Genomic DNA, 48,219 nt, shown 5'->3' on the forward strand with positions numbered 1-48,219 from the left:
TACGCACCACGCCTTCAGTAGCGGAGCAGGAAGGACATCTGATGGAAATGGAAGCCACGCAAGCACCTTAAAATCACCATCATACACTAAATCAGTAAGTTGGCAGCATTACCCCTTTTCCTTAAGGAATAGTTGTCGAGTTAAATCATGTTTATTCGCGAGTGCGATAGTAGAACAAATAATTACAATGGATCAACTAACTATTACTCCAAAATTAGAGTTTATCTACAGAATTACAGGTACCACTAATTGCAAGTACCATTATCTGACCACGGCATATTAAAAACAACACTTGCCGCCAGCCAATAAATAAAAACCATCCCCTAAGAGGACTGTATATTATATTTATATCCCATTATTCTTTTTCAGCAAATCAACGAGAATTATGAATTCCGCCGTTTTATAAGAATAGCAGGCAGTCATTTCTATATGGTTTTATATATCCATCAATATCAGAAATAATCATAATGAATAAAACTGAGACAGAGGCAGGCAGAATATGAAATTGCGGGCAAAAAAAATGGCGCCAGATGTCGCGCCATTTACTGAGAGAGCACTATCGTACGGTACCGCTTAGTGCTTCACGATATACATCGTGCGGCTGTACGCCACATCTTCCGGGTTGTTAATCGGATAGCCTTTCACCCACGGCTTGATTAACCGCCCGTTGGTGTACTGGTAGATCGGCGCAATCGGGGCTTTTTCCGCAATGATTTTTTCTGCGGTATTGTAATCCGCATTGCGGGCCTGCTCGGTGGTCTCCAGGGATGCCTGGTTAATCACCTTGTCATACGCCGGATCGTTGAAACGCGAGATGTTGCCAGTATGCGTTGAGGTCAGCAGGGAGAGGAAGGTTGACGGCTCATTGTAGTCACCTACCCACGAGGCGCGGATCACATCGAAATTACCGGTGTTGCGGCTGTCGATATAGGTTTTCCACTCCTGGTTCTGCAGCTTCACATCCACTCCCAGGTTCTTTTTCCACATCGACGCCACCGCGATAGCAATCTTCTGGTGGTTCTCTGAGGTGTTATACAGCAGCGTCAGCTTCAGCGGTTTCTGCGCATTGTAGCCAGCCGCCTGCAACAGCGTTTTGGCCTGCGCGTTCATCTCTTCCTGGCTCATCTGCTCAAACGGCGATGGCTCAGGGGTAAACCCTGCGGTCACGTCCGGCGTGAAGTGCCATGCCGGTTTTTCGCCGGTACCCAGTACTTTCTCAGCCATGATCCGCCGGTCGATGGTCATGCTGAGCGCCAGACGCACCCGGGCATCCGCGGTCGGGCCTTTCTGGGTGTTAAAGGCGTAATAGTAAGTACCCAGCTGCGGCGGAGTATAGACCTGCCCCGGAATGTCCTTCATTAGTTTCTGATAAAGATTTTTCGGGAACGATTCGGTGATGTCGATATCGTTCGCCAGATAGCGCTTGGTGGCAGACGACTCCTGGTTGATCGGGATAAAGGTCACTTTCTGCAGAACGGTTTTGTCGTTATCCCAGTAATGGCTGTTGCGCTCAACCACCAGCTTCTCGTTGACCACCCGGTCTTTCAGGATATACGCACCGTTACCTGCCAGCGCCCCAGGACGGGTCCACTCCGGGCTGCTCTCCACATTCGCTTTTTGTACCGGATAGAAGGCGAAGCTCGCCGTCAGATTGGCAAACCACGGCAGGGGTTTATCGAGCTGCACGCGCAGGGTTCGGCTATCCACTGCCGTTACGCCCAGTTTATCCGGCGTTGCCTTACCGTCGATGATCGCCTGAGCGTTAACGATTCCGGCCAGGGCCGCAAACCAGGCGAAAGGCGAGGTCGTTTTGGGATCCACCAGACGCTGCCAGCTGTAGACAAAATCCTGGGCAGTGACGGGGGTGCCGTCAGACCATTGCGCGTTCTCGCGGAGGGTGAAAGTCCAGACGCGGTTATCATTACTCTGCCAGCGGGTCGCTACGCCTGGCACCAGTTCGCCCTTTTCGTTTTGATTCACGAGCCCCTCGAACAGATCGCGGATCACCTGAATTTCAGGCAGGCCAACCGCTTTAGCGGGATCAAGCGAGGCAGGTTCATCTTTGATATGACGCACCAGCTCCTGTTTGGATGCCAGGGTTGTCCCGGGGGGAACATCCGCCGCGAAGGCGTAAGAAGAGAGGCCACACAACAATAAGGCAGAACAGATCAACGAAACCGGATGCTTCATGAGATCCCCTTTGAAATGATGGGTACGAGCAGATGGGTAATTATTTGTTTCAGAACAGTGAAATGCAAACAACTTCCGTTGGAAAGTTGATATCTGCCGGTTTTATCCACTGTGTGAAACTATTTGATTAACCGTGTTTTTTGCACAACACTGCCAGTAATACAATTTGATTCAGGAACGTCTATGTCACTTACCCGCCCAAGAACGGAACGTGGCGCTTTCCCGCCCGGGACCGAACATTATGGCCGCTCATACCTCGGCGCCCCCTTAATCTGGTTCCCTGCCCCGCAGGCCGATCGCAACAGCGGCCTGATCATTGCCGGAACCCACGGAGATGAAAATTCTTCGATTGTGACCCTCTCCTGCGCCCTGCGTACCCTTTCCCCTCCGCTGCGCCGCCACCATGTGGTATTAACCGTTAACCCGGACGGCTGTCAGTTGGGATTACGTGCCAATGCCCGTGGCGTGGATTTAAACCGTAACTTCCCGGCGGCCAACTGGCGGGAAGGCGAGACGGTCTACCGCTGGAACAGCTCAGCCGAAGATCGAGACGTGGTGTTGCTGACGGGAGACAAGCCCGGTTCAGAGCCGGAAACCCAGGCACTGTGTCATCTGATCCACAAACTGCATCCGGCCTGGGTTGTCTCGTTTCACGATCCGCTGGCCTGCATTGAAGATCCCGCCCACACGGCCCTTGGGCGCTGGCTGGCAGATGCCTTTTCACTGCCGCTGGTCACCAGCGTCGGCTATGAGACGCCAGGCTCATTCGGCAGCTGGTGTGCCGATTTAAGCCTGCACTGCATCACCGCTGAATTCCCGCCGATCTCCTCCGATGAGGCCAGCGAGAAATACCTGAAGGCGATGACCGATCTGTTGCGCTGGGAACCTCAGAGATGAACGACGCCGGTGCTGTATTGCAGCGCCGGAGAGACATCCACGGCAAGCCAGGTAGGGCCATCGAGATCGGCAAACTTCACTTCATTCGCCAGCGGCAGTGCGGCACCGATCGCTCGCGAGGTGCAGAGCATACAGCCGAGCATCAGTGAAAAACCACGTTGACGCGCCTCGGCGGCAAGGGAGAGCGCTTCGGTGATGCCACCGGTTTTATCCAGCTTGATATTGACCATATCGTAACGCCCTTGCAGGTCCGCCAGGCTCTCACGGGTGTGGCAGCTCTCATCGGCGCAGATGGGCAGCGGATGAATAAAGTTCGCCAGTGCGGCGTCCTCACCCGCGGGCAAAGGTTGTTCGAGCATGGCGACATCCAGATCCGCCAGCAGCTGGCAGCGGGCAGCCAGTCCTTCGCTGTGCCATGATTCGTTGGCGTCGACGATAAGCGTCGCCTGGGGCACGGCGCCGCGAATGGCGACCATCCGCTCGCTGATCAGACGATCGTCCAGCTTCACCTTCAGCAGGCGCGCCCCGGCGTCATAGAGCGCTTTGGCACTGGCGGCCATCTGCGCGGGCTCACCGATGACCACCGTTTGCGCGGTGACCAGCGTCTGCGGCAGCGTCACGCCCGCCAGCGCCGCCAGAGAGATCCCCTGTTGACGGGCGGCTAAATCCCACAGGGCGCTGTCCACCGCGTTGCGTGCGGCACCGGCAGGCAATAACGTCTGTAGCGCTTCCCGGGTAAGGCCGCGCTCCAGTTCAGGCGCCAGCGCCATGATCTGCGCCATTACCGAGGCGATGCTTTCGCCATACCGGGGATAAGGCGTGCATTCTCCCACCCCTTTGACACCCTCTTCCTCTATCTCAACCACCACTACACAGGCCTCGCTCCGGGTTCCCCGGGAGATCACAAACGGCGTATGCAGTGGCCAGGCTTCTTCGTAAACCTTGAGGGTTCTCATCACTCACTCCTGTATAGCGGCTTCGCGCAAATAGGGTTTGCTGTGCTATCGGCTGATGACATACACTAACGGCGACGTTAACTATATGTAAACAGGAAGATAACTATGTCACAACTCGTTCATTTCCAGGGCAACCCGGTTTCTGTTGCAGGATCCATTCCTCAGAAAGGCAGCAAAGCGCAGGCGTTTACGCTCGTGGCAAAAGATCTGTCTGACGTCGTGCTGAGCCAGTTTGCCGGCAAGCGTAAAGTGCTGAACATTTTCCCAAGCATTGATACCGGCGTGTGCGCCGCGTCTGTACGTAAATTCAACCAGCTGGCGACCGAAGTGGACAACACCGTTGTGCTGTGCATCTCTGCCGACCTGCCGTTCGCTCAGTCCCGTTTCTGCGGTGCTGAAGGTCTGAGCAACGTTATCACTCTGTCTACCCTGCGCAACCCGGAATTCCTGGAGCAGTATGGCGTGGGCATCTCTGAAGGCGCACTGAAAGGCCTGGCTGCACGTGCAGTTGTGGTGATCGACGAAAATGACACCGTCGTATTCAGCCACCTGGTGAATGAAATCACCACCGAGCCAGACTATGCTGCCGCGCTGGAATCGCTGAAGGCGTAACGGCAAAAATGACATGAGCCTGTACAGCATCGGCTCATGTCATTCATTTGACAAGTTCTCATATACCTCGTCAACTTCCTTTCGATACTCTACCGGCGTACACCCCATCTCCCGACGATAGACAGAATACATATACTGAAGTGACGTAAATCCGCTCTGCATAGCCACATCGGCATAACTCAGTTGCGTCTCCCGCAGCAAATTTTTTGAGCGCTCGAGTCTGAAGCTCAGTAATTCGTCATGCAACGTCTTTCCGAGGGTACGCATAAAGTGCATGTCCAGGGTCGCGCGGGAACAGCCTACGTGCTCTGCAACCTGGGCGGCCTTGATCCCCTGGGTTCCGAACTGGCGGATGAAGTAGCGGGCACGCAAAATATAGGTATTCATTATAACGCTGTGCCGGGTAGACGCCTGGGCATTCACCCCTTCAGGCCCGACCATGACATGTTTTTCGCGCAGCGGTGTACCCGTCAGTTGCCTGTGCAGCATCTCCGCCGCAATGCGTCCCATCTGATGGGTACCCTGCGCAACCGAACTGATGGCGATGCGACTGAGGCTGCGCAACAACGGATCATCATCTATGCCGATAATAGCGATCTCTTCCGGCACGGCATAACCCGCGATGGAACACGCCTGCAGCACTTGTCTGGCGCGTGAATCCGTTACTGCGATGATACCAACAGGCTTAGGTAGCGTACCCAACCACCGGGCCAGATCCTCAAGAATGTTTTGCCACACCAAAGCGTGTGTCGGAATGCCTTCAAAGATCTCGGCCTGATGCCCGTCCGCCTCTACAAACTGGCGAAAGGCGTTTGCCCGTTCCACCGCCCAGGGGTTCATAATTGTCGGCTCGATGGAGTAACAGGCAAAGCGCGGAAGGCCCATGTCGATGAGATGTTGATACGCCAGCCTCACCAGCTCAACGTTATCCGACGCCACGTAAGGAAGAGAGCGGATCGTTGGGCTGCTCAACTGCCAGGAACCGCCAATTCCCACCACCGGCATCTCTACCTTCGTCAGTAGCGATGTCAACAGAGGATCGTCGAAATCCGCAATGACACCATCCCCTTTCCATTCGAGCAGGCTGGCCGGGGATGAGCGGAAATCCTCTTCCAGCAGGAAATCCCAGTGGATGCGGGTCGATTTCATGTACTCACATATTCCTTCAATGATGCTCCTGCCATAGCGCCCTTTGGACTTCAGCATCAGTGCCACCCGAAACATGTCATGCTTTCGCGACGCCATATCGTGATCCCTGAATATAGAGAAGAAATATCACCCTATCATAAGCCGAACGATGGCTGTAAAGATATTACTGCCCTTAACTTAATGTTATTAAAGAGTAATTCTACCATTTAGAAAAATCATAAACCGATTTTGCAGCAGAGTTATGCCAGGCTGTTTTCCGTTCCTGAAGTGCAAAAAAATAAAAACCTCTGGAGGAAATGACTCTGCTATGAAATTGCAAATAAACGGAAAACCTCTTTTCCTGTCACTGACGTTGCTCTTACTGGTTGTCACGCATGTGTCGTTCAACCAGGTCCGCGCAGCAGTCAACCCGGAAAATAACATTGTGGCCGCTAAACCGCGGGTGATTGTCTCAACGGACATCGGCGGGACCGATTTTGACGATTACCAGTCGCTGGTCCACCTGCTGCTGTACGCAGATGCGATGCAACTCGAAGGCCTGCTCTCCTCGCCGTGGGGGCCGGTACGAAACCGTGCGACGGAAATTCTGAAGACAATCGATCGATATGAACAGGATTATCCGAATCTGAAAAACTGGTCCAGTGATTACCCGACCCCGGATTACCTGCGCTCCATTACCCGACAAGGCGGGATGGATTCCGCGCCGCCCGAAGGCTTTAGTCAGCCCACTGATGCCTCAAAACTGATCATTGAAGCGGCAAAACGCCCCGATCCCCGGCCGCTGTGGATCCTGATCTGGGGAGGGATTGACGACCTGGCGCAGGCGCTTCATGACGACCCAACCATCAAGCAAAAAATCCGCGTCTACTATATCGGTGGCCCGAACAAGAAGTGGTCGACGTCTGCATACAATTATATTGTTCGCCATCATCCGGACCTGCACATCATTGAAAACAACTCCACCTATCGGGGCTGGTTCACGGGAGGCGATCAAACCAACGGTCTCGACGGCGCGACCTTTGTGGCTACGCATGTAAAAGGCCACGGCGCGCTGGGCGATTTCTTTAATTCCTACGGAGAGGGTCAATTAAAGATGGGGGATACGCCGTCGGTGGCTTATATCCTTGGGCCCAATCCCGACGATCCTCAACAAGAAAGCAAAGGCGGTGGACGGTTTGTGCGGGCATGGGATCGCCCCCTGTACACCTTCAAAGGCAGGCCAACCGCCTCCGACGTGGTGGAAACCTATGGCCTGGTTGAGCTGATCGTTCATCCCAAAGGGCAGGCGCCGGCGGGGACCACCGCAAATCTGGTCGTGCCTGCCTCCGGGAACAAAAGCGATCGTTTCCCGGGCTTCGCAGCCGCTGACGGGACGTGGCACTTCCGTTTCGTCCCGAAAGCATCCCAGACGTGGAAGTACACCATTGAATCTAACTGGGCCGGTCTGCAAGACCCGATTGGCGGCAGCTTTACCTCAGCGTCCCCTGCGGCTTTCCGGGCCACGCAGCCCTCTGGCCGCTATCCAAACTGGTGGACCGACAATCCTGATCCCGCGTTAAGCGAGGACGTGCCGCCTTTTGGCCCGCAGCAGGGCATCAAAACCATCAATCAGTGGCGCGCGACCTATCTGGCTGACTTTGCGTCTCGTATCGAACGGCTGAAGCCATCAACACCTGATATAAAAGAGAGCAAACAACGTCTGTTCGTGTTAACCGATATCGGTGACGATCCCGATGACCAGATGTCAATGGTGCGCCTGATGACCTACGCTAACCAGGTGAACATTGAAGGCCTTGTCGCCACCTCTACCGGCAAAAATAAAGACCAGGTAGAACCACAACGTATCATCGATATCATTAAAGGTTACGGATTAGTCCGCGATAATCTGGAAAAACATGAGCCCGGTTTTCCGCTTGCGGACGATCTGCTTAAGGTGGTGGCTCAGGGCTTGCCAGTCCACAATATGGCCGCAGTGGGTGAAGGCAAAGACTCCACAGGATCGGAACTGCTCATTAAGGCCGTAGACCGTCAGGACGATCGGCCATTATGGGTGACGGTCTGGGGTGGCCCGAATGTGCTTGCGCAGGCGCTATGGAAAGTACGTCATACCCGTACGCCTGAAGAGCTTGAAAAGTTTGTTTCCAGACTTCGCGTCTACGCCATCTCCGATCAGGACGACAGCGGTCCGTGGATCCGCAAAATGTTCCCGTCGCTGTTTTACATCGTTTCCCCGGGGCAAAACGCCGGGGGCGGTTTTCACCACGCTACCTGGATTGGCATCGGCGGTGACTATTTCCATGGCCGTTTCGCCGGGGCGGATTATCAGCTGGTAACCAACGAATGGCTGGATAAAAATGTACGCAGCAAAGGCCCTTTAGGGGCAGAGTACCCGCGCTGGAAGTTTATGATGGAGGGGGACACGCCATCATTTTTGAATCTGATTCATAATGGTTTGTCCGATCCTGAACATCCTGACTGGGGTGGCTGGGGCGGTCGTTACGAGCTCTATACGCCGCATAAAGAGCGTTGGTTTATGGCCCAGGAGACGCGCCCGATTTGGACCAATGCGCAGGATGAAGTGCTGGGCTTTGATAATCGCTGGCACACCACTAACCATGCAACAATCTGGCGCTGGCGTGGGGCTTATCAAAATGACTTTGCCGCCCGAATGGACTGGACCATCAAGCCCTACAGTGAGGCCAATCATCCGCCGGTACCAAAACTCGATCACCCTGCCACCCTGACGGTGAAAAAAGGGCAACGGGTGGAGCTCAGCGCAATGGGTTCCACCGATCCCGATGGTGATGCCCTCTCCTATGAATGGTTTGTCTATGCAGAGGCGGGAACGCGCGTATTATCAAATGCGGCCACCGGGGTCATGTTAGACATTAAAAACGCTGACCAGCCAAAGGCCTGGTTCGATGTCACCGATGCCCGGGTAATGTCACCGGGAACAGGTACGATGCATATCATTCTGGCCGTGACCGATCATGGCACGCCGCGCTTAACCCGCTACAAGCGCGTGATTGTCAACGTGGTGCCATAACCCCTCAAGCGGCGGGCCTGATGCCTGCCGCTTCACTTATGTACTGACAGGCGCTACTCGTCACCTTTCTTCTGGCTCAGACCATATTCGCGCAGCTTGTTGGCGATGGCGGTGTGAGACACGCCCAACCGTTTCGCCAGCTTGCGGGTGCTGGGATAGTTACGATAGAGCTGCGTCAGCACCGAGCGTTCAAAGCGGCTGGTAATGTCATCCAGCGATCCTTCCATCGCCTCTTCCCCTACCGCCACCGTTCCGGCGTCGTAGTCCGGCAATAAGATATCCTGTGGCCTCAGCTCATAGCCTTCAAGCTGGGTCAGAGCACGGTAGATCGCATTTTTCAGCTGACGAATATTCCCCGGCCAGCCGTAACGGGTAAGAACCGTATTCAGATCGGCTGAGAACTTCGGTCTTGGGATACCCTGCTCATCGGCAAAGCGCGCCACAAACAGCTCGGTCAACGGCATGATGTCCTGCGGACAATCGCGCAGCGGCGGAATATTGAGGGTCAGAACGTTCAGGCGATAATAGAGATCTTCCCGGAACATCCCCTTCTGCACCAGCTCCACCAGGTTCTTCTGGGTGGCGCAGATGACGCGCACATCCACATGCACCTCATGATCTTCCCCCACCCGGCGGAAGGTGCCGTCATTGAGGAAACGCAGCAGTTTGGCCTGCATCCGCGGTGACATTTCGCCAATCTCATCCAGCAGCACCGAGCCGCCGTTGGCCTGCTCAAAGAAGCCTTTTTTGCCTTCCGGCGCGTGGCCAAACAGTTCGCTTTCGACGGCATCTTCCGGAATAGAGGCGCAGTTGAGGGCCAGATAAGGTTCGCTCGCCCGCGGACCCGCCTGGTGCACCGCATGGGCCAGCAGATCTTTGCCGGTGCCGGTGTCGCCGGTGATCAGCAGCGGCGCGGCAAGGTTTGCCAGCTTACGCGCCTGCTCCACCACGTGACGCATTTTCGGGCTGACGGCAATAATCTGGCTGAAGGCGCCCGTATCCTGGCTCGACAGGTTTTGCAGTTGACGCCCCATACGGACCGTTGAGCGCAGCATGATCACTGAACCGGTCAGGGTTCTGTCGTCGTTGTCACCCTGCAGATAGACCGGGGTGAGCTCCATCAGGAAGTTTTGCCCGTTGATCATCACATGCTCGCTGTGGGTCGAGCGCGGATTGCTCTCCAGCCAGCGCTGGAAATTGAAGCCGGGGATCAGCTGGGCGGCGTTGTGGTTACTCAGTTTCTCCGGCTCCAGCGCAAACAGCTGGCAGCTCGCCTGATTAGCCCGATCGATTTTACCTTTCAGATCCAGGGATAAAAAGGGTTCGGGCATCGCTTCCAGCAGCGCGCTAAGGGCCAGGTGCTCGCGCTCGGAGGGCATCCACGGCACGGTACGCACATCCGTAACGCCAGCGATACGGCGGATTTCAGCCATTAAGCTGCTAAATGTTTCGAAAGCAATTTCAGCAAAATTCAGGTAAATCTTCCCGATTGGGTCAATCTCAATTCCGCGCAGGTCAATACTCCGCAAAACAAGGAGATCGAGCAGCTCGCGAGTCAGGCCGAGACGGTCCTTACAAAACACTTCCAGACGCATGGGAAAATCACTCTATAAGCCATTAACTCTGAAATGATAAGCCAGATATCTGCAATCGGGAAGATGGCTGTCAACAAATATTGACAGCCTGTGAGCATAGTGACGGAATTTTGTGCGAGGAAGCGAGCTTACTTCGGTTTTTTATTGAGGGTATCTTTCAACTGGCCGATTAATTCCCGACGGAAATCCCCCAGCCGGGGTTTATCATCCGCTGTCCACGGCAGTGGACGGCACAATTCCATCGCTTTGATCCCCAGTCGCGCGGTGAGTAATCCTGCACCAATCCCCTGCGCCGCACGGGCCGAAAGGCGAGCGGCCAGATCCTGCGACATCCAGTCCATCCCCACCTCGCGCACCAGCTCACTGGCCCCGGCGAAAGCCATGTTCAGCAGCACCAGGCGGAACAGACGCAAGCGGCTGTAATAGCCCAGCTCAATGCCGTACAGGGTGGCGATGCGGTTAATCAGGCGCAGGTTGCGCCAGGCAATAAAAGCCATATCCACCAGCGCCAGCGGGCTGACGGCAATCATCAGCGTTGATTCGGCCGCCGAGCGGCTGATCTCCCGCCGGGCCTGGCTGTCCAGCACCGGCTGAACGAGGTGGGCATACAGCGATACCACTTCGCGATCGTTTTGCGTTTCGTGAATGGCGGCGTACCAGCGCTGCAGCGCCGGATGAGACTGATCGAGCCCGGCCTGTTTCGCCAGTTTTTCACAAAACGCCCGTCCGTTACCGGTGCCGTGGCTGTGCAGCAGATCCCGGGCTTCATCACGCTCGTGAGCACGCTGGCGCAGTCGCCATAAACGGCGCCATTCGGTGGCAACAGAGCCCACGCCCGCGCCAACGATAAGCGCACCTGCCGCGCATCCTCCCAGCGCCACCCAGTCCTGGGTTTGCCAGGCGTTGATTGCCCACTGCACGCCTTGCCCTACCACCGCAGCGCCCGCCAGCATCAAGCCCGCGCTGACCATTTTGCGCCACAGGCTACGTTTAGGTCGCAAAGCGGCTTCGACGACGGCTTCGGCTTGTCCTTCTTCGGCGGGGAGCATATCGGTCACCACCGGGGCGAAGTTTCCGGCCTGGGCGTCATCAAACGTTTGTGCCGCTTTAAAGGCTTCGCGATCCTCCTCTTCCAGAGTGCCGGTAAAATCCATTCGCGGTTTTAAGGGTTCGGTCATCGCAATTTATCTCCGATTAAAAACTCCAGCGCGGCGTCCAGGCGAATATGCGGCAGCGGCTGGTCTACATTCATCGTCTGCGGGCGGAAGGCTTCAAACTGAAACCCCTGCTTCTGCCAGAATGCCTGGCCCGGCAGCCGGGCGGGAACCTCGCCAGGGTAGACCGTCAGCGGGGCGCCATCGCTCAGACGGTGGCCGCGCAGCGCCGGGATCTTATCGCCATTAACGTCAATCAGGCCGCTCTGGGTAGCCTGTACCGAGGCCAGCCCCAGGCAGTCCATACTGATACCCTCAAAAGCGGCGTTCTGCCAGGCATCCTGCACCAGCTGCTGGAGGAGCGACACCATATTGGCATGCTGATCCACCGTCACGTGATCCGCCTTGGTGGCGGCAAACAGCAGTTTGTCGATCACCGGGGAGAAGAGACGCCGGAACAGCGTGCGCTGCCCGTAGTGGAAGCTCTGCATCAGTTGGGTGAGCGCGAGGCGCATGTCATTGAAGGCCTGAGGGCCGCTGTTGAGCGGCTGGAGGCAATCCACCAGCACAATCTGGCGGTCAAAGCGTAAAAAGTGGTTGGTGTAGAACCCCTTGACCACTTTTTCGCAGTAGTAGTTGAAACGCTCGCGCAACATCCCGGCGTTGGTATGTTTGTCCGCCTGGGCAAGCTTCGATTCACCAAAAGCCTCCACGTCCGGCCACGGGAAAAATTGCAGCGCCGGGGCACCCGCCATATCTCCCGGCAGCACAAAGCGACCCGGCTGGATAAAGTGCAGACCCTCTTTCTTACATTGATGCAGATAATCGGTCCAGGCTTCTGAAATGGCCGCCAGCCGGTTTTCATCGGCGGGTGCCAGCGGATCCAGCCCCTCACACAGGGAGCGCCAGCGGGCGGACCACGCCGCGCGGGGCCCCTGTAACAGGCCCGTCATCTGCCGCGACCAGCTGAGATAGTCCTGGGTCAGCATCGGCAGGTCGAGCAGCCATTCGCCGGGATAGTCGACAATCTCCAGATAGAGGGTGGAGGTCTCTTTAAAGTGACGAAGCAGCGAGTCGTTGGAGCGGTACCGTAACGCCAGGCGGATTTCACTCACCCCGCGGGTGGGCGTTGGCCAGGTTGGCGGCGTGCCGTAAAGCTGGGCCAGCCCTTCGTCGTAGGTGAAGCGAGGAATACCAAAATCGCGCTGAGGAACGCGCTTTACGCCAAGCAGGCGCTCTTCGCGCACCGCGCTCAGCAGCGGCAAGCGCGCCCCGGCATGCAGGTTAAGGAGTTGATTCACCATCGCCGTAATAAAGGCGGTTTTGCCGCTGCGGCTCAGTCCGGTGACTGCCAGGCGCAGATGACGGTCAACCCCACGATTCACCAGAGAATTAAGTTCATTTTTAAGTCGCTTCATCGCCATCCTGTTCTGCCTGAAGGAATTATTGTTATGAGAAATATGACATGGGGATAAGGAGAAAGGAATAAAAGCGCCGCAACGGCACGTCCAGCGCTGTGCCGTTGCGGTCTATTTCAATTTACCGGAAAGCCGAGTGGCGAGTTTTTTCAGCATCGGCTCCAGCGCCACCGCCAGCAGCATCCGCACGGGTTTACGGGCGACCGATTTAATCGCCCAACCCGCCACGCCTGCCGGGCCGTAACGCAGCGCGGTCAGTAATACCAGCTTCCCTGCGATTTTCAGGCCCGGCTTAACCTGTTGCCCGGCACGTTGCCAGCGTTGATTCATATCAATTCTCTCTGTTAAAGCTGACGAAAACGGCTTCGCAGCGTGAAGGTATCCGAGGTGACATACCGCTCCATTTCGCGCAGACGTTTTTCGCCTGCCGACAGCTCAGCATCCACCGCATCCAGTAATTCACCGCTGGTGGGTGCATTCTCATCGCCCATCGCGCCGTCCGGCATCGGGTCCAGCACAAAGGACAAAATGATATAGGCCACCAGGGTAATAAACGCCAGACCAAAGAAAATGGAAAGTACCGTTACCACACGCACCAGTTTCACCGGCACGTCGAGGTAGTGCGCCAGTCCGGCGCAGACGCCGCGCAACGTCCCCTGCTGAGGGATACGCCACAATTTTTTATTCAGATTCAGTGCCATTAGCGATCCCTCCAGTTCGGATGTTCCGCATCGAGGATCGCCTCCAGCGCCTGAATACGTTCGCGCATTTTATTTGCGTCCTGAGTTAATTGCGCCAGGCGCTGTTGTTCGCTTTGCGACAGCTCTCCCCTTGAAGAACGGTTACTGTAGTGCAGCCACAACCAGATCGGCAGCACAAACAGCACGAAAATGGTCAGCGGAATGGCAAGAAAAAGCGCGCTCATGTCTACTCCTTGTCTTATGAGTGGCGGCGCCGACGGGCGCCGCAGTCGTTATTATTGATTGTCTTGTTTCATTTTGGCCTTCAGCGCGGCCAGTTGCTCGCTGATTTCATCATCCGCTTTCAGATCGGCAAACTGCTGATCCAGCGTTTTCTGTTTGCCAAAGCTGTGGCTTTCCGCTTCCGCTTCCATCTGATCGATACGACGCTCAAACGACTCGAAACGGGCCATGGCTTCGTCAATCTTGCCGCTGTCGAGCTGACGGCGCACGTCACGGGACGAGCTTGCTGCCTGATGACGCAGTGTCAGAGCCTGCTGACGGGCGCGGGTTTCGCTCAGCTTGTTCTCCAGCTCCGCAATCTCTTTTTTCATGCGGGCAAGGGTTTCATCCACCAGAGTGACTTCCTGCTCCAGGGTAGCGACAATATCGGTCAGCTTCTGCTTTTCAATCAGCGCAGAACGGGCGAGGTCCTCTTTATCTTTGCGCAGCGCCAGCTCCGCTTTTTCCTGCCATTCGGCCTGCTGGGCGGTCGCCTGTTCAATACGGCGGGAAAGCTGCTTTTTCTCAGCCAGCGCACGGGCGGAGTTAGAGCGCACTTCCACCAGCGTGTCTTCCATCTCCTGAATCATCAGACGAACCAGCTTCTGTGGATCCTCTGCTTTCTCCAGCAGTGAGTTGATGTTGGCATTCACGATGTCGGCAAAACGAGAAAAAATACCCATAATTGAATCCTCATATTTTCTGTTATCGGGCTGAGCCCTGCTGCATAGCTAATACAATTCCCGTGCCAATTTTATATCCCTTTGATTTAACACGTGGTGATTGCTTTTTCGCCCGCTACGCCCTACTCTCACTTAGTGAATTACACCAATAAGTGGTCAATTACATCATGGCTGAATTTAAAGATACATTACTTGGGGAAGCCAACAGCTTTCTCGAGGTGCTGGAGCAGGTATCCAGGCTGGCACCGCTGAATAAACCAGTGCTGATTATCGGCGAGCGAGGCACCGGCAAGGAGCTGATTGCCAACCGGCTACATTACCTCTCCGGTCGCTGGGATGGACCGTTTATCTCCCTGAACTGCGCCGCGCTGAACGAAAATCTGCTGGATACGGAACTGTTTGGTCATGAGGCGGGCGCCTTTACCGGGGCGCAGCGTCGCCATCCCGGTCGTTTCGAGCGCGCCGATGGCGGCACGTTGTTTCTTGATGAGCTGGCGACCGCGCCGATGCTGGTGCAGGAAAAACTGCTGCGCGTCATTGAGTATGGCGAGCTGGAGCGCGTGGGCGGCAGCCAGCCTTTACAGGTCAACGTGCGGCTGGTGTGCGCCACTAACGCCAATTTGCCGGAGATGGTCGAGCAGGAGAAGTTTCGCGCCGACCTGCTGGATCGGCTGGCGTTTGATGTCGTTAACCTGCCGCCGCTGCGCGAGCGACGCAGCGATATCATGCTGCTGGCGGAGCAGTTTGCCATTCAGATGTGTCGCGAGCTTGGGCTCCCGCTGTTTCCCGGTTTCAGTCAGCACGCCCGCGAAACGCTGCTGGACTACCGCTGGCCGGGCAATATCCGTGAACTGAAAAATGTAGTGGAGCGCTCCGTTTACCGCCACGGTAGCAGCGAGACTGAGCTGGATGAGATTGTGATCGATCCCTTTCAGCGCCCCACACAGCCCCTTGTCAGCAAACCGCTTATCACGGGTACGCCCACCCTGCCCCTCGATTTGCGCCTGTTCCAGCTGGAGCAGGAGAAGCAGTTGCTGGAGCAGAGCCTGCGCGAGGCACAATTTAATCAGAAACGCGCGGCTGAACTGCTGGGGCTGACCTACCATCAATTGAGGGCGTTGCTTAAAAAGCATCACATGCGCTGACATAATCAGCACTTATCCGCAGACATTTTTACGAAGCAGGTGTAAGTGCGATACACTTTGCAGATCGTCACTAAAAACCTTAAAAATTATGCGTCTGGTTTTCTCGTCCCTGATTGCGCTCGGTCTGTTAAGCAGCCAGGCGTTTGCCGCGCCTGAGCTGGCAGAGCGCGCGGATATTCGCGACAGCGGCTTTGTCTACTGCGTAAGTGGGCAGGTCAACACCTTCAACCCGCAAAAGGCGAGCAGCGGCCTGATCGTCGATACCCTCGCCGCCCAGCTCTATGACCGCCTGCTGGATGTGGATCCCTATACCTATCGCCTGGTGCCGGAACTGGCTGAGAGCTGGCAAGTGCTGGACAACGGTGCCACCTACCGTTTTCGCCTGCGCGACGACGTCAGCTTCCAGAGCACGCCGTGGTTTAAGCCTACCCGTAAACTCAATGCGGATGACGTGGTCTTTACCTTCCAGCGTATTTTTAACCGCAACCATCCGTGGCACTACATCAACGGCGGTAATTTCCCCTACTTCGACAGTCTGCAATTTGCCGATACGGTGAAGAATGTGCGCAAGCTGGATAGCCGTACGGTAGAGTTCACCCTGGCGCGGCCGGATGCCTCCTTCCTGTGGCATCTGGCGACGCACTATGCCTCGGTAATGTCCGCGGAATATGCCACTCAGCTCACCCTGAAGGACAAAATGGAGTTGATGGATCGCCAGCCCGTAGGAACCGGGCCGTTCCAGGTTGAAGAGTACCGGGCCGGGCAGTACGTGCGCCTGCAACGCCATGAGAAATTCTGGCGCGGCACGCCGCTGATGCCGCAGGTAGTGGTCGATTTAGGCTCCGGCGGTACCGGGCGGCTGTCGAAACTGCTCACCGGGGAATGTGATGTCCTGGCCTGGCCTGCCGCCAGCCAGCTGACCATCCTGCGCGACGACCCGCGTCTGCGCCTAACCCTGCGCCCGGGCATGAATATCGCTTATCTGGCCTTTAACACCAACAAGCCGCCGCTGGACAACCCGGCGGTACGCCATGCCCTGGCGCTGGCGATCAATAACCAGCGTCTGATGCAGTCCATTTATTACGGTACTGCGGAAACTGCCGCCTCAATCTTGCCCCGCGCCTCGTGGGCCTACGATAGCGAGGCTAAAATTACCGAATACAACCCGGAAAAATCACGCGAACAGCTCAAAGCGCTGGGGGCAGAAAACCTCACACTGCAATTGTGGGTGCCCACCAGCTCCCAGGCCTGGAACCCTAGCCCGTTAAAAACCGCAGAGCTGCTCCAGGCTGACCTGGCCCAGGTGGGGGTCAAGGTGGTGATTGTTCCGGTAGAAGGTCGTTTTCAGGAGGCGCGCCTGATGGACATGAACCACGATCTCACCCTGTCAGGCTGGGCGACAGACAGTAACGACCCGGACAGCTTCTTCCGTCCGCTCCTGAGCTGTGCGGCCATTGATTCGCAGACCAACTATGCCCACTGGTGCAACCGCGAGTTTGACAGCATTCTGCGCAAGGCGCTGTCGACCCAGCAGCTGGCGGCACGTATCGATGCCTATGATGAAGCGCAGATTATTCTGGCCAAAGAGCTGCCGGTGCTGCCCCTGGCCTCCTCCCTGCGTCTGCAGGCGTACCGTTACGATATCAAAGGCCTGGTGCTCAGCCCGTTTGGAAATGCGTCGTTTGCGGGCGTCTCCCGCGAGAAACAAGAAGAGGTGAAAAAACCGTGATTATTTTTACCTTACGTCGGTTGCTGTTGCTGCTGATCACCCTCTTCTTTCTGACCTTAGTGGGTTTTAGCCTGAGCTATTTTACCCCGCACGCGCCGCTACAGGGTGCGTCGCTGTGGAATGCGTGGTGGTTCTGGTTTGAAGGCGTGCTGCACTGGGACTTTGGCGTCTCCAGCATTAACGGCCAGCCCATCGCCGAGCAACTGAAAGAGGTCTTCCCCGCCACCATGGAGCTCTGCATCCTGGCGTTCGGTTTTGCGCTGATGGTGGGGATCCCGGTCGGGATGCTCGCCGGGATAACCCGCAGTAAATGGCAGGACAAGCTGATCAGCGCGATCGCCCTGCTCGGGTTTTCGGTTCCCGTCTTCTGGCTGGCGCTGTTGTTGACGCTCTTTTTCTCGCTGACGCTCGGCTGGCTGCCGGTCTCCGGACGTTTTGACCTGCTCTATGCGGTAAAAACCGTCACCGGATTCGCCATTATTGACGCCTGGCTCTCAGATTCGGTCTGGCGGCATGAGATGATCATCAGCGCCGTGCGCCACATGGTGTTGCCGGTGCTGGCCCTGGCCGTGGCACCGACCACGGAGGTGATTCGCCTGATGCGCATCAGCACCAGCGAGGTGTTTGACCAGAACTATGTTAAAGCGGCCGCCACACGCGGGTTGTCACGGCTGACGATTTTACGTCGCCATGTGCTGCATAATGCGCTGCCGCCGGTGATCCCACGTCTCGGACTGCAGTTCTCAACCATGCTGACGCTGGCCATGATCACCGAAATGGTCTTTAGCTGGCCAGGCCTCGGGCGCTGGCTGATTAACGCCATTCGCCAGCAGGATTACGCCGCTATCTCTGCCGGCGTGATGGTGATTGGCGCGCTGGTGATTATTGTGAACGTGTTATCTGATATTTTGGGTGCTATGGCTAACCCACTGAAACATAAGGAATGGTATGCCTTACGATAGCGTATACAGTGAAAAGCGCACGCCCGGTGCGTTACGCACCGTGTGGCGAAATTTCTACGGCGACGCCATGGCGATGATCGGCCTGTACGGCTGCGGCGGCCTGGTGCTGCTGTGTATCCTGGGCTCCTGGTTTGCGCCGTATGGCATCGATCAGCAGTTTCTCGGCTATCAGCTGTTACCACCATCCTGGTCCCGCTACGGTGAAGTCTCCTTCTTCCTGGGCACCGACGACCTCGGGCGCGATGTGTTAAGCCGTCTGTTGAGCGGCGCCGCGCCGACGGTAGGCGGCGCCTTTGTGGTTACCCTGGCCGCCACGCTGTGCGGTCTGGTACTGGGTATTGTCGCCGGGGCTACTCACGGCCTGCGCTCAGCGGTGATGAACCATATTCTCGATACGCTGCTGTCGATCCCGTCGCTGCTGCTGGCGATCATTGTGGTGGCCTTCGCCGGTCCGCACCTGACGCATGCCATGTTTGCTGTCTGGCTGGCGCTACTGCCGCGCATGGTACGTTCGGTCTACAGCCTGGTGCATGATGAGCTGGAAAAAGAGTATGTGGTGGCCGCCCGTCTCGATGGCGCCACCACCATGAATATTCTGTGGTTTGCGGTGCTGCCCAATATCGCCTCGGGCATGGTTACGGAAATTACCCGTGCCCTGTCGATGGCGATCCTGGATATCGCCGCGCTCGGTTTTCTCGATCTGGGCGCTCAACTGCCCTCCCCGGAATGGGGCGCGATGCTGGGCGACGCGCTTGAACTGATCTATGTGGCCCCCTGGACGGTAATGCTGCCGGGTGCTGCAATTATGGTTAGCGTATTACTGGTGAACCTGCTTGGCGACGGGATCCGTCGCGCCATTGTGGCGGGGGTGGAATAATGCCGTTACTGGATATTCGCAATCTGACGATTGAACTTAAAACCGGCGAAGGCTGGGTAAAAGCGGTCGATCGCGTCAGTATTACCCTGAGCGAAGGCGAAATTCGCGGGCTGGTGGGGGAATCGGGCTCAGGCAAAAGCCTGATTGCCAAAGCGATTTGCGGCGTGGCGAAGGATAACTGGCGCGTCACCGCTGACCGTATGCGCTTTGATGATATCGACCTGCTGCGCCTCTCCGTCCGCGAACGACGCAAGCTGGTGGGCCACAACGTGTCGATGATCTTTCAGGAGCCGCAATCCTGTCTCGATCCCTCGGAGCGGGTAGGCAAACAGCTGATGCAAAACATTCCCGCCTGGACCTATAAAGGCCGCTGGTGGCAGCGTTTTGGCTGGCGTAAACGCCGGGCTATTGAGCTGTTGCACCGGGTGGGGATCAAAGATCATAAAGACGCCATGCGCAGCTTCCCCTATGAGCTGACGGACGGTGAGTGTCAGAAAGTGATGATTGCCATCGCGCTGGCTAACCAGCCGCGCCTATTGATTGCGGATGAACCGACCAACGCGATGGAGCCGACCACCCAGGCGCAAATCTTCCGCCTGCTGACCCGGCTTAATCAGAACAACAACACCACTATTTTGCTGATCAGCCATGACCTGCAGATGCTGAGTAAATGGGCGGATAAGATTGATGTGATGTACTGCGGCCAGACCGTGGAAACCGCTGGCAGCGAGGATCTGATCACCACGCCGCATCATCCGTACACCCAGGCGCTGATCCGTGCGATACCGGATTTTGGCAGCCCTATGCCGCATAAAAGTCGCCTGAATACCCTGCCGGGGGCTATCCCACTGCTGGAGCACCTGCCGATTGGCTGTCGCCTGGGACCACGCTGTCCTTATGCCCAGCGTAAGTGCATTGAAACGCCGCGCCTGGCCGGGCCGAAGAACCATCTGTTTGCCTGCCATTTCCCGCTGAACATGGAGAAAGAGTGACATGGTCGAAACCCTGCTGGAAGTGCGCAACCTGAGTAAGACCTTTCGCTACCGCACCGGCTTATTTCGCCGTCAAACCGTTGAAGCGGTAAAACCGCTGAGTTTTACCCTGCGTGAAAAGCAGACTCTGGCGATCATCGGTGAGAACGGTTCGGGCAAATCGACGCTGGCGAAGATGCTGGCCGGGATGATTGAACCCTCGGACGGAGAAGTCCTGATTGACGATCATCTGCTGAAATTTGGCGATTACTCGTTCCGCAGCCAGCGGATCAGGATGATTTTTCAGGATCCCTCCACCTCGCTGAACCCGCGCCAGCGTATCTCACAGATCCTCGATTTCCCGCTGCGGTTCAATACTGATCTGGAGCCTGAAGCGCGACGTAAGCAGATCATCGATACTCTGCGCATGGTCGGACTGCTGCCGGATCACGTCAGTTATTATCCGCACATGCTGGCGCCGGGGCAGAAGCAGCGTCTGGGTCTTGCCCGCGCGCTGATCCTGCGCCCGAAAGTGATCATCGCTGACGAAGCGCTGGCCTCGCTGGATATGTCGATGCGTTCACAACTTATCAACCTGATGCTGGAGTTGCAGGAGAAACAGGGTATCTCGTATATCTACGTCACCCAGCATTTGGGGATGATGAAGCACATCAGCGATCAGGTGCTGGTGATGCACGAAGGCTCAGTGGTGGAGCGCGGCAGTACCGCCTCGGTGCTGGCCGCCCCGCTCCACGATCTGACTAAACGTTTAATTGCCGGGCATTTTGGCGAAGCCTTAACCGCAGATGCCTGGCGAAAAGATCGCTGACCTGCCCTGTATGGAGTGGTCGGATTAACACTGTACGCGACACATGCTATTATCGCCGCGTTTTAACGACGGTTGTCCAAAAATGACTGCCGCCACAACAATGAATATAAGGATTAAGAGCTATGGGTTTTCTTTCCGGTAAGCGTATTCTGGTCACTGGCGTTGCCAGCAAACTGTCCATCGCATACGGCATCGCACAGGCTATGCATCGCGAAGGCGCTGAGCTGGCATTCACCTACCAGAACGACAAGCTGAAAGGCCGCGTAGAAGGGTTTGCCGCGCAGCTGGATTCCAGCATTGTTCTGGAATGCGACGTTGCTAAAGATGAAAGCATCGATGGCATGTTCGCCGAGCTGGCAAAAACCTGGTCGAAATTTGACGGTTTCGTTCACTCCATCGGTTTTGCACCGGGCGACCAGCTGGATGGCGACTATGTAAACGCGGTCACCCGTGAAGGCTTCAAAATCGCACACGACATCAGCTCCTACAGCTTTGTGGCGATGGCGAAATCCTGCCGCTCCATGCTTAACCCGGGCGCAGCGCTGCTGACCCTCTCCTACCTGGGCGCTGAGCGCGCTATCCCGAACTACAACGTAATGGGTCTGGCAAAAGCCTCTCTGGAAGCCAACGTGCGCTACATGGCGAACGCAATGGGTCCGGAAGGCGTGCGCGTAAACGGCATCTCTGCCGGTCCAATCCGTACTCTGGCGGCTTCCGGCATCAAAGACTTCCGTAAAATGCTGGCGCATTGCGAAGCGGTTACCCCGATCCGTCGCACCGTGACCATCGAAGATGTGGGTAACTCCGCAGCCTTCCTCTGCTCTGACCTCTCTGCTGGCATCTCCGGCGAAGTGGTTCACGTTGACGGCGGTTTCAGCATCGCTGCAATGAACGAGCTGGAACTCAAATAAGTTCGTTACCTTCCCGCTCCGGCGGGAAGGTTTGCCCACCGTTCAGCCTTCTCTCCCCCCGTTATTCCGTTCCGCTATTTGTTATCACTTAACAATATTTTTCCGCTTATCCGCCTTCCGCCAGGATATTGATCGCCATTTTGAGATCAAGGAACGCACATGGAACAACGCCGTATTTCTGGCAAAGGCCACTGGTATCATGAGACCCAGTCCAGTAGCAGCCCGACGGAAGTCCTGCCTTTGGTTCCCGAAGCCGCGCATGTCGCCGATCGCTTTTTGCTGAATATCGCGCTACCGGCAACGTTGCTGGCAGCCTGTGAACGCTGGTTAACCCCGGCCCGGGCGCTATGCGACCTTTTTTTCCCGCGGACCATCGCGGTTACCCGGCTGCGTACGCTGAGCGCCTACGATCGTTTCAGCACCGCCCTGACGGTAGCCCAGGTGTGCGGCGTGCAGCGTTTGTGCAATCACTACGCCGCCCTTCTCGCCCCGCTCCCCGGCCCCGACTCCTCCCGTGAAAGCAATCGCCGTCTCGCCCAGATCACCCAGTATGCCCGCCAGCTTGCCAGCTCGCCGGATGTGATCGACAGCAAAGCGCAGCAGGGGCTCGATGAGGTGGGCCTGACGGTGTATGACATCGTGACCATCAATCAGATTATCGGCTTTGTCGGCTTTCAGGCGCGGGTGGTGGCGGTGTTTCAGGCCCTGCTCGGCCACCCGGTGCGCTGGCTGCCGGGGCACCATATCCCGCCTCACGCCCTGCCGGACGATAACGACCTGAATATGTGGCAGCCTGCCATCCCTGGTGTTGAATGTTGTCAGGCCAGCCCGCAACAGCTGGCCTCGCTTGAACGCTGGCAGGACGAGCCGTTATTGCAGCCTCTTACTCCAGTGCTCTGTCATGAACCGTTGATCCTCGATCAAACCGGTGAAATTCTGATCAGTGGCATTAACACGGTGTATAAAGACGATGAGGCGGTAAGGCGTGCGGTAGAACAGCTGGCGCGATCGCCAGATCAGTTCAGCGCCGCGCAGTTCACCCCGCTGACAGATGATGGCCAGTCGCCCGTACAGGCCATCAACCTGCTCACCTGGAGCGCTTTTTGCGGCTGGCTGAACCGTCTGAAAATCGCCATTGGCAGAAGCGAATAACCACACTAACGACCGAAAGAGCGCTTGCTGTAGCAGTGAGATTCGCGTAAAACTGTCAGCCGCTCAATGGCTACGAAAATAGATCACTATGCTCCAGGACAACCCGCTGCTAGCGCAGCTTAAACAGCAACTGCATTCCCAGACGCCACGTGCTGAAGGGGTCGTAAAAGCCACGGAAAAAGGCTTTGGCTTCCTTGAAGTCGATGCGCAGAAAAGTTACTTCATTCCGCCTCCGCAGATGAAGAAAGTGATGCACGGCGATCGCATTACGGCCGTGATCCATAGCGAAAAGGATCGTGAATCAGCCGAGCCTGAAGAATTAATTGAACCGTTTCTGACCCGTTTTGTGGGTAAGGTGCTGAGAAAAGATGACCGTCTGTTCATCATTCCGGACCATCCTCTGCTGAAAGACGCCATCCCCTGCCGCGCTGAGCGTGGCGTGACACATGATTTTAAAGAAGGTGACTGGGCCGTAGCAGAAATGCGCCGTCACCCTCTGAAGGGCGATCGCGGTTTTTATGCCGAACTGACCCAGTTTATCACCTTCGGCGAAGACCATTTCGTACCGTGGTGGGTCACCCTTGCCCGCCATAATCTGGAAAAAGAGGCGCCAGAAGGCGCAGCGACTGACATGCTGGACGAAGGTCTTGAGCGTCGCGACCTGACTGCCCTGAATTTTGTCACCATCGACAGCGCCAGCACCGAAGATATGGACGATGCGCTGTATGTTGAAGAGCAGGCTGACGGTAAACTGCTGCTAACCGTAGCGATTGCCGATCCTACGGCCTGGATCGCAGAAGGCACCCCGCTGGATGACGCGGCGAAAATCCGTGCCTTTACCAACTATCTCCCGGGCTTCAACATCCCGATGCTGCCACGTGAACTGTCAGATAATCTCTGCTCCCTGCGCGCCAACGAAGTGCGCCCGGTACTGGCCTGCCGTATGTCCATCGCTGCCGATGGCACTATCGAAGAGAACATTGAGTTCTTCGCTGCGCTGATCGAGTCCAAAGCCAAGCTGGTGTACGACGAGGTCTCTGACTGGCTGGAAAACAGCGGTAGCTGGCAGCCAGAGAATGAGGCCATTGCCGACCAGATCCGCCTGCTGCATCGCGTCTGCCTGAGCCGTAGCGAATGGCGTAAGACCCATGCGCTGGTCTTTAAAGATCGCCCTGACTACCGTTTCATTCTCGGTGAAAAAGGCGAAGTGCTGGATATCGTGGCGGAGCCGCGTCGCATTGCTAACCGCATCGTTGAAGAGTCGATGATTGCGGCGAACATCTGCGCAGCCCGCGTACTGCGCGACAAACTCGGTTTCGGTATCTATAACGTGCATACCGGGTTTGATCCGGCTAACAGCGAAGCCCTGGCGGCTCTGCTGAAAACCCATGACGTGCATGTGGATCCGCAGGAAGTTCTGACCCTGAATGGCTTCTGCAAGCTGCGCCGTGAACTGGATGCTCAGCCGTCTGGTTTCCTGGACAGCCGCATTCGCCGCTTCCAGTCTTTCGCTGAGATCAGCACCGAACCTGGCCCGCACTTTGGCCTGGGGCTGGAAGCCTACGCGACCTGGACCTCACCGATTCGTAAGTATGGCGATATGATTAACCACCGCCTGCTGAAAGCGATCGTTAAAGGCGAAACCATTGCCCGTCCACAGGACGAAGCCACGGTGCAGATGGCCGAGCGCCGTCGCCTTAACCGCATGGCGGAACGCGACGTTGGTGACTGGCTCTACGCCCGGTTCCTGAAAGACAAAGCCGGAACAGACACCCGTTTCGCGGCGGAGATCATCGATGTCAGCCGTGGCGGCATGCGTGTCCGTCTGGTGGATAATGGCGCCGTGGCCTTTATTCCTGCGCCGTTCCTGCATGCCGTACGTGACGAGCTGGTCTGTAGCCAGGAAAACGGCACCGTGCAAATCAAAGGCGAAGTGGCCTATAAAGTGACTGAAGTTATCGATGTCACTATTGCTGAAGTGCGCATGGAAACACGCAGCATTATTGCCCGCCCTGCCGTCTGATTGTTGACTGCCTGAAAGCCGGTTCACCTCATTTGAGGGAACCGGCTTTTTTTTGCGTTAACGTCAAATTCATCATTTTTCCTTATCTTTTTCTCCCCTAAATTGCGAAAAGCGATCACACTTATTCATGACAGTCTGGTGAATGCTTTAACGTGTCACCGGAATATTCATTCGCCTGTATCCTTTTTTGCTAATCTCGTTCTAATATAAGAATACTGGGAAAAAACAATAAGTTTAGTTCGGGTTTACCGCTATTTAAGCACGGTAAAACCGACTGAAAATGCACAATGTGTGCAATTAAGTGCGCCTGGGAGAGAGCATGATTGACGATCTGGAGCAAAATTTGCTGTTTCGTTACATGGGCACCCACAGTCCCTGGTGGCGGCTGACGGCGGACAGTAACGCGCTCCATCTTGCGGCCAGCGAAAGCGCCGATACCACACAGGTTGTGGCGCTGAATGACGAGCAGGCCAACAGCATTCGCCAGATGACGGTTATTACCTCCAGCATTACCATGACGCTCTCCCTGTACGGAACCGAGGTGCCAGTGCACCTTGTGGGACGTAAGATCAATAAAAAAGAGTGGACCGGTACCGCCTCCGCCTGGAACGACACCCCTTCTGTCGCCCGCGACCTGGCGCAGGGGTTATCCTTTGCCGAGCAGGTGGTTTCAGAGGCCAACTCGGTCATCGTTATTCTCGACCGGCACGGCAATATTCAACGCTTCAACCGCCTGAGCGAAGAATATACCGGGATGAAAGAACATGAAGTTATTGGTCAGAACGTCTTTAAACTGTTTATGAGCCGCAGCGAGGCAGCGGCTTCCCGGCGTAATATCAGCGGTTTTTTTCGGGACGGCAGCTCCTATGAAGTGGAACGCTGGATTAAAACCCGTAAAGGGCAGCGTTTGTTTTTATTCCGGAATAAATTCGTGCACAGCGGCAGCGGAAAAAATGAAATATTCCTTATCTGTTCCGGTACGGATATTACTGAAGAACGCCGTGCCCAGGAACGTCTTCGTGTACTTGCCAATACCGACACCATTACCGGCCTGCCAAACCGCAACGCTATTCACGATCTGATCAGCGAAGCGATAGAAACCCGTGGCGATGGTCAGGTGGGCGTGGTCTATCTTGACCTCGATAATTTCAAAAAAGTGAATGATGCCTACGGGCATATGTTTGGCGATCAGCTGCTGCAGGCGGTGGCGCTGGCTATCCTCAGTTGTCTGGAGGACGGGCAGGTCCTTGCGCGTCTGGGTGGCGACGAGTTTATCGTGCTGGCAACCGGTACGTCACAGGGTGCGCTCGAAGCTATGGCTTCGCGGATCCTCACCCGCCTGCGTCAGCCTTTCCGGATTGGTTTAATTGAAGTCTACACCGGCTGTTCGCTGGGGATCTCCCTCGCGCCCCAGCACGGCACCGATCGGGAAAGCGTGATACGCAACGCCGATACCGCCATGTATACCGCGAAAGAGAACGGCCGCGGCAAGTTCTGCGTTTTCTCGCCGGAAATGAATCAGCGCGTATTTGAATATCTGTGGCTGGACACCAACCTGCGCAAGGCGCTGGACAATGACCAGCTGGTGATCCACTACCAGCCCAAAATTACCTGGCGTGGCGAGGTGAGAACCCTCGAAGCGCTGGTGCGTTGGCAGTCTCCGGAGCGCGGACTGATCCCGCCGCTGGAGTTTATCTCCTACGCCGAAGAGTCCGGACTGATTGTTCCGCTCGGGCGTTGGGTGATGCTGGATGTGGTGCGCCAGGTGGCCAAATGGCGCGATAAAGGCATCAATTTACGCGTGGCGGTCAACGTTTCGGCCCGCCAGCTGGCAGACCAGACGATTTTCAGCGATCTGAAACAGGCGCTGAAGGATCTGAATTTTGAATACTGCCCTATTGATGTCGAGCTGACCGAAAGCTGTCTGATTGAAAACGAAGAGCTGGCGCTGTCGGTGATCCAGCAGTTCAGCCAGCTGGGGGCGCAGATCCACCTTGATGATTTCGGAACCGGTTATTCCTCGCTGTCGCAACTGGCGCGTTTTCCCATCGATGCCATTAAGCTCGACCAGGCATTTGTCCGGGATATTCACAAGCAGTCGGTGTCGCAATCGCTGGTACGCGCAATCGTTGCAGTCGCTCAGGCGCTAAATTTGCAGGTGATTGCCGAAGGGGTCGAGAGTGCGAAAGAAGACGCCTTTCTGACGAAGAACGGCGTCAATGAACGACAGGGATTTCTGTTTGCTAAACCCATGCCCGCTGTCGCTTTCGAGCGATGGTTTAAACGTTATCAGTCACGGAATGCGCGCTAGCTGGCTTTACGCAGCCCCGATGCCGTGTGGCGGTCCTGCAACAGCACCAGCCGCTGCATATAGGCCACGTCCTTAGGTTGCAGGCAGAATGCGGCGTCTACCCAATCTTCCGTGATGTCCATCAGCTCACTGCGCGGCAGCTGCAATACCCGCTGGCGGGCGCGCAGCATCGCTCTGACGCCATTCATCTTGGGTTGTAACGTGTCGATGAAGGTCCGCGTCGCCACGTAGCCCTGACCGGGTTCGAACAGCACGTCCACCAGACCCTGCTGCTCATACCATTCCGCAGTGTGCGACTCCCCTTTATAGATCAGCTCTTCTGCCAGTTTCATACCAGAGCGGCGGGCGACCAGCGAGTAGCCTCCCATCCCGGGGAACAGGTTAAAGGCGATTTCAGGAAACCCTAAGCGGGCATCCCGTTGCGCCAGTAAAAAGTGGTGCGCCAGCGCCGCTTCAAAGCCACCCCCAAGGGCACTGCCCTCTACCATCGACAGGGTGATCGCCCCGGTATCAAATCCCCGCGATGCGGCGTGGACACAGTCCACGCAGGCGCGGGCATAGGCCCGAAGCGCTTCCCGACGACCGTTCTCAATGCACTCGACAAAGAAGCGTAAATCGCCGCCCGTATTATACATATCGGGCACCAGCGAACCGGTCACCCAGAAATCAACCTCAAACCCGGACTGCCGTACCAGCCACGACAGGTTCATAATCTCCTCTATAAGCGCATGATTGAAGCAGGGACGCGGCTGGGCCCGTAACATCATCCACACGGTACGTCTCTCCTCCTCGTAATAGCCGGCGAGCTGGGTGAATCGTGCAGAATCAGTGAACAGTTTACAGGTAGCCTGATTGATAATTGTCATAGTCTAATTCCTCATAGAAAAAAGCGCCTTGCGCGCAGAATTAGACTAATCCACTACAAAATTCCTACGTATAAAGAAGCATCAAAATATCACTACCATTAATGGGCTTTCGTTAGCTCACTTTTTCCCTTCTCTTTTGCCTTCAATTTCTGCATCATTGAATTTATTCACTTTTCATTTAGGGATGAGATTATGTCTGATATCGATGCACTGAAAGTGGCGCAACGTATTGATACTGTGCTGGATATTCTGGTCGCAGGCGATGTGAACTCTGCTCTTCGTAATCTCGAGATATTAAAATCAGAATTACTGACCCTGGCGGGCGAGCAGAAAAACCCGGGTGCAGTGTCGCCTAAATCCCCATGGGAAGTTTAAGGCTCGATCCACCTCTCGTGTTTAAGTCAGTTTTCAACTAACGGCCATGCCGTTTTAATATGGATGCTATGAACTCCCGACAACAAATAATATTACAGATGGTGATCGACACAGGGCGTGTGAGTGTCGTTGATCTGGCAAAAGCAACCGGCGTGTCAGAGGTCACCATCCGCCAGGACCTCAACCTTCTGGAAAAAATGAGCTACCTCCGTCGCGCGCACGGTTACGCCGTCCCGCTGGACAGCGAAGATGTTGAAACGCGCATGATGAACAACTATGCGTTGAAACGCGAGCTGGCGGAGTTTGCGGCATCGCTGGTGAATAATGGCGAAACGGTGTTTATCGAGAACGGCAGCTGCAATGCCCTGCTCGCGCGCACACTGGCCGACCAGAAGGAAGAGGTCACCATCGTGACGGTAAGCAGCTATATCGCGCATCTTCTGAAGGAGACGCGCAGCGAAGTGATTTTACTCGGCGGCATCTACCAGAAAAAAAGCGAAAGTATGGTTGGCCCGCTTACGCGTCAGTATGTGCAGCAGGTCCATTTCAGCAAGGCTTTCATCGGCATTGATGGCTGGCAGCCTGATACCGGCTTCACCGGGCGGGACATGATGCGCTCAGATGTGGTGAACGCGGTGCTGGAGAAAGGCGGCGAAACCATTGTGCTCACCGACAGCTCAAAATTCGGCGCGGTTCACCCTTATACCATGGGCCCGGTCTCGCGCTTTAGCCGGGTGATTACCGACGAGGGCATTAAACAAGCCCATGTCGCCACTCTGCAGCAAGACGGCTTAACCGTCGATATCGTTAAAAAACCCGCCTGACCCTACTCTAACGCCCGAATATCGGGCGTCATTTTTCTGCCCCTTCGCTCTGAGACTTTTCTGAACCCCCGTTTAAGACTATTTACCTGTCGGATCAGTAATAAAGACGTAAAATTATTGTTAGCGATATAACAGGAAGTAACTATCACCTGCGTGATCTTGTAACGCCTGCGCAATCAAGTTTCATGGAATAACGCGCTTGAGGGGATTCATTGCCATTTAAGCGAAATGATTTCCGTGGATCAATACTTCAGGAGAATGAATTATGACCTTTAACAGCAAAAAATTATCCGCTGCTATGCTGGCCGTTACGCTGGCATTATCCCTGAGCGCGTGCTCCGGCATGAGCAGACAAGACCGTAATACCGCGATTGGTGCGGGTGCTGGCGCAATCGGTGGTTCCGTCTTAACTGACGGTAGCACGCTGGGTACCCTGGGTGGTGCTGCAGTGGGTGGGATCATCGGTCACCAGGTTAAATAACCTACCGATTGCCACCGCAGTCATTTGATAACGCCCTGTTGTTTCTGGCGCTATCTCAAAATAAAAACAGTAAGCCACGGTTTCGACCGTGGCTTATTTGTTTTGACGGTGCGTTAACCGCCCGCTAATTTCACTTTCATCCCTTTGGCCTCCAGCAGGGATTTAATAAGATCCCGTTTGTCGCCCTGAATCTCAATAATGCCATCTTTAACTGACCCGCCGCATCCGCACTTTTTCTTCAATTCTGCGGCAATCTGCGCCAGAGTGGCATCGTCGGCGTCAATTCCGGTGATCAGCGATACGCCCTTTCCTTTACGTCCGCTGGTCTGGCGTTGAATCCGTACAATGCCATCACCTTTTGGTCGCTCAGCGATCTCTTTTGGCTCATCAATGCGCCCGGTTTCTGTCGAATAGACCAGGCGGCTGTTAGTATCGCGCATTACGCCCCCTTGTGAAGTGATGCGTTAATAGCTTTCAGGGTTTGTGCCGGATCGGCTGACTGGGTGACCGGCCGACCAATAACCATATAGTCCACGCCCGCCGCCAGCGCCTGTTCCGGGGTCATAATGCGGCGCTGATCGCCTGCATCGCTCCCCTGGGGACGGATGCCGGGCGTGACCAGCTTGAAATCCTGTCCGATGGCACTTTTGAAGCGAACGGCTTCCTGAGCAGAGCAGACAACACCATCAAGGCCGCAGGAGTGCGTCAGGCGAGCCAGACGTTCGGCATGCTCTGCCGGTGACAACGTCACGCCAAGGTCCAGCAGATCGCTGGCTTCCATGCTGGTCAGCACGGTAACGGCAATCAGCAATGGGGCGTCTTTACCAAAGGGTAACAGCGCTTCGCGAGCGGCGGTCATCATACGCGCCCCGCCGGAGGCGTGAACGTTCACCATCCAGACTCCAAGCTCAGCCGCAGCGGCTACCGCATGGGCCGTGGTGTTAGGAATATCGTGGAATTTCAGATCCAGAAAGACATCAAATCCGCGCTGCTGCATATCCCGAACAATTTGCGGACCAAAAAGCGTGAACATCTCTTTACCGATTTTCAGGCGGCAGTCTTGCGGATCAATACGATCAACGAACGCCAGGGCATTGTCGCGATTGTTGTAATCCAGAGCGACAACAACAGGAGATGCAGTAACTACGCGGGAGGAAGATGAAGCTACAGACGTCATGACCGGACCTTCTCGTCGATGGGCGCCGCATCGGCGCGGGAATGTTAAACGGCGAGCATTCTACCTGCGCACCACAAAAATTAACAGGTTACATTTTTATTCCTGCCAGACCACAGCGCGCACGGACCCATTGTGTCAAACCTTAACTAGTATGTTGTAACTAAAATAAGGCTTTTTAAAAATTACTGCCCATCGAGGCCGCGAATTGGCTTAATGGTGGACCAGGCGCGGCATGACGGACAGTGCCAGTACAGGGTATAGGCCGTAAAACCGCACTTCTGGCAGCGGTAGCGCGGCTTGCTGCGCACCTGCTCGCCTACCATGTCCCGCAGCACCATCAGGCTCTCTTTGGCGCGCCCCTCTTCTGCCTCGTTCAGGTGATAATCCATCAGCTTATGGAAGACACGCATGGTGGGATGGCGCTGCAGCTGACGGGTAATGTACACCTGCGCCGTATCACTGCCTTCGTGTTCCTGAACCACATCCGCCAGCATCAGCTCCGCTGTCGCCCCGGTGTTCTCTTCCACGCAACGGCGCAGGAAAGCCACCCACTCTGAGGTCATGTCCAGCTGCTGATAGCAGGTTTGCAACATCTCCAGGGTTTCGCTGACCAGCTCTTTATCCTGATCGATAACCCGGAGCAGACTCTCCACCGCCTTGTGGTAATCCCCTTTCGCCATATAGACGCGCCCCATCATGATGGAGACGCGCGCGCTGCTGCGATCCGCGGCAGCACCCTTGCGAAGAAGCGCCATGGCTTTGTCCATATCTTCGCTGCCCATCTGCTGCAGGGCGAGTTCGCAGTAGAAGTGGCCAATTTCAACGCGCTGTTTATCTTTACCAAGCTTCACCAGACGTTCAGCAACGTCGATCGCTTTCTGCCATTCACTGGTGGCCTGATAAATCTGCAGCAACTGCTGCAGGGCGCTGATGCGAAAATCGGTTTCATCCACCAGCTGCTTGAACATCTCCTCGGCGCGATCGTAGAGACCGGCCGCCATGTAGTCACGGCCAAGCTGTTGTACCGCCAGCAAACGCTGCTCATAGGTTAATGAGGCGCTCTCCATTAAGGTCTGGTGGATGCGGATAGCGCGGTCGACTTCACCGCGGGAGCGGAACAGATTACCGAGCGTAAGGTGGGCTTCAACGGTACCGGTATCCTCTTTCAACATCTCAAGGAACAGATCGACCGCTTTATCCTGTTGGTTGCTCAGAAGGAAGTTAACCCCGGCGACGTAGTCGCGTGAAAGACGGTTCGCCTCATCCTGCTTTGTTTGTTGCGCACTTCTGCGGCCCATATACCAGCCATAGGCTGCGGCTACAGGCAAAAGCAGAAACAACAACTCCAGCATCTTAGATTATTCCTTCGCTACCGGCACACCTGAACTTACCGGAACGTCGGCCGGAGGCGCAATTTGGTTTTCAAGACGTTTAATTTTTCGTTCCGCCCGGGCGAGTGATACCCGAACTTTAAGCCAGAACAGACCGCAAATCAGCCAGCCGATAACAAACCCTGCAGCAAACAGAACCGCCAGGAGGCTGGATATCCGATATTCGCCTTGCGCCAGCAGATAATTAAACGTTACCTGTTGATCGTTTTGCGCACCCAATGTGACGGAAATGACAAAAATCGCCAACACCAGTAAGAAAATGAGTAAATATTTCACATTACTTCCCGTTATGTGGTTTAAGCGAATAAAGAGCGTTCACCATAGCGTAACCAGCCTTATAAACTACCATTTTCAGGACGGGCGCGAAACGGAAAAAGCGTCGCGCCACGTTCTGATCTGCGGCTTAATATAATAATTTCAACCTCAGTCAGCTTTCTTGCTCTCTGTCGGCAATTTCCCGCTTCTCTTCTACTGGCGGCGTGAGCGGACCGCAGACGCGCTGGGCAAGCCAGGTGGCACAGGTAATCAGCAGCCACGACATCAGGGTGGCTACCACCAGGTCCCGCGGCCAGTGCATACCGAGCAGCAGGCGGCTTCCCATCACGCCCGTCGCCCAGACCAGCAGAACGGCGATGGTCAACGTGCGTCGACGCGGCCACAGCAGCCCTACCCCCAGCAACGCCCAACTTGCGGCGAACATCGTGTGTCCGGACGGAAAGGCAAATCCGGTCTCTTTTTGCCAGTGCTTGCGTAAGAATGTCGGGACAGCCTGTTGTTCACTAAGCTGTTCTTTCACCAGCTCACCGCGTTCCTTACGCTTTAAATTGTAGAAGTCGTCGACCGGAACATGGTGAGTTTTTTCCAGCCAGACGACAAATGGACGCGGCTCCTGAACCCGATCTTTCACCCAGGATTTGAGCCCCTGGCCGATCAGGATCACGCCGGCGAGAATGGCAAACAGCATAATGGCGGCCCGCAAACGAAAACGCAGGCACCACAAAAACCAGCCGCACAATAGCGTATGCGTAATAATGCCCCAGGGTTGAGTGACCGTCTCGGTTACCCAGAACAGCGCCTTCAACCATGCGCTGTTCGTACCAGGCTGCCACTCCCAGCCTGATATCCACACCGCCACAGGCATTACAAGCAATATCCCTGCACCAACCGCCGTACGGCGGGCTATTGAAAGCATGTCGTCTCCTTTTTTCGATAAGCCCCACAATCATAACCGAAAAATCAGAGCTGCGTAAAAATGTCGGATTGTGCGTTTAACGTTCGTTAAGCCGGCAGTGATTAGGTGAACCCGTGCAGCTTGTGGCAAAATAAGAACATACCGACAGCCAAACAGGCAACAGACACAAGGCGTGTCAGCATTTTCTGGAGAATCACATGCAGCTTAAACGTGTGGCAGAAGCCAATCTGCCAACCCCATGGGGCGATTTCCTGATGGTGGGCTTTGAAGAACTGGCAACCGGGCAGGATCATGTCGCGTTAGTCTTCGGCGATACGTCCGGGCAGACGCCGGTTCTGGCTCGCGTTCATTCTGAGTGTCTTACGGGTGATGCCCTGTTTAGCCTGCGCTGCGATTGTGGTTTTCAACTTGAAGCTGCCCTGTCGCGCATCGCCGAAGAGGGCCGGGGCATTCTGCTGTATCACCGTCAGGAGGGCCGCAACATCGGTCTGCTGAATAAGATCCGCGCCTATGCGTTGCAGGATCAAGGCTACGATACCGTTGAAGCTAATCACCAGTTGGGCTTTGCTGCCGATGAACGTGATTTCACCCTGTGCGCGGATATGTTCAAGCTGCTGGGCGTCGATGAAGTGCGTCTGCTGACCAATAACCCGCGTAAGGTGGAGATCCTGACCGAAGCCGGGATCAACATCGTTGAACGTGTGCCGCTGATTGTGGGGCGTAACCCGAAAAACGAACACTATCTGGATACCAAAGCAGCCAAGCTAGGTCATCTGCTTAACAAGTAAAAACAACAGCCCGGCAATTTATGCCGGGCTGATTTTCGTTTAGTTCAGCATATTACGAATGACATAGTGCAAAATGCCGTCGTTCTGGTAGTAGGTGAGCTCCGTCGCAGTATCGATACGACAGCGGCAGTTCACCACCTCGGTTTGCCCATCGGCTCGCGTCAGTTTGACCGGCACGGTGGCGCCAGGCGTCAGGTTCTGCAGATCCGCAATATCAATGCGCTCCTCACCCGTCAGCCCCAGCGTTTTACGCGATACCCCCTGCGGGAACTCCAGGGGTAAAATCCCCATCCCGATCAGGTTTGAACGGTGGATACGCTCAAACGATTCGGCGATAACGACGCGTACACCAAGCAATCTGGGTCCTTTTGCTGCCCAGTCGCGGCTTGATCCGGAGCCGTACTCTTTCCCGGCAATGACCGCCAGCGGAATGCCCTCCTGCTGATATTTCATCGCCGCATCATAGATTGAGATCACTTCAGTACCGGGCAGATGGCGCGTCATTCCGCCTTCCACCCCAGGCACCATCTCGTTGCGGATACGAATATTGGCGAAGGTGCCACGCATCATCACTTCATGGTTGCCGCGACGCGAACCGTAGGAGTTAAAATCACGCCGCTCTACGCCACGACTCTGGAGGTAACGCCCTGCCGGGCTATCCGCCTTGATACTGCCTGCCGGGGAGATATGGTCCGTGGTCACGGAGTCACCGAGGATGGCCAGTACGCGCGCACCGTGGATATCTTCCAGCGGTTTGGGTTCCGCCAGCATCTCGTCAAAGAAAGGCGACAGACGGATGTAGGTAGAGTCATCCTGCCAGCTGTAGGTATCTGAGCGCGCCACTTCAATGGTTTTCCACTCAGGCGTGCCTTCAAACACTTCGGCGTACTCCTTGCGGAACATGTCGGTGGAAACTTTTTCAACCGCAAGAGCAATTTCCTGTGCCGACGGCCAGATATCTTTCAGATAAACCGGATCCCCTTTGCGATCGTATCCTAGCGGATCGGTTGCCAGATTGATATTCATATTGCCCGCCAGGGCATAAGCCACCACCAGCGGCGGAGAGGCCAGCCAGTTGGTTTTAATCAGCGGATGGATACGACCTTCAAAGTTACGGTTGCCCGAGAGCACCGCCCCTACCGTCAAATCGCCCTGCTTGATTGCGGTCTCGATAGGTTCCGGCAGCGGCCCGGAGTTACCGATACAGGTGGTACACCCGTACCCTACCAGGTTAAAGCCCAGCTCATCGAGATATGGCGTCAGGCGGGCCTGCGCCAGGTAATCGGAGACCACTTTCGAGCCAGGCGCCAGCGAGGCTTTGACCCACGGCTGGCGTTTCAGGCCGAGGGTAACGGCTTTTTTCGCCAGCAGCCCCGCCGCCATCAGGATGCTGGGGTTCGAGGTGTTGGTGCAGGAGGTGATGGCCGCGATCGCAACCGCGCCGTCCGGGAGCTGGTACTGCTGGCCGTTCATGACGTAATCAATAGGCCGGCGATCCTTCTGTGCGGTATTGACCTCCAGCTCAGTACTGGCGGCAAACGCCTTAGGCACATCCGGCAAAGCCACCCGGTCCTGGGGACGTTTCGGCCCGGCGACGCTGGCTTCAACCTCGCCCATATCCAGCGCCAGGGTGCTGGTGAACACCGGTTCATCGCCCGGATTACGCCACATCCCCTGTGCTTTAGCGTAGGCTTCCACCAGCGCGACCTGCTCGCTGCTGCGCCCGCTGAGGCGCATATACTCCAACGTCACGCCATCAATGGGGAAGAAACCGCAGGTCGCGCCATATTCAGGCGCCATATTGGCGATAGTGGCCCGGTCTGCCAGCGGCAGAGAGTCGAGGCCGTCACCATAGAATTCTACAAATTTACCCACCACGCCGTGCTTACGCAGCATCTGGGTGACGGTGAGCACCAGGTCGGTGGCGGTGATGCCTTCGCGCAACTTGCCGGTCAGCTTAAAACCGACCACATCCGGGATCAGCATCGAGACCGGCTGGCCGAGCATGGCGGCCTCGGCTTCGATCCCCCCTACCCCCCAGCCCAGCACGCCGAGGCCGTTGATCATGGTGGTGTGGGAGTCCGTGCCGACCAGCGTATCCGGGTAGGCCACCCACTCCTTATCCTGCAATTCGCTCCACACCGCTTTGCCAAGATACTCCAGATTGACCTGGTGGCAGATACCGGTGCCAGGTGGGACGACGCTGAAGCGACTGAACGCCTGCTGGCCCCACTTGAGAAACACATAACGTTCGTGGTTACGCTCCATCTCCAGACGCACGTTCTCTTCAAACGCATCATCATCGCCAAAATGGTCCACGGTCACCGAGTGGTCAATAACCAGGTCAACCGGGGAGAGCGGGTTCACTTTTGCGGTATCGCCCCCCAGGCGTTTTACCGCTTCACGCATTGCCGCCAGATCAACCACCGCCGGGACGCCGGTGAAATCCTGCATTAGCACCCTGGCCGGACGATAGGCGATCTCCCGGTCGGCGTGGGCGTTCTGCAACCATCCGGCCAGGGCGTGAATATCCTCAGCCGTAACGGAGAGGTCATCCTGCCAGCGCAGGAGGTTTTCCAGTAACACTTTAAGTGACTTGGGTAAGCGCGCAATATCCCCAAGTTCCTTTGCGGCCAGTGGCAGACTGTAGTAGTGATAGGTTTTGTTCTCAGCCTGCAATGTGTCCTTACTGGCTTCGCGTAGGGTTAACGACATAAGCTCCTCCTTAATTACCGGGATTGCGATGCCCTGACTTTTATCAGGGCCGTAATTAAAGATAACACATCATCATCGTAACGATTTGATAACAACTCAAATGGACAAATTCAGTGTGTAAAGAAGGCATAAAAAAGCCCCGCGGGCGCGAGGCTTTCATCGTTCAGTGTAGGGTGAGCCAGATTAGCTGGCACCAGAAGAGGATCGAGAGGGAAAAGGCGGCCATCCAAGACCAGTATTTAGCTCCGGATATATTATTCATCATTGCGGCACCACGCTTTATTAATTTATTGCTCGCTGAGTTTGTCTCAGTTCGGTATTGCTGATGTGTATTTATTAAAGAGTACAAAAGCGCATCAGATTATTATCGCTCAACGCTGATAATAAGAATTATTGTTTTTTTTCTTCGTCTTCTGCGAAGAGATCAATGAAGGCTTGTTGCACAGGCGAAAGCTTCCAGGATGCCGGGACGTTATCTGCAGATCCATTACGGACTTTGCGACGCGTGTCACGCTGCTGACATACAGGCTTCACTGCTTCACTACGCCCCTGAACCGCCATGCTTAACCCCAGAATTTCCAGATAAGTAAAGCCACCACTACCCAAAACAGGGTGGAACCGAGAAACACCGCCAGCCAGGCTTTGCGCTTAAGTCCTGGGTCCCTTTGCGGCTCGTGACGTCCTGACGGCATTGCTAACCCCATACAATCGATTTCGCTTATCATTTGAATACCAAACAATTGGTATAAGTAATCGTAGTTGAGATAAATCCTAAAGAAACTTTAGTCGAAGATCCAGCGAATTTACGAATCGTATGGTGTGAAATAGTTAATCTTTTGAGCGGAAATATATAAATGAAACGTGGGATTTGCATAGCGGCAAAATATTTTCTATTTTTGTCACGTTTTTACAACTGACTCATGAAAAAACGCCGTAACGTTATGGTTATTGTAAGAAATGAAAGCAGATCGGAGAGATTTAATTCAGGTCTTAAGAGAAATAACGGTATCTCTCCCGAAGGAAAGATACCGGAGGTTATTATTTTTCTGGCAGCTTGATATCTTTGAACATCGCTTCGATATCTTCGTTAGAGCGCAGCGCCACCGCCGTATCCACCACGTCACGGGTCAGATGCGGTGCAAATCGTTGAATAAAATCATACATATAACTACGCAGGAAGGTGCTACGGCGGAAACCAATTTTGGTCGTGCTGTGGCCGAATACGCCCTGGGTATCCAGACGCACTAAATCCGGATCGGCAACAGGATCCACCGCCATGCTGGCAATCACCCCTACCCCCAGCCCAAGCCGCACGTAGGTTTTGATCACATCGGCATCGGTGGCGGTAAAGACAATCCGCGGCGTAAGCCCCGCGCGATTAAAGGCGGTATCGAGTTCCGAGCGGCCCGTAAAGCCAAAGGTGTATGTCACCAGTGGGTACTGCGCCAGTTCTTCAATCGACACCGACGTTTTTGCTGCCAGCGGATGTTCCGGCGTTACCACAATCGAACGGTTCCAGTGATAGCACGGCAGCATCACCAGATCGTCATACAGGTGCAGCGCCTCGGTGGCGATAGCAAAGTCCGCATTACCCTTGGAGACTGCTTCGGCAATTTGCGTCGGCGAGCCCTGATGCATATGCAACGAGACGCGAGGATAGCGCTCAATAAAGCCTTTGATCACCCCTGGCAACGCGTAGCGCGCCTGTGTGTGGGTGGTGGCGATATATAACGAGCCTTTATCCGGCCAGGTATGCTCTCCGGCAACGGATTTAATGGCATCGACCTTCGACAGCACTTCGCGGGCGATGCGGATAATCTCCTGTCCTGCTGGCGTCACCTGGGTAAGGTGCTTACCACTGCGGGCGAAAATCTGGATCCCCAGCTCATCTTCAAGCATGCGTACCTGCTTACTGATGCCGGGTTGCGAAGTGTAAAGACCTTCTGCGGTGGAGGAGACGTTAAGGTTGTGGTTGACCACCTCAACGATATAGCGGAGCTGCTGTAGTTTCATGCCAGACCATCCGATTTAGCGCACACGGGCAATCGCTTAAGACGATTTGATAATAAAGAAAGGGTTAACTATAACCACTATATCACTTATATCTTTGCTGTATAGCCCGGAACAAAAAATAATAACCCGGTAATAAAAAAGGGCCGGAATACCGGCCCTTACGAGGTAACTTAGCGTAAATTAAGGCTATTTCTTGCCTTCAACCCATTTGCCGTCAACATAAAATGCTGACCAGCCGGTTGCTTTACCCTCTTTCTCAGCAGCGACATATTGCTGCTTGGTTTTACGGCTAAAACGCACAACGGTCTTATTACCTTCTGCATCCTGCTGCGGTGCATCGGCCAGATAACGCAGTTTTTCTGGCAGGCGATCGCGGAAGCGGTAAAGCTCTTCAACCAGCGGCGCACGCGTTTCACGCGATTTCGGGAAGGTATTCGCCGCCAGGAAGACGCCCGCAGCACCGTCACGCAGTACAAAGTACGCATCGGATTTTTCACACGGCAGCTCCGGCAACGGCACCGGATCTTCCTTCGGCGGAGCCACTTCACCGTTACGCAGGATCTTACGCGTGTTTTTGCAGTCGTCATTGGTGCAGGCCATGTACTTACCAAAACGCCCCATTTTCAGGTGCATTTCAGAACCACACTTTTCGCATTCCACAATCGGACCGTCATAACCCTTGATGCGGAACTCACCCTCTTCAATCTCGTAACCGTCGCAGGTCGGGTTGTTACCACAGACATGCAGCTTACGTTTCGGGTCGATGAGGTAGCTATCCATCGCTGTGCCGCACTTATTGCAGCGGCGTTTGGCGCGTAATGCGTTGGTTTCCGCATCGTCGCCTTCCAGCACGTTCAGCACTTCGTTTTCCGGCACCAGGTTGATGGTGGTTTTGCAGCGCTCCTTCGGCGACAACGCATAGCCTGAGCAGCCAAGGAAGACACCGGTCGTGGCGGTACGAATCCCCATCTTACGGCCGCAGGTCGGACAGTCGATGCTGGTCAGCACCATCTGGTTCGGCTGCATACCGCCTTCTTCCGGGTCTTTTTCCGCTTTATCCAGCTGCTTGGTGAAGTCGCTGAAGAAGCTGTCCAGCACCTTCTTCCACTCGGCTTCATGGTTAGCCACCTGGTCAAGGCTGTTTTCCATCTGCGCGGTAAAATCGTAGTTCATCAGCTCGCGGAAGTTATCTTCCAGGCGATCGGTGACGATTTCACCCATTTTCTCCGCATAGAAACGGCGGTTTTCCGCGCGCACATAGCCGCGATCCTGAATGGTCGAGATGATCGACGCATAGGTGGACGGGCGACCAATACCACGTTTTTCCAGCTCTTTCACCAGCGAGGCTTCGCTGAAGCGTGCCGGCGGCTTGGTGAAGTGCTGGGCCGGGGTCAGCTCAACCAGGGTAAGTTCATCCCCGGCGTTGACCGCTGGCAGGGTTTTATCTTCATCACCTTTACGCAGCGCTGGCATCACTTTGGTCCAGCCATCGAAACGCAGGATACGGCCACGCGCCTTGAGGCGGAAATCACCCGCGCCCACGGTCAGCGTGGTGGAGTCATACTGCGCCGGGGTCATCTGACAGGCAACAAACTGGCGCCAGATCAGCTGATACAGTTTTTGCGCATCGGCTTCCATATCCTTAAGGGATTCCGCCAGCACAGAGACGTCAGAAGGACGAATCGCTTCGTGCGCTTCCTGGGAGTTCTCTTTGCTGTTGTACTGATTGGCGCTTTCCGGCAGGTATTTCTTACCGAAATTGTCGCCAATGTAATCACGCACCATGTTGACGGCGTCCTGGCTCAGGTTGGTAGAGTCAGTACGCATATAGGTGATGTGACCCGCTTCATACAGACGCTGCGCCATCATCATGGTTTTTTTCACGCCATAGCCCAGACGGGTGCTGGCCGCCTGCTGCAATGTGGAGGTGATAAACGGTGCGCCAGGCTTGCTGCTGGTCGGTTTGTCTTCACGATCCAGCACCTGATAACGCGCTTTTTCCAGCAGCGCTACTGCGGCCATGGTCTGTTCGCGATTTTCAGGACGGAACGGCTTATCGTTCTGGTGCGACACTTCCAGCGGCAAGGTGTCGCCGCCCGGCGTGGTCACGCTGGCGTCAACTTCCCAGAACTCTTCTGGCACGAACGCTTTGATTTCGCGTTCCCGTTCAACCACCAGACGCACGGCAACGGACTGTACGCGGCCTGCGGAGAGCCCACGCGCAATCTTTTTCCACAGCAGTGGAGAAACCATGTAACCCACGACGCGGTCCATAAAGCGGCGCGCCTGCTGAGCGTTGACGCGGTCGATATTCAGCTCACCCGGCTTTTCAAACGCCTGGCGGATCGCGTTTTTAGTAATTTCGTTAAACACTACGCGGCTATAGCGTGTGTCATCGCCCCCGATCACCTCCCGCAGGTGCCATGCAATGGCCTCCCCTTCGCGGTCAAGGTCGGTTGCGAGATAGATGTGGTCGGCTTTTTCCGCCAGCTGTTTCAGCTCGGAGACGACTTTCTCTTTACCCGGCAGTACTTCGTACTGTGCCTGCCAGTTATCCCATGGGTTAACTCCCATGCGATTTACGAGCGCGCTACGTTCATCCTTTTTAGGCTTTTTGGCCCCTTTGGTGGAGGTAGAGTCGGCGCTCTTCTTGGCTGAGCCACTGGTCGGCAGATCGCGGATATGACCGACGCTGGACTTAACCACGTAGTCACTACCCAAATACTTATTGATCGTTTTGGCTTTTGCCGGGGACTCAACGATAACGAGAGCTTTACCCATATTCACCTTTACCTAATTTGTTTCTTCCAGGAATACGTCGCGTGAGTTCACCTTCCACTGGCGACGAGACATTTATATAACGACGCCACGAGTGGATATCAACCCCGTTTGCCGTTCAGTCATAAAATCGACATCACATAAGCAGTTGAGTTGACGCGATTTTTCTCGCTCCAGTATAACCACACGACGAGATTTAGGTCGAATGTCAAGCAAATCTGTTGCCAGAATGACGAAAGCGCACACTCTACCTGATAAAATCCGTTACGCAACTTTATTAGCATGCAAAAGCAAATCACGCCAGCGCTGTGCCTCTTGCCCTGGAGGGGGCAAAACGGGGAAAATTTGCTCCCGGGACCGCGGCGGCGTAGACTAATATCACTGTTTAAGGAGTGGATAATGCAGCAAAATACCCAACCCATTGACCGTGAAACGTTGCTTGCTGAAGCAAATAAACTCATTCGTGAACATGACGACACCATGGCAGGGATCGAAGCCACTGGCGTTGAACAGCGCAATGGTGTGCTGGTGTTCAGCGGAGAGTACTTTCTCGATGAGCAGGGGTTACCGACCCCGCGCAGCACGGCGGTATTTAATATGTTTAAATACCTCGCCCATGTCTTATCTGATAAGTACCACCTGGTTGATTGATGCAAAAACGCGAGGCCAGTGCCTCGCGTTTTTATTCACAGCAGCGGTTTCTGCCCTCGCTGCAGCCAGCGCAGCAGCAGACGATCCGCGCTCTCTGCGGCGCTGTTAGTAAAGCGGTCCATCAGCTTTTTACGGCGCGTATAGCGCACGCCCACCAGCTCGCGGCCCTCCATCAGCGACAGCAGCAGATCGTCGCTGGTTCCCACCTCATCCACCAGCCCCTTTTCCAGCGCCTGAGTACCGTACCAGTGCTCGCCGGTGGCAACCTCGTCGATATTCAGCGTGGGTCGCATCTGCTTCACAAACCCTTTAAACAGCTGATGGGTGTCATTAAGATCTTCACGGAATTTCTGTCGCCCCTCTTCGGTGTTTTCACCCAGCAGGGTCAGCGTGCGCTTGTACTGGCCCGCCGTGTGAAGCTCGACATCGATATCTTTATTTTTCAGGAAACGATTGAAGTTAGGGATCTGCGCCACCACGCCAATCGAACCAATAATAGAGAAAGGCGCCGCGACAATTTTGTCGGCCACGCAAGCCATCATATAACCGCCGCTGGCAGCGACTTTATCCACCGCCACCGTCAGCGGGATATGTTTGTCACGCAGACGTTGCAGCTGTGAGGAGGCCAGCCCGTAACCATGCACCACCCCACCCGGGCTTTCGAGACGCAGCACCACCTGATCTTCGGCCCTTGCCACCGCCAGCACCGCGGTGATCTCCTCGCGCAGGGAGGAGACTTCATGGGCGTCCATGCTGCCTTTGAAGTCCAGCACATAGACCCGCGGCTTTGCCACCTCCGGATGGAGTTCCTGCTTTGCTTTCTGCTTTGCCGCTTTCGCGTCAAGTTTGTGCTTTTTCTTCTGCGCTTTGTGCCACTGCTTTTGCTGATGCGCATCAAGCAGCGCCACTGACATCTCTTCCTTCATCTCAGTGTACTGCTCGCTTAAGCGGGTAATGCGCAACTCGCCGCGCTGACGTTTTCGCTGCGTCAGGTTAACAATCAGAACGGCGATCACCGCAATGGCAATCACCACCGTCGCAATTTTGGCCAGAAATAAACCGTACTCAGAAAGTAATTCCACGCGTCCACCTTGGTTTAACCACTTGTTTTCACACCCAGTGTACAACAGCCTTTACCAGGCGTCTCTTACCTGACGATATCCTTGCGAGCCCTCTTCAGAAATGTTTATTTATGGATGAAATATTTGCAAATTGTTAATTTTACAGCGAACTCTCCGGTAGACTGATTGTAATCAGCCGCGCTTTCGGGCATAAAGCCGAAAAGAGACCGCACAGCATGGGCCGCGCCAACGCGCGCCAGAGGAGTGACCTTGCACTATCAACCGAAAAAAGATCTACTGCAAAACCGTATTATTCTGGTCACGGGAGCCAGCGACGGCATTGGCCGCGAAGCGGCGCTGACCTACGCCCGCCACGGTGCGCGCCTGATTCTGCTGGGACGTAATGAAGATAAATTGCGCGATGTCGCGCAGGCGATCGCCAGTGAAGGCGGCGCGCCGACCCGCGAATATGTTCTCGACCTGTTAACCTGTACCCCCCAGAGCTGCCGGGAACTTGCTGAGCGCATTGCCGCTGAGTATCCACGTCTGGACGGGGTGCTGCATAATGCGGGCTTCCTCGGCGAAGTGCGGCCAATGGAGGAGCAAACCCCAGAGATCTGGCAGCAGGTGATGCAGGTCAACGTTAACGGCACCTTCTTCCTTACCCAGGCATTGCTTCCTTTATTACTGAAGTCCGATTCCGGCTCGCTGGTGTTTACCTCATCCAGCGTCGGGCGTCAGGGTCGGGCTAACTGGGGCGCCTATGCCGCCTCGAAATTTGCCACCGAAGGGATGATGCAGGTCCTGGCCGAGGAATATCAGAGCCGCCATCTCCGCGTCAACTGCATCAACCCCGGCGGGACACGCACCAGCATGCGCGCCAGCGCGTTCCCGACAGAAGATCCGCTGAAACTGAAAACCCCTGCCGATATCATGCCGCTCTATCTGTGGCTGATGGGCGACGACAGCCGCCGGAAAACCGGCATGACCTTTGATGCCCAACCCGGCCGTAAACCAGGAATATCGCAATGAGTGATGAACGTCATCAGCAGCGCCAGCAGCGCCTGAAAGAGCAGGTCGATGCCCGCGTTGCCGCAGCTCAGGATGAGCGCGGGATTATCATTGTCTTCACCGGTAACGGTAAAGGTAAAACCACCGCGGCCTTTGGTACGGCGACCCGCGCCGTGGGTCACGGGCAAAAGGTGGGCGTGATCCAGTTCATCAAAGGCGAGTGGCCTAACGGCGAGCGTAATCTGCTGGAGCCGCAGGGTGTGGAGTTTCAGGTTATGGCGACCGGCTTTACCTGGGACACGCAAAACCGCGACACTGACACCGCGGCCTGCCTGGCGGTCTGGGAGCATGCAAAGCGCATGCTGGCGGATACCACGTTGAATATGGTTCTGCTCGATGAGATCACCTATATGGTGGCCTACGACTATTTACCGTTACAGGAAGTGGTTGATGCGCTGAACAACCGACCGGCGCACCAGACGGTGATTATTACCGGGCGCGGCTGTCATCGGGATCTTATGGAGATGGCGGATACGGTCAGCGAGTTACGCCCGGTGAAACACGCCTTTGATGCAGGCGTTAAAGCGCAAATCGGCATCGACTATTAACAAAAAACCCGGCCAGGCCGGGTTTTGTTTTTTTAGCCGTTGTTGTTACGGCTGCCGGAGCGGCGATTATTGCCGCTGACCTGGCTATGGCGTTTAACCGCCCGGCGGATCTGGTTCGCCTTCATGCGACGACGATCTTTTTCTACCGCCACTTTCGAGGAGGTTTCTGGCGCCAGCTGCACCAGCTCACGCAGATAGTTGGTCTGGGTTAAATCCAGCTCCGTATAGCCGCCACGTGGCAGGCCCTTCGGCAGAAGAATATCACCGTAACGGACGCGGATCAGGCGGCTAACCTGCACGCCAACGGCTTCCCACAGGCGACGCACCTCGCGGTTACGACCTTCGGTCAGGGTGACGTTGTACCACTGGTTAATACCTTCACCACCGGTAAACTTGATGGTTTTAAACGCAGCCGGGCCATCTTCAAGCTGCACGCCGCGGGAGAGTTCACGGATCTTATTGTCGTCAACTTCACCGAACACGCGGACCGCGTACTCACGCTCTACTTCACGGCTTGGGTGCATCAGACGGTTTGCCAGTTCACCGTCGGTGGTGAAGAGCAGCAGGCCACAGGTGTTAACATCCAGACGACCTACAGCGATCCAGCGCGCGCCGCGCAGTTTTGGCAGGCGGTCGAATACGGTTGGGCGACCTTCCGGATCGTTGCGGGTGCAGAGCTCGCCTTCCGGCTTGTAGTAAGCCAGTACGCGGCAGATTTGCTCGGCGGACTCTTTCACCGAGATCAGGTGGCCATCGATACGGATTTTCAGGCCTGGTACGATTTCCACGCGGTCGCCCAGCGTGGCGATTTTACCGTCCACACTGACACGACCTGCTTCGATAATGGTTTCGATTTCACGGCGTGAACCGTGGCCGGCGCGGGCCAGCACTTTCTGTAATTTCTCGCTCATTGAGCTTCCTTCAGGTGTCGCCTTCACAGGCGTCTGGTATACATTCGAAAACAAGGAGTTAAGCGCGATTCAACCTTAACTCAATGATCTGTAAATCTTTCACAGCACACATAATGGCAGACAATACGTCTCGCCCAGTGATTCATGGCCGCACATACTACATGAATTTTAGACTAAATGATTCAACAAGTTTTGCGCAGCAGCGTTCTGGTGCTGGTAACCTGAAGCAAACCCAACGATTTGGGCAGGCAGATCTTCTCAGGCTGTAGGACGCTCGTTCCAGGCATCAGTGAACTGAATGTTGCCATCCACGATACGCCAGGTAATTTTTTCATACTGAATGCTGACGCTTTCTACATGATTCATTTTATCGTTGCCCGATAATTTTACGTTAGGCACAGCACAGTTAACGCCAGTGATCTTCACGTTTTCCATCAACACCGTGTAATAGCAGACTTCCTGTCCTGCGTCGTTAATGTGATAAAACCTGATCTCGGCACTTTTCAACGTCTGCCCTGTAGCAGCCGCTTTATAAAGGTAGGGGGTGGAACTATCTACCTCCTTTTCGATCATCATAGATGAGTGCTGACGTGTCCCGGTAATTTTACCGTTGGCACTGTCAACAGGCAGGTGGATGCCATGACTCAGACCGATAATTTCGACGCTGCCTTCACGGTCCTGAATATCTACAGAACCTTTAATATCTGCGCCACCATCGTCTTTAAGCCACATATACGGAGGAATTGGCATTTTATTTGCTCCTTAATTTTTTGATTAACTTCATTGTCATAACATAGATAAATATAGCCACAGGTAAGATAGAAATTATGTGAATGTATAAATACAGATCATAAAAATTATCCGCACCGATTTCGTCAGGCCCATAAATAAGATGACCAATGCGTGTGGCTAAATCATCGTTAAACCAGAGTTCAGGATCGCCTATCAAGCGGCCTACAACTATAAATAATGTAATAAAATAAATAACTTTACTTAACCTACAAACGAATGTTGTTATAACCACCAGCAACTACCTCCACCCATCCTCTCGCCATCAACGCCCGCATACAGGGGACCTGAATAAGTGATGTATTCATAAGCGCATTATAAATCATCGCAAAATCAGAATTATGGGCGATTGTTATACAGCCTTTTGACGAAACACCGGGGTGCAACCGGAAGCTACCGCGCTTAACACCCTCTATCCAGGTATTATCGTCTATTCCCCAATCATCTCGCCACAAGGCAAACCAATCCGATTTACCAAAAGGGCTGATATTCAGTATTCGCTTTGTAAAATCTTTAATTTCAAGTTGCTTTTGCGAGAACCAGTTCCCCTCATGCCGATCTACAATCCAATACTTACCGGGCGGAATTGGGCCATTGTCAGGAATATTTCGGCATCCGCCATTGTTACGGCAGACGCCTTTACCTGAATGTGCCATAAACACCCCCACGCCGTATAGATTAAAAGGCGAGTAGTCTGCTCCGTTCAGAATTAATGTCCCTCGTAATGCCATAGACAACCCCTATATCTATAAATATGTGTTCACTTATCGTATATCTACATATTCATGCGGGAATAGGGTTATTCCGGACGCGGGCTAATTTTCAGATAATAACAAGATATTAAATGTGCGTGGGAAATAAGCTAAGCATTAATAGCAGGGCCATTATAGCAGGAGAATTCAGGTAATGACTCCAACTTACTGATAGTGTTTTATGTTCAGATAATGCCCGATGACCTTGTCATGCAGCTCCACCGATTTTGAGAACGACAGTGACTTCCGTCCCAGCCTTGCCAG

Annotated in this window: 47 protein-coding genes; 20 read left to right on the forward strand and 27 right to left on the reverse strand. The window is 55.0% G+C overall.

Annotation, left to right across the window (positions count from 1 at the left end; translation table 11 throughout):
• Positions 1 to 573 precede the first annotated feature (573 nt).
• On the reverse strand, positions 574 to 2,190 hold the full coding sequence (locus FHC51_RS17720) for an ABC transporter substrate-binding protein (protein ID WP_220436239.1): 1,617 nt from the start codon (positions 2,188 to 2,190) through the stop codon (positions 574 to 576).
• 183 nt (positions 2,191 to 2,373) lie between these two features.
• Here FHC51_RS17720 and mpaA point away from each other — a divergent pair, with 183 nt between their 5' ends.
• Complete coding sequence (gene mpaA / locus FHC51_RS17725; RefSeq protein WP_103179858.1) at positions 2,374 to 3,087, forward strand: murein tripeptide amidase MpaA; 714 nt, start codon at positions 2,374 to 2,376, stop codon at positions 3,085 to 3,087.
• Here mpaA and ycjG read toward each other — a convergent pair.
• A complete protein-coding gene (ycjG, locus tag FHC51_RS17730; protein ID WP_220436240.1) occupies positions 3,078 to 4,043 on the reverse strand; it encodes an L-Ala-D/L-Glu epimerase in 966 nt (321 codons plus the stop codon). The genes mpaA and ycjG overlap by 10 nt on opposite strands.
• A 105-nt stretch (positions 4,044 to 4,148) precedes the next feature.
• On the opposite strand from ycjG, the gene tpx reads away from it, so the two are divergent.
• A complete protein-coding gene (gene tpx, locus FHC51_RS17735) occupies positions 4,149 to 4,655 on the forward strand; it encodes a thiol peroxidase (protein WP_103179860.1) in 507 nt (168 codons plus the stop codon).
• Between the two features lie 39 nt (positions 4,656 to 4,694).
• Here tpx and FHC51_RS17740 read toward each other — a convergent pair whose 3' ends face one another.
• Entirely contained in the window at positions 4,695 to 5,900 is a 1,206-nt protein-coding gene (locus FHC51_RS17740) for a DNA-binding transcriptional regulator (RefSeq protein ID WP_220436241.1), read from the reverse strand.
• 211 nt (positions 5,901 to 6,111) lie between these two features.
• On the opposite strand from FHC51_RS17740, the gene FHC51_RS17745 reads away from it, so the two are divergent.
• On the forward strand, positions 6,112 to 8,850 hold the full coding sequence (locus tag FHC51_RS17745) for a nucleoside hydrolase-like domain-containing protein (protein ID WP_220436242.1): 2,739 nt from the start codon (positions 6,112 to 6,114) through the stop codon (positions 8,848 to 8,850).
• A 53-nt stretch (positions 8,851 to 8,903) separates the two neighbouring features.
• On the opposite strand, the gene tyrR is transcribed toward FHC51_RS17745, so the two are convergent.
• The 7 genes from tyrR to pspA all read right to left on the reverse strand — a co-directional run bounded on the left by tyrR (position 8,904) and on the right by pspA (position 14,662).
• Positions 8,904 to 10,445 carry a transcriptional regulator TyrR gene (tyrR, locus tag FHC51_RS17750; RefSeq protein WP_220436243.1) on the reverse strand — a complete coding sequence of 514 codons (1,542 nt, stop codon included), beginning with the start codon at positions 10,443 to 10,445 and terminating at the stop codon, positions 8,904 to 8,906.
• A gap of 128 nt (positions 10,446 to 10,573) precedes the next feature.
• Complete coding sequence (locus FHC51_RS17755) at positions 10,574 to 11,623, reverse strand: YcjF family protein (RefSeq protein WP_220436244.1); 1,050 nt, start codon at positions 11,621 to 11,623, stop codon at positions 10,574 to 10,576.
• The gene (locus FHC51_RS17760) at positions 11,620 to 13,017 is read right to left on the reverse strand and encodes a YcjX family protein (RefSeq protein WP_156239016.1); all 1,398 of its coding nucleotides are present in this window, start codon (positions 13,015 to 13,017) and stop codon (positions 11,620 to 11,622) included. The genes FHC51_RS17755 and FHC51_RS17760 overlap by 4 nt, the downstream gene beginning before the upstream one ends.
• A 111-nt stretch (positions 13,018 to 13,128) precedes the next feature.
• The gene (gene pspD, locus FHC51_RS17765; RefSeq protein WP_220436245.1) at positions 13,129 to 13,347 is read right to left on the reverse strand and encodes a phage shock protein PspD; all 219 of its coding nucleotides are present in this window, start codon (positions 13,345 to 13,347) and stop codon (positions 13,129 to 13,131) included.
• A 14-nt stretch (positions 13,348 to 13,361) separates the two neighbouring features.
• The gene (pspC, locus tag FHC51_RS17770) at positions 13,362 to 13,718 is read right to left on the reverse strand and encodes an envelope stress response membrane protein PspC (RefSeq protein WP_220436246.1); all 357 of its coding nucleotides are present in this window, start codon (positions 13,716 to 13,718) and stop codon (positions 13,362 to 13,364) included.
• Positions 13,718 to 13,942: an envelope stress response membrane protein PspB gene (gene pspB, locus FHC51_RS17775; RefSeq protein ID WP_103179865.1), complete on the reverse strand. Its 225-nt coding sequence runs from the start codon at positions 13,940 to 13,942 to the stop codon at positions 13,718 to 13,720. The genes pspC and pspB overlap by 1 nt, the downstream gene beginning before the upstream one ends.
• A 51-nt stretch (positions 13,943 to 13,993) precedes the next feature.
• Positions 13,994 to 14,662 carry a phage shock protein PspA gene (gene pspA / locus FHC51_RS17780; protein ID WP_103822228.1) on the reverse strand — a complete coding sequence of 223 codons (669 nt, stop codon included), beginning with the start codon at positions 14,660 to 14,662 and terminating at the stop codon, positions 13,994 to 13,996.
• A 167-nt stretch (positions 14,663 to 14,829) separates the two neighbouring features.
• Between pspA and pspF the strand changes: the two genes are divergently transcribed.
• The 10 genes from pspF (at position 14,830) to pdeR (ending at position 27,572) form a co-directional block, all read left to right on the forward strand.
• Positions 14,830 to 15,807, forward strand: coding sequence for a phage shock protein operon transcriptional activator (gene pspF / locus FHC51_RS17785; protein ID WP_220436247.1), 978 nt, complete (start codon positions 14,830 to 14,832; stop codon positions 15,805 to 15,807).
• 88 nt (positions 15,808 to 15,895) lie between these two features.
• A complete protein-coding gene (sapA, locus tag FHC51_RS17790) occupies positions 15,896 to 17,536 on the forward strand; it encodes an ABC transporter substrate-binding protein SapA (protein ID WP_220436248.1) in 1,641 nt (546 codons plus the stop codon).
• Entirely contained in the window at positions 17,533 to 18,498 is a 966-nt protein-coding gene (gene sapB / locus FHC51_RS17795) for a putrescine export ABC transporter permease SapB (protein ID WP_103822231.1), read from the forward strand. The genes sapA and sapB overlap by 4 nt, the downstream gene beginning before the upstream one ends.
• Positions 18,485 to 19,375 (forward strand): putrescine export ABC transporter permease SapC, encoded by an 891-nt coding sequence (sapC, locus tag FHC51_RS17800; protein WP_103822232.1) that lies wholly within the window; start codon positions 18,485 to 18,487, stop codon positions 19,373 to 19,375. The genes sapB and sapC overlap by 14 nt, the downstream gene beginning before the upstream one ends.
• Positions 19,375 to 20,367: a putrescine export ABC transporter ATP-binding protein SapD gene (gene sapD, locus FHC51_RS17805; RefSeq protein WP_103822233.1), complete on the forward strand. Its 993-nt coding sequence runs from the start codon at positions 19,375 to 19,377 to the stop codon at positions 20,365 to 20,367. Before sapC ends, sapD begins: the two co-directional genes overlap by 1 nt.
• A gap of 1 nt (position 20,368) precedes the next feature.
• Positions 20,369 to 21,175: a putrescine export ABC transporter ATP-binding protein SapF gene (gene sapF, locus FHC51_RS17810; RefSeq protein ID WP_220436249.1), complete on the forward strand. Its 807-nt coding sequence runs from the start codon at positions 20,369 to 20,371 to the stop codon at positions 21,173 to 21,175.
• A gap of 122 nt (positions 21,176 to 21,297) precedes the next feature.
• Entirely contained in the window at positions 21,298 to 22,086 is a 789-nt protein-coding gene (gene fabI / locus FHC51_RS17815) for an enoyl-ACP reductase FabI (protein WP_220436250.1), read from the forward strand.
• A 159-nt stretch (positions 22,087 to 22,245) separates the two neighbouring features.
• A complete protein-coding gene (locus FHC51_RS17820) occupies positions 22,246 to 23,238 on the forward strand; it encodes a CMD domain-containing protein (protein WP_220436251.1) in 993 nt (330 codons plus the stop codon).
• Between the two features lie 88 nt (positions 23,239 to 23,326).
• Positions 23,327 to 25,261 carry an exoribonuclease II gene (locus tag FHC51_RS17825; RefSeq protein ID WP_220436252.1) on the forward strand — a complete coding sequence of 645 codons (1,935 nt, stop codon included), beginning with the start codon at positions 23,327 to 23,329 and terminating at the stop codon, positions 25,259 to 25,261.
• Positions 25,262 to 25,580: 319 nt separating this feature from the next.
• Positions 25,581 to 27,572, forward strand: coding sequence for a cyclic di-GMP phosphodiesterase (gene pdeR, locus FHC51_RS17830; protein ID WP_156239028.1), 1,992 nt, complete (start codon positions 25,581 to 25,583; stop codon positions 27,570 to 27,572).
• On the opposite strand, the gene FHC51_RS17835 is transcribed toward pdeR, so the two are convergent.
• Complete coding sequence (locus FHC51_RS17835) at positions 27,569 to 28,438, reverse strand: crotonase/enoyl-CoA hydratase family protein (RefSeq protein ID WP_103179876.1); 870 nt, start codon at positions 28,436 to 28,438, stop codon at positions 27,569 to 27,571. The two genes, pdeR and FHC51_RS17835, sit on opposite strands and share 4 nt — an antisense overlap.
• Before the next feature lie 192 nt (positions 28,439 to 28,630).
• On the opposite strand from FHC51_RS17835, the gene FHC51_RS17840 reads away from it, so the two are divergent.
• From FHC51_RS17840 to osmB, 3 genes are all read left to right on the forward strand, one after another.
• A complete protein-coding gene (locus tag FHC51_RS17840; protein WP_103822238.1) occupies positions 28,631 to 28,813 on the forward strand; it encodes a hypothetical protein in 183 nt (60 codons plus the stop codon).
• 68 nt (positions 28,814 to 28,881) lie between these two features.
• Complete coding sequence (locus FHC51_RS17845) at positions 28,882 to 29,637, forward strand: DNA-binding transcriptional regulator YciT (RefSeq protein ID WP_114314740.1); 756 nt, start codon at positions 28,882 to 28,884, stop codon at positions 29,635 to 29,637.
• 265 nt (positions 29,638 to 29,902) lie between these two features.
• A complete protein-coding gene (osmB, locus tag FHC51_RS17850) occupies positions 29,903 to 30,118 on the forward strand; it encodes an osmotically-inducible lipoprotein OsmB (RefSeq protein ID WP_103179879.1) in 216 nt (71 codons plus the stop codon).
• Positions 30,119 to 30,231: 113 nt separating this feature from the next.
• On the opposite strand, the gene yciH is transcribed toward osmB, so the two are convergent.
• The 5 genes from yciH to pgpB form a co-directional block, all read right to left on the reverse strand.
• Complete coding sequence (gene yciH, locus FHC51_RS17855) at positions 30,232 to 30,558, reverse strand: stress response translation initiation inhibitor YciH (RefSeq protein WP_114386658.1); 327 nt, start codon at positions 30,556 to 30,558, stop codon at positions 30,232 to 30,234.
• Positions 30,558 to 31,295 carry an orotidine-5'-phosphate decarboxylase gene (gene pyrF, locus FHC51_RS17860; protein ID WP_220436253.1) on the reverse strand — a complete coding sequence of 246 codons (738 nt, stop codon included), beginning with the start codon at positions 31,293 to 31,295 and terminating at the stop codon, positions 30,558 to 30,560. Before pyrF ends, yciH begins: the two co-directional genes overlap by 1 nt.
• 182 nt (positions 31,296 to 31,477) lie before the next feature.
• Positions 31,478 to 32,647: a lipopolysaccharide assembly protein LapB gene (gene lapB / locus FHC51_RS17865; RefSeq protein ID WP_114314737.1), complete on the reverse strand. Its 1,170-nt coding sequence runs from the start codon at positions 32,645 to 32,647 to the stop codon at positions 31,478 to 31,480.
• 6 nt (positions 32,648 to 32,653) lie between these two features.
• Positions 32,654 to 32,962, reverse strand: a complete 309-nt coding sequence (locus FHC51_RS17870) for a LapA family protein (protein WP_103822242.1) — start codon at positions 32,960 to 32,962, stop codon at positions 32,654 to 32,656.
• 151 nt (positions 32,963 to 33,113) lie between these two features.
• The gene (pgpB, locus tag FHC51_RS17875) at positions 33,114 to 33,878 is read right to left on the reverse strand and encodes a phosphatidylglycerophosphatase B (RefSeq protein WP_103822243.1); all 765 of its coding nucleotides are present in this window, start codon (positions 33,876 to 33,878) and stop codon (positions 33,114 to 33,116) included.
• 197 nt (positions 33,879 to 34,075) lie between these two features.
• Between pgpB and ribA the strand changes: the two genes are divergently transcribed.
• Positions 34,076 to 34,666 carry a GTP cyclohydrolase II gene (gene ribA / locus FHC51_RS17880; protein WP_168192025.1) on the forward strand — a complete coding sequence of 197 codons (591 nt, stop codon included), beginning with the start codon at positions 34,076 to 34,078 and terminating at the stop codon, positions 34,664 to 34,666.
• A 39-nt stretch (positions 34,667 to 34,705) separates the two neighbouring features.
• Here the strand turns inward: ribA and acnA are convergent, their stop codons facing one another.
• From acnA to topA, 6 genes are all read right to left on the reverse strand, one after another.
• Complete coding sequence (gene acnA / locus FHC51_RS17885; protein ID WP_220436254.1) at positions 34,706 to 37,381, reverse strand: aconitate hydratase AcnA; 2,676 nt, start codon at positions 37,379 to 37,381, stop codon at positions 34,706 to 34,708.
• A 163-nt stretch (positions 37,382 to 37,544) separates the two neighbouring features.
• On the reverse strand, positions 37,545 to 37,646 hold the full coding sequence (gene ymiC, locus FHC51_RS23025; protein ID WP_231604113.1) for a small membrane protein YmiC: 102 nt from the start codon (positions 37,644 to 37,646) through the stop codon (positions 37,545 to 37,547).
• Between the two features lie 125 nt (positions 37,647 to 37,771).
• Entirely contained in the window at positions 37,772 to 37,942 is a 171-nt protein-coding gene (locus FHC51_RS17890) for a hypothetical protein (protein WP_220436255.1), read from the reverse strand.
• 2 nt (positions 37,943 to 37,944) lie between these two features.
• Positions 37,945 to 38,085, reverse strand: a complete 141-nt coding sequence (locus FHC51_RS17895) for a YmiA family putative membrane protein (protein WP_220436256.1) — start codon at positions 38,083 to 38,085, stop codon at positions 37,945 to 37,947.
• 334 nt (positions 38,086 to 38,419) lie between these two features.
• A complete protein-coding gene (gene cysB, locus FHC51_RS17900; protein WP_032611190.1) occupies positions 38,420 to 39,394 on the reverse strand; it encodes an HTH-type transcriptional regulator CysB in 975 nt (324 codons plus the stop codon).
• Positions 39,395 to 39,580: 186 nt separating this feature from the next.
• Positions 39,581 to 42,175: a type I DNA topoisomerase gene (gene topA, locus FHC51_RS17905; protein WP_114314733.1), complete on the reverse strand. Its 2,595-nt coding sequence runs from the start codon at positions 42,173 to 42,175 to the stop codon at positions 39,581 to 39,583.
• A gap of 396 nt (positions 42,176 to 42,571) precedes the next feature.
• Between topA and FHC51_RS17910 the strand changes: the two genes are divergently transcribed.
• Complete coding sequence (locus tag FHC51_RS17910; RefSeq protein WP_220436257.1) at positions 42,572 to 42,823, forward strand: YciN family protein; 252 nt, start codon at positions 42,572 to 42,574, stop codon at positions 42,821 to 42,823.
• 35 nt (positions 42,824 to 42,858) lie between these two features.
• On the opposite strand, the gene sohB is transcribed toward FHC51_RS17910, so the two are convergent.
• On the reverse strand, positions 42,859 to 43,905 hold the full coding sequence (gene sohB / locus FHC51_RS17915) for a protease SohB (protein WP_103822248.1): 1,047 nt from the start codon (positions 43,903 to 43,905) through the stop codon (positions 42,859 to 42,861).
• Positions 43,906 to 44,154: 249 nt separating this feature from the next.
• Between sohB and FHC51_RS17920 the strand changes: the two genes are divergently transcribed.
• On the forward strand, positions 44,155 to 44,916 hold the full coding sequence (locus FHC51_RS17920; protein WP_220436258.1) for a YciK family oxidoreductase: 762 nt from the start codon (positions 44,155 to 44,157) through the stop codon (positions 44,914 to 44,916).
• A complete protein-coding gene (gene cobO, locus FHC51_RS17925) occupies positions 44,913 to 45,503 on the forward strand; it encodes a cob(I)yrinic acid a,c-diamide adenosyltransferase (RefSeq protein ID WP_103179892.1) in 591 nt (196 codons plus the stop codon). Before FHC51_RS17920 ends, cobO begins: the two co-directional genes overlap by 4 nt.
• A 32-nt stretch (positions 45,504 to 45,535) precedes the next feature.
• On the opposite strand, the gene rluB is transcribed toward cobO, so the two are convergent.
• The 4 genes from rluB to FHC51_RS23030 all read right to left on the reverse strand — a co-directional run.
• Positions 45,536 to 46,414, reverse strand: coding sequence for a 23S rRNA pseudouridine(2605) synthase RluB (gene rluB, locus FHC51_RS17930; RefSeq protein WP_103822250.1), 879 nt, complete (start codon positions 46,412 to 46,414; stop codon positions 45,536 to 45,538).
• A gap of 258 nt (positions 46,415 to 46,672) precedes the next feature.
• Positions 46,673 to 47,164, reverse strand: coding sequence for a type VI secretion system tube protein TssD (locus FHC51_RS17935; RefSeq protein ID WP_114314730.1), 492 nt, complete (start codon positions 47,162 to 47,164; stop codon positions 46,673 to 46,675).
• A gap of 248 nt (positions 47,165 to 47,412) precedes the next feature.
• Positions 47,413 to 47,934, reverse strand: coding sequence for a DUF2778 domain-containing protein (locus FHC51_RS17940; protein ID WP_220436259.1), 522 nt, complete (start codon positions 47,932 to 47,934; stop codon positions 47,413 to 47,415).
• Between the two features lie 186 nt (positions 47,935 to 48,120).
• On the reverse strand, positions 48,121 to 48,219 hold a 99-nt coding region (locus FHC51_RS23030; RefSeq protein WP_000641146.1), incomplete at its 5' end, for an IS1 family transposase.

It is taken from the genome of Leclercia sp. EC_58 (assembly GCF_019584355.1).
GTDB lineage: Bacteria > Pseudomonadota > Gammaproteobacteria > Enterobacterales > Enterobacteriaceae > Enterobacter.

What these genes read in the sequence shown, in the direction of transcription:
- pspA (WP_103822228.1), bottom strand. Translation starts at nt 14,662, where the DNA reads ATGGGTATTTTTTCTCGTTTTGCCGACATCGTGAATGCCAACATCAAC.
- lapB (WP_114314737.1), bottom strand. Translation starts at nt 32,647, where the DNA reads ATGCTGGAGTTGTTGTTTCTGCTTTTGCCTGTAGCCGCAGCCTATGGC.
- pgpB (WP_103822243.1), bottom strand. Translation starts at nt 33,878, where the DNA reads ATGCTTTCAATAGCCCGCCGTACGGCGGTTGGTGCAGGGATATTGCTT.
- FHC51_RS17935 (WP_114314730.1), bottom strand. Translation starts at nt 47,164, where the DNA reads ATGCCAATTCCTCCGTATATGTGGCTTAAAGACGATGGTGGCGCAGAT.
- FHC51_RS17720 (WP_220436239.1), bottom strand. Translation starts at nt 2,190, where the DNA reads ATGAAGCATCCGGTTTCGTTGATCTGTTCTGCCTTATTGTTGTGTGGC.
- cobO (WP_103179892.1), top strand. Translation starts at nt 44,913, where the DNA reads ATGAGTGATGAACGTCATCAGCAGCGCCAGCAGCGCCTGAAAGAGCAG.
- pdeR (WP_156239028.1), top strand. Translation starts at nt 25,581, where the DNA reads ATGATTGACGATCTGGAGCAAAATTTGCTGTTTCGTTACATGGGCACC.
- FHC51_RS17890 (WP_220436255.1), bottom strand. Translation starts at nt 37,942, where the DNA reads ATGGCGGTTCAGGGGCGTAGTGAAGCAGTGAAGCCTGTATGTCAGCAG.
- tyrR (WP_220436243.1), bottom strand. Translation starts at nt 10,445, where the DNA reads ATGCGTCTGGAAGTGTTTTGTAAGGACCGTCTCGGCCTGACTCGCGAG.
- FHC51_RS17840 (WP_103822238.1), top strand. Translation starts at nt 28,631, where the DNA reads ATGTCTGATATCGATGCACTGAAAGTGGCGCAACGTATTGATACTGTG.
- mpaA (WP_103179858.1), top strand. Translation starts at nt 2,374, where the DNA reads ATGTCACTTACCCGCCCAAGAACGGAACGTGGCGCTTTCCCGCCCGGG.
- FHC51_RS17835 (WP_103179876.1), bottom strand. Translation starts at nt 28,438, where the DNA reads ATGACAATTATCAATCAGGCTACCTGTAAACTGTTCACTGATTCTGCA.
- sapC (WP_103822232.1), top strand. Translation starts at nt 18,485, where the DNA reads ATGCCTTACGATAGCGTATACAGTGAAAAGCGCACGCCCGGTGCGTTA.
- FHC51_RS17820 (WP_220436251.1), top strand. Translation starts at nt 22,246, where the DNA reads ATGGAACAACGCCGTATTTCTGGCAAAGGCCACTGGTATCATGAGACC.
- ribA (WP_168192025.1), top strand. Translation starts at nt 34,076, where the DNA reads ATGCAGCTTAAACGTGTGGCAGAAGCCAATCTGCCAACCCCATGGGGC.
- rluB (WP_103822250.1), bottom strand. Translation starts at nt 46,414, where the DNA reads ATGAGCGAGAAATTACAGAAAGTGCTGGCCCGCGCCGGCCACGGTTCA.
- FHC51_RS17760 (WP_156239016.1), bottom strand. Translation starts at nt 13,017, where the DNA reads ATGAAGCGACTTAAAAATGAACTTAATTCTCTGGTGAATCGTGGGGTT.
- sapA (WP_220436248.1), top strand. Translation starts at nt 15,896, where the DNA reads ATGCGTCTGGTTTTCTCGTCCCTGATTGCGCTCGGTCTGTTAAGCAGC.
- cysB (WP_032611190.1), bottom strand. Translation starts at nt 39,394, where the DNA reads ATGAAACTACAGCAGCTCCGCTATATCGTTGAGGTGGTCAACCACAAC.
- pspD (WP_220436245.1), bottom strand. Translation starts at nt 13,347, where the DNA reads ATGAATCAACGCTGGCAACGTGCCGGGCAACAGGTTAAGCCGGGCCTG.
- osmB (WP_103179879.1), top strand. Translation starts at nt 29,903, where the DNA reads ATGACCTTTAACAGCAAAAAATTATCCGCTGCTATGCTGGCCGTTACG.
- FHC51_RS17745 (WP_220436242.1), top strand. Translation starts at nt 6,112, where the DNA reads ATGAAATTGCAAATAAACGGAAAACCTCTTTTCCTGTCACTGACGTTG.
- FHC51_RS17755 (WP_220436244.1), bottom strand. Translation starts at nt 11,623, where the DNA reads ATGACCGAACCCTTAAAACCGCGAATGGATTTTACCGGCACTCTGGAA.
- FHC51_RS17910 (WP_220436257.1), top strand. Translation starts at nt 42,572, where the DNA reads ATGCAGCAAAATACCCAACCCATTGACCGTGAAACGTTGCTTGCTGAA.
- FHC51_RS17940 (WP_220436259.1), bottom strand. Translation starts at nt 47,934, where the DNA reads ATGGCATTACGAGGGACATTAATTCTGAACGGAGCAGACTACTCGCCT.
- ymiC (WP_231604113.1), bottom strand. Translation starts at nt 37,646, where the DNA reads ATGATGAATAATATATCCGGAGCTAAATACTGGTCTTGGATGGCCGCC.
- pyrF (WP_220436253.1), bottom strand. Translation starts at nt 31,295, where the DNA reads ATGACGTCTGTAGCTTCATCTTCCTCCCGCGTAGTTACTGCATCTCCT.
- pspF (WP_220436247.1), top strand. Translation starts at nt 14,830, where the DNA reads ATGGCTGAATTTAAAGATACATTACTTGGGGAAGCCAACAGCTTTCTC.
- sapD (WP_103822233.1), top strand. Translation starts at nt 19,375, where the DNA reads ATGCCGTTACTGGATATTCGCAATCTGACGATTGAACTTAAAACCGGC.
- FHC51_RS17740 (WP_220436241.1), bottom strand. Translation starts at nt 5,900, where the DNA reads ATGGCGTCGCGAAAGCATGACATGTTTCGGGTGGCACTGATGCTGAAG.
- ycjG (WP_220436240.1), bottom strand. Translation starts at nt 4,043, where the DNA reads ATGAGAACCCTCAAGGTTTACGAAGAAGCCTGGCCACTGCATACGCCG.
- tpx (WP_103179860.1), top strand. Translation starts at nt 4,149, where the DNA reads ATGTCACAACTCGTTCATTTCCAGGGCAACCCGGTTTCTGTTGCAGGA.
- acnA (WP_220436254.1), bottom strand. Translation starts at nt 37,381, where the DNA reads ATGTCGTTAACCCTACGCGAAGCCAGTAAGGACACATTGCAGGCTGAG.
- FHC51_RS17895 (WP_220436256.1), bottom strand. Translation starts at nt 38,085, where the DNA reads ATGGGGTTAGCAATGCCGTCAGGACGTCACGAGCCGCAAAGGGACCCA.
- FHC51_RS17825 (WP_220436252.1), top strand. Translation starts at nt 23,327, where the DNA reads ATGCTCCAGGACAACCCGCTGCTAGCGCAGCTTAAACAGCAACTGCAT.
- FHC51_RS17845 (WP_114314740.1), top strand. Translation starts at nt 28,882, where the DNA reads ATGAACTCCCGACAACAAATAATATTACAGATGGTGATCGACACAGGG.
- pspC (WP_220436246.1), bottom strand. Translation starts at nt 13,718, where the DNA reads ATGGCACTGAATCTGAATAAAAAATTGTGGCGTATCCCTCAGCAGGGG.
- pspB (WP_103179865.1), bottom strand. Translation starts at nt 13,942, where the DNA reads ATGAGCGCGCTTTTTCTTGCCATTCCGCTGACCATTTTCGTGCTGTTT.
- topA (WP_114314733.1), bottom strand. Translation starts at nt 42,175, where the DNA reads ATGGGTAAAGCTCTCGTTATCGTTGAGTCCCCGGCAAAAGCCAAAACG.
- yciH (WP_114386658.1), bottom strand. Translation starts at nt 30,558, where the DNA reads ATGCGCGATACTAACAGCCGCCTGGTCTATTCGACAGAAACCGGGCGC.
- sapF (WP_220436249.1), top strand. Translation starts at nt 20,369, where the DNA reads ATGGTCGAAACCCTGCTGGAAGTGCGCAACCTGAGTAAGACCTTTCGC.
- fabI (WP_220436250.1), top strand. Translation starts at nt 21,298, where the DNA reads ATGGGTTTTCTTTCCGGTAAGCGTATTCTGGTCACTGGCGTTGCCAGC.